This is a genomic window from Pedobacter roseus (assembly GCF_014395225.1).
In the GTDB taxonomy this organism is placed as follows: Bacteria; Bacteroidota; Bacteroidia; order Sphingobacteriales; family Sphingobacteriaceae; genus Pedobacter; species Pedobacter roseus.
Genome location: NZ_CP060723.1, coordinates 3,863,992 through 3,921,662, shown reverse-complemented (window position 1 = coordinate 3,921,662; position 57,671 = coordinate 3,863,992). Strand labels below are relative to the sequence as shown.

Sequence of the window (57,671 nt, the reverse complement as noted above, 5' to 3'; positions counted from 1 at the left end):
CTGAAGTTTTTGAGGCTTTTCCGTAATAGATATGAACCGTACAGATATCGAATTTTAGCCATCCTGACTGAAAACGTATCATGTAAGGTGCCCTTGCAAATGCATTTTTATAGCTTTCGCCCGGAAGAATAATCTGTCCGGCTACGTTCTTAAACGAAACGGTGCGTTTATCATAAAGGAAGGCCATTCTTTCGCGGTTACCCGAAACGCCATCGGTTACCAGACTGATAAAGCTTCCCCAGTCGTTACCCAGTATTTTACAGATATTGTTAAAATCTGTCAAATCATCACGTACTTCCTGAATGGCGATCAAATCGAACCGGGAAATAACCTCTGCAATATAGTATAGCGACTCACGCATTCTGCCATTATACTTGGTATTGCCAAACTCTCTGATATTCCAGGTTCCTAATATGAGGTTTCCAGTCAATTTTTTTTCAGGGATTCCATCTTTGGAGGAGAGCGACTTTCTTAGGTCGACAATATTTTTAATTACCGAATCGCGGTCTGCTTTGTCCTCAATAAAAAGCGTTTGCTCTTTTCTGGGGTTTAGATAAAAATAATTCATAACGATGTTTGGTTTTTTTAGATTGGTTACACTAAAGTTAACCATCTTAACATTCGTTATATAGCGTGAAACCACCCTAATTTTTGTAGCTCTAATTAGTCTTCTTTGGTTTTTATTGCTGTTTTTTGCATTCTATTCAATAATTCTGTATATGATGGTGATACATAAATCAATCAATATGATCGATTTATGCATTTTTCACTTACACCTTAGTGATAGTATTTAAGGAATCAATTTCACTGCACTTAGTTTTTTAAATAAGTCAAAAAATGATTCCTCCGTATCTTGAAAAACAGTGAAGCCTAGTTTTCTACTTTTCGACATATCGGTCATCACTTCAATTGGTCTCCCCAAATCGAGGTCGGTATGCCAGGCTGATGCCAAACGGCTCAAGTCTGTTTCTTTTAAGTGATATTTCTCCGCAATCTGTTTCCAGATATCAGAATCGTTAGCCATTTCTAGCTCCAAAGGTTGTATTTTATTATTGTATCCTTCAGCTTCTATATCGAAATAGGCTGCTATACGTTTCCACAACCTGCTCCAGCGGAATACATCTCCGTTAACCACATTGAAAGCCTCGTTACGGGCAACATCGGTAGTAGATGCCCATATCAGGTGTTCGGCCAATATCCTTGCATCGGTAACATCAGATAGGCCGTTCCATTGTGCAGCTGAACCCGGCCATTTAAACGGACGGCCTGTTTCCTTACAGATAGAGGCATACACGGCCAATGTAGTTCCTAAATTCATGGCATTGCCAACTGCCTTACCAATAACCGTATGTGGCCTGTGGATGCTCCAGGTAAAACCATCGCGTGCTGCTGCGGCATATACTTCGTCTTCCTGTGCATAATAAAAGTTCTCAATATCTAGCCTGGGATGTTCTTCTCTTAAGGGAGTTTCGGGCAAAAAACCTTCTTTAGCGTAAGCTTCAAATGGACCGAGGTAATGTTTTAATCCGGTTACCAATGCCACATGCAGAACTGAACCCTTTTCTGACAGCACATTAAGGAGGTTACGCACCATCAAACTGTTTACCCTGATGTTTTCGGCTTCGGTGTCGTTGCGCATCCAGGTGGTGATGTAAACATGGGTTGGGGAGATATCTGCTAAGGCAGATTTAAGACTGGTGATATCTAAAAGATCTGCTGCAACAGGTTTAAGTTTCTCAATTTCTATGTTTGGTGTGCGGGCCAGGCCGTAGGTTTCCCAGCCTTTTGCAATCAGGCTTTCGGCCAGATTACTTCCAGTAATACCGCTTGCGCCAACAACTAATGCTATTTTATTCATGATATACTATTTTTTTACAAAATTACCACTGCCAAGGCAGCACCTGCTTGACTTCGATCAAATAATACACTTGATCTGGATCAAGCGCCAAACGATAGACATTCTTTCATTGAAAAAATTATCTTTGCTTTCTCTAATGATTAGTTTGCCCATGATTGATGTACTCTTCAGCCATATTGAGGAAAAAGTTATTCTTAAAGATGAGGATCGGGAGACCATATCAACCTTTTTTTCGTCTAAAAAGTTGAGGAAGCGACAATATTTATTGCAGGCAGGAGATGTTTGCCAACACCTTACGTTTGTGTGCAAAGGGCTGCTCCGCACTTATAATGTAGATGAAAAAGGCGATGAACACATGAGTATTTTTGGATGGGAAGGCTGGTGGTTATCTGATTTCAACAGCTTTTTATCAGGCGAAGCGGCACTATTTAATATTGATGCAATAGAAGATTCGGAACTGTTGATAATTTCGCGGGCAGATTATGATGCGTTAACCCTTGCTGTGCCCATTATGGACCGCTATTTCCGCATACTTTACCAAAATAGTTTAGTTACCAAAGAGCGGAGATTGATGAGTTCTATTACGCATACCGCCGAAGAAAAGTACCTTTTACTTGTTGAATCCAATCCGCAGATTATCGAACGCATCCCACAGAACCTCATTGCATCTTATCTCGGTATTGCACCCGAAACACTGAGCCGTATTAAAAGGAATCTGGCTTTCAGAAAATAAAAGTATTCCTAACATTTTTTTTCTAAGCATTAAACTGGCGGAGATGATGGTCGGTATGTTTATAAACCAGTTGACCAACCTGCTCTTGGTTTAGTTTACCAAAAAAAGAATGTACAATTTCATGCTCCTGAGGATTTGCATATTCATTCAGCAAGGCAATCCATTTTTTTCTTTCGCTTTCTATATCACCGCTTTTTTCTTTGATCTTAAGCTGGCTAAGGGTGGGCGTTTTCTGTTTGATCGGACTATCATCCTGTGTAAATTCTTTGAGTGCCATTTTTCCGAACAGCCTGCCTAAAAATACACGTTGATATTTATTTTTGCCCAACATCATTTCTTCGTATACCCTACAGTGTTTCAACATCTGGTAAACGTTCATCTTTCCCCATAGAGCAACACTATTTTTATTAAGGGTCTCAATCCGGTCAATCAATTGTATCCGAACAGTTTCATCAAATATTGTTTTCATGGCTTTGTGTTATTTTCTTATCAAAGCTATAGAACCAAATCTGTATTTATGAGGTATAAAAGAGCCAATTATAGGGCGTTCTGAGCCAGATTAATAAACGGATAATAATAAATTAATGTGGATTTTTCGAAATTATTCATGCAGAACCGAATGATTCCGCATGAATTTACGATTAGATAGAAAGCCGTTAAGTTTAGCCTGCTCTATCATTAGTTTTTAGAAAAGTACTCCCAGCCTGAAGCAGTAGCACGGGTACAAGTCATGGCTTGTGTACCATTTTCGCTTGAAAGATATTTTCCATTGTTGCCCCTGAAAGCAATTTTGCCATCTGCTGCAACCACCCAGTCGAATTTTTCCCAATCGCTGATGGTGGCACGGTTACACGTAACGGCCTGTGTGCCATTTTCTGATGATACGTATTTACCCATACTTCTTAAAGCCACTTTACCGCCGCCGGCATCTACTACGGTAAATTGTTCCCAGGCCTGTGCTGTTGTGCTTGTACAGGTGATGGCTTGCGTGCCGTTCTGACTGTTGACGTATTTATTATTGAATCCTTTAAGGGTAATTACCGTTCCATACGGGATACTCGATCCACCATTGTTTACACGGGCAATTATGGCATCGTTAATGGCACTAAGTAACGAATTGCCCCCTGTAGCATCCGCGTTCAGGTCCCAGATCATGATTCCACCAGTACGGTCATAAGCCAGGTTTGTTTTATTTTTGATAGTAGGAATGCCGTTGTAACCAATGTTGCCAAAGGTATCTGAATTTGGATTTCCACCCTGGGCAAGAATGTCTTTATAATCAAGGTATGAAGAAGATGAGCGGCCATAAAAAGGTACTCCTAAAGTGGTTTTAGCTGCAGAAAGCCCTCTACCTTGCCAATAATTGATCGAGTTTACCGCATAATTATAGGTAGAGTGATTAGCGCCATCGCCATCATAAGCCATCAGGTTAAGGAAATCAACTGCGGTAAAAACAGCATTCTGGATACTTCCGCCATTCTCAGAAACTACCGCTGCGGTCAGCAGCTTTCCGTTGTTATGCATCGCTGTGCTTAACTGTTGCATCAGGAGTGTGTAGTTATTGGCCGAGCTTCCATTATCCGGATACTCCCAGTCAATATCCACCCCATCGAGGTTATACTGGTTTACAAAACTGATCATATTATTGGTGAAATTGGTTCGGTAGGTTGAATTTGCAGCCAGGCTTTCGAAGGCACTATCATTCCCGTTATTCCATCCGCCAACAGCTATAAGCACTTTTACACCTGCGGCATGCCCGGAGCTAACCAGGCTTTGCAATTTGGAAGGGTTTTCTACAGGTTGCAATCCACCGGTTGAATTTGGCAGTACAAAAGCATAGTTTATGTGAGTAAGTTTGCTAAACTGAATTTGGTTAACTGCTCCGGCCCATGAAGGCATATAACCTACCACCCTGAAGGAGGTTCCCGCAATAAGCGGGCTAACGGCCATTTCCTTTTTCTTGCCTTCAAATAAATCGGTTTGCTGTTCAGGATTTATTTCCGGTTTTTTACAGGAATAAAGAACAGTAAGCGCCAGCAATGTGCCAAGCCATGTTTTTGTTGCATTTCTCATAAGTTTTTTAATTAATTGGTTAGTGATTTATTCAGGTTATTTATCTGATCATTCTTTTGATAAGCCTTGTTTAGAATATGGCCAAAGCGCATAGTTTTACGTTTCAGTATATAAAGTATTGGTGCTCAATAGCTTAATTCTGAAGCCTTATCTATACTAATGTAAAATTATTATACGGCTTGTGTGGTTTTAATATTACGTTATAGTCGTTTATCTTGATTGTAGAGCAGTTCTAACGATTGAAATTTTACATGGGAAATGAAATAATTAAGAGATTGATCAATTCTTTTTTAATAAAGCTGAAGAAGCATTAAATAACTTTGTTTAATAAGCGGTTTGATACTTTATGCCGGGCTATAGTGCTAACTAATTATGAACTAAGTAGAATGGTATGATTTTATGTGGAATTAATACTAAAGAAGATAAGATAAGTTCGAAACCGAGCTTATTAAGTATCAACGAGGGTGAAATAAGTTCGAAACCGAGCTTATTAAGTACCAACGAGGGTGAAATAAGTTCAAAATCGAGCTTATTAAGTACCAACGAGGGTGAAATAAGTTCGAAACCGAGCTTATTAAGTACCAGCGAGGGTGAAATAAGTTCGAAACCGAGCTTATTTAGTACCAACGAGGGTGAAATAAGTTCGAAACCGGACTTATTAAGTACCAACGAGGGTGAAATAAGTATAAAAAACAGGACAATTAAAGAGCTGTCTGGTAAGCGGTGTCATTGATTTCCTCAAATCAGAAGATAAATACATCAATTTTGATCGTCAGTTAACCGGTTTGGATAAATAATTAAACCATTCTAATCCTGTTTTAATGTAATTATCATCATTTGCTCATAAAGTGAATCAGAACATAGCGCTATTTACTAAAGTTTTACTTTTACCAAAGCGGATTAATTCTTAGTAGAAACCGTAAACATTAGTTAAAGCAAAAGCCTTTCAGGATTGAAAGGCTTTTGCTTTTTATAAATGAATGGGAGCTGGGTAGCTTAAAAACCTAAGCCCAGTGTAAAACCACGTACGGCTGTACTAATGGTAGCGCCTGCGGTGGCTGCGCCTGTAGTTAAATTTACACTATATAATTTTTGCACACCACCTACTGTAAATATACCATAAGCCAGGCCACTGGTACCGCCAATATCAAAACCACTGTTCGCTTCAATATTAACCCCTAACGCACCTACGTCAACCAATGTTCCTGCATTTGGTGGATCTTGTTTATATAAACGGTCTGTTGTAGAATCTACGTCGAACAATACGGTTGAAGTTGCACCAGTAAAATTGTTTGTATACGCAGCACCGGAAATTGTTGCTGTACCCAGCGAAATAGGGGTGTCTACAACCAGGGTAGCATCAGTTGGTACTATCCTGAAATTTTGCCCGTTGTTACCTACTATTCTAATCCTGTCTGCCACTGGATTAAAATCAAATCCGATTTGTGTGGCTGTTAATAAAGTAGCTAAAGGTCCGGTTCCAACCATTACGGCAGCACCTGAAGAAGCGTTAATGGTATAAACTCTACTGGTGCTTCCAACGGCATAAAGTTGTCCGTTTACCGGGCGGAAATCGATACCTAAAATGCTTTCTCCTGCCTGTATACCTGTAATGGCTTTAAGAACCAATGCAGGTGATGCAGCCACTGGATTGAAGATCACCAATTCATTATTATTCGATACGGCATAAGCAACAGGTTCGGTAGGGATAGCAAGCCCGGTAATCTGTTGGTCTACATTACTTATTTTAGCTGCTTTTCCCGAATTTAAATCAATGGCATATAAACCAGATTTACCCCCAACAGTTAATGCCGCTAATGCTGCGGTGCCATCAGGGTTAATATCGAAGCCGCCAATCTCTTCCGCATCAAAACCAAGACTTCCAACCTCAACCAGTTTTCCGTCATTTGGCGGATCTTGTTTATGCAGTTTATCATTTGCAATATCGATATCAAAAAGGACGGTGGTACTTGCCCCGGCTTTATTTTGAGTATAGGCAACCGATGCTACTTTAGCGTTGGTTACGCCATTTATGGTGCCATCGGTAGCAGCTACAGTTCCTGTTTCAGGGTTTAAACGCAGGTTTTGGCCTGATGAAGTAACCAGGCGGATGCGATCTACTGTAGGATTAAAATCAAAACCTACCGAAGTTCCGCTAAGGGCAGGCGTAAATGGAGCCGCCGAGATAGACCTCGCAGTTCCGGTTTTTGGATCAATTACATATAAACGGCTGGTGCTGCCTATGCCATAAAGTTGACCAGTAGCAGGACGAAAATCGATTCCTAAAATGGTTTCTCCGGCCTGCAGACCCGAAATTGTTACCTGTGAGGTGATTGAATTCGGATTTTTTGCATTGATCAATAATAATTTGCTATCCGCTGTAAGCGCATAAAAATTAACATCAGGGCCAGGAGTAAGGGTTTCTTGTTCCGGATCGTTATTTCTGTCTTTCTTACATGCAGAAAATAGAATAGGGGTCATAATAGCCAATAGGGCCACTATGATTAAATGTTTAGTTTTAATCATGTAGTTTAATGTTTAATTAAGAAAATTGTGAATTTTAGGCTTCGATAGCCTTATTTAGGAGGGTACTCTAAGGTTTTTAGGGTGCAATTAAGGAGTTGATAATTACCAGCAAACAATTTAGTTTTAGTGCTGGCTATGCTCATAAAATCAATGTTTGTTAAACCATGCACAATGAGGTCTTCCAATTTCATTTTTTCTTCCATCTGCTCATCATTCTCACCACTATCCGGTTTTTCTGATTTGCCCATGTTTTCTTTAACTATCACCTGAGAAGATTTCTGGCTGGCAATGGCTGATACCGCAATTCTTCCCGCAAAAGCGATGATGAGAATGAATATGATTAAAAGTCTTTGAGTAAGAGACGCCATCTGCCTGATCCGGTTTTATGGATTTGATTACATATACGGCAAGAAAGCACATTCAGATTTTTATACCGAATAATTTACGGTGTTTTTATTTGGTTATGATCATTGACAGTTTAAAATATGTTTAGTATGATTATTAAATTTTGCTGCGGTGTATCAATATTTTGCGTAATCAGATGTTAATTTTAATTGGCTGTTAATGTGTTGCTTCCAATAAAATAATAGCATATTAGTCAGCTTTTTTATCAAAAACATTAATTGATAATTATTATATTAATAGCCTTATGGAACCAGACAATAAAAATATAACACCAATATTCTATTTAATTTACAGCAGTGTAGAAAGTAAGGCCTTTGATGCAGAAATGATCAAGGTTTTACTTAATCAAAGCAGGGATTTTAACCAACAAAATGGTATTAGCGGGATCTTATTACATGTGAAAGGTCAGCCCATTACCAAAAGTAAAGGCAGATTTATGCAGTTGTTAGAAGGTGACGAAAGGACTGTGCGTAAGCTTTATAAAAAAATAATGACTGATAGCCGGCATGAGTCGGTTGTTTTGCTACAGATCGGAAAGTATGATCAATGCATTTTTAGCGGTTGGAGCATGGGTTTTGAAGATTCGGACGATGAAACTTTTCAATCCGTATCGGGCCACTTTAATTTAAACGAAATCATGGAGTATTGTAATCAAACAGCCCCGTCTGATATACCATTACAGTTTTTGAGCAGTTTTTATAATGGCGCTTAGGGTGTGGCGCAAAACGTTAAGCGCAATCGATCTCATTTCAAAATTAAGAAGTTAATAATGTTAAGGTTTTCATCGCGAATCCGATTCCATCATCCATTTTCCATCTTCCATTTTTTTCCATCTTTCTCTTAATGTCCTTAACTTCTTAATGGTGATAAATCTTTAGCCAATTATTCATTTTTATTCTAACATTAAAGCAGTTAAGAAAATTAAGGCTCATCACGAATCCGATTCCCTCATCCATTTTCCATCTTTTTCTTAATGTCCTTAACTTCTTAATGGTGATAAATCTTTAGCCAATTATTTATTTTTATTATAACATTAAGCAGTTAAGAAAATTAAGGCTCATCGCGAATCCGAGTCCATCATCCATTTTACATTTTCCATCTTTTTCTTAATGCCCTTAACTTCTTAATGGTGATAAATCTTTAGCCAATTATTTATTTTTATTATAACATTAAGCAGTTAAAAAAATTAAGTCTCATCGCGAATCCGAGTCCATCATCCATATTACATCTTCCATCTTTTTCTTCCTCCATCTTATTGAAGCAATTACCATCGTTTTTATAAAACAAAAACAACCTATCAACAGTTATTTTCGTACTGATAATATGGTATTCAGTAATAGATATTCATTATTATTGATAATTGTCTGGTTAAATTGTTAAATGATGTCACGTTCTTTTTGTTTTTCTGTCAAAACTTGTAAATTGCCTTTACAAAAAGCAACAAATTGTCAGTTGATCGAATCGAAAAAATCCTTACAATAAACCGACAAAATGATATTTAGAAGGGAGATCACATAAAAAATCCCCTTTTAAAACCTATAAAACAGTTATTACGTAGATAGATATATATTTATCAAAACGATATTCATACCGTATTTTTTAGGTTGGGGGATATGTTTACTGCCTTTTATCCACCCGTATGGCGCAATTGTTGATAAAATAAACAAAATGGTACAGTCGCTTTTTATAAATTATTTTATAGTTTAGGGACGTAGCTGTTAAGAAAGGTATTATGGAAGCAAAATTTTCACCACAGGTTAAAGATGTAATCTCTTTTAGTAGGGAGGAAGCGCTCCGCTTAGGGCATGATTACATCGGAACCGAGCATTTATTATTGGGCCTCATCCGCGAAGGGGATGGCATGGCTATAAAAATTTTACGATCGTTAGGGGTTGATACCGGTAAATTGCGCCGCTCAATTGAAGATGCCGTTCGCGGTACTTCGAGTGTTACAGTAAACTTAGGCAATATTCCATTAACAAAACAGGCAGAAAAAGTTTTAAAAATCACTTATTTAGAAGCTAAAATATTTAAAAGCGATTTAATCGGCACCGAACATTTGTTGTTATCGGTTTTGAGAGATGATGATAACATCGCCTCACAGATCTTATTACAATATGGTGTTACTTATGATGTTTTTAAACAGGAGGTTGAAGTGAATAAAAATGGTTTCAGAGATGATATCTCAAACAGCGCTTCTACAGGAGGCGATGACGATTATCGTGAAGAAGAAAGCTTTAGTACACCTAAAAAGGTTTCAGATATAAAATCTAAAACTCCGGTTTTAGATAATTTCGGTCGTGATTTAACCAAGGCTGCAGAAGAAGGTCGTTTAGACCCTATTGTAGGCCGCGAGAAAGAAATTGAGCGTGTATCGCAGATTTTATCCCGCAGAAAAAAGAATAACCCGATTTTAATCGGAGAGCCAGGTGTTGGTAAATCGGCAATTGCTGAAGGTTTGGCCTTACGCATTGTACAACGTAAAGTTTCGCGTGTGCTGTTTGGCAAACGTGTAGTTACGTTAGATTTAGCATCGCTTGTGGCTGGTACAAAATACCGTGGCCAGTTCGAAGAGCGTATGAAAGCCGTGATGAACGAGCTTGAAAAATCTACAGACGTAATTTTGTTCATTGATGAGATCCATACCATTGTTGGTGCGGGTGGCGCATCAGGTTCGTTAGACGCCTCAAACATGTTCAAACCTGCTTTGGCAAGGGGCGAAATTCAATGTATCGGTGCAACAACTTTAGATGAATACCGTCAGTACATTGAGAAAGATGGCGCTTTAGACCGTCGTTTCCAGAAAGTGATGGTTGAGCCTGCTACACCGGATGAAACTGTAGAGATTTTAACCCGTATTAAAGATAAGTATGAAGAACACCACGGTGTAACTTATACCGACGAAGCTATTTTAGCATGCGTTACTTTAACATCGCGTTACATTTCTGACCGTTTCTTACCAGATAAAGCGATTGATGCTTTAGACGAGGCAGGATCTCGTGTTCACCTGACCAATATCCATGTTCCACAGAACATTATCGATATAGAGGCGAAAATCGAAGATATCAAATTAGAGAAAAACAAAGTTGTACGTAGCCAGAAATATGAAGAAGCTGCAAAACTTCGCGATACAGAGAAAAATTTAATTGAAGAATTAGATAAAGCTAAAGCAGAGTGGGAAGCTGAAACCAAAACCAAACGTTACGAAGTATCAGAAGATAACGTAGCAGAGGTAGTTTCGATGATGACTGGTATCCCGGTACAACGTGTTGGACAAACAGACAGTGCAAAACTGTTGAATATGTACGATAAAGTAGCCGAGAAAATTATCGGTCAGGATGATGCGATCAAAAAATTAACGAAAGCCATCCAACGTACAAGAGCTGGATTAAAAGATCCTAAAAAACCAATCGGTTCATTTATTTTCTTAGGTCCAACCGGAGTAGGTAAAACAGAATTGGCAAAAGAACTGGCCCGTTTCATGTTCGATAGCGACGATTCATTGATCCAGATCGACATGAGTGAATACATGGAGAAATTCGCGGTATCACGTTTAGTGGGAGCGCCTCCGGGATACGTAGGTTACGAAGAAGGTGGGCAGTTAACTGAAAAAGTAAGAAGAAAACCTTATGCGGTAATCTTACTGGATGAGATTGAAAAAGCTCACCCTGATGTATTTAATATTTTATTACAGGTATTGGATGAAGGACAGTTAACCGATAGTTTAGGACGTAAAGTTGATTTTAGAAATACGATCATCATCATGACTTCAAACATTGGTGCCCGTCAGCTAAAAGATTTTGGTCAGGGTGTTGGTTTTTCTACTTCAGCAAAAACAAACCAGGCCGATTCTCACAGCCGTGGTGTAATCGAAAGTGCTTTAAAACGTGCTTTTGCACCTGAGTTCTTAAACCGTGTTGATGATGTAGTGGTATTTAACAGCCTAGGTAAAGAAGAAATCTTTAGGATTATCGATATCGAGTTAAAAGCATTATTCGGTCGGGTTCATACTCTTGGTTATGAAATCGCATTAACTGAAAATGCTAAAGAATACATTGCAGATAAAGGTTTCGATAGTAATTTTGGTGCACGCCCTTTAAAAAGAGCGATCCAGAAATATTTAGAAGATCCAATTGCTGAAGAGATCCTTAAAGGTGAATTAACCGAAGGAGATGTTTTAGAAATTGATTACGATAAAACTACCGAGCTGATTTCGATCAACCACAAAAAAGGTGAGAAGAAAAAAGAAGAGCCGAAACAAGAAGAAGATTCTTCAAGTAAATAAATAAGAAACTCCCGATGAAAATCGGGAGTTTTTTGTTTTAGCGATTAATTAATTAGCATTAAAATTTGTAGTTGTTTTTGGAGTACGAAAAAGATGGATGGAAATTATTTTTTTTAAAGAAAATCATTGTACCTTTCCTTAAACTATCCCCTATTAATGAAATTTATTACCATCCCATTGGCATGCATAGCACTATGCTGTGCTTTATCCTGTAAAAAAGGAGCTGACGCTACACCAGCAACAACTGATCCCCTGGTACTTTCTACCGCAACCAATATCAATAACGACGCCTTACTAAAATTGGTGAACGATACCCGTTTGGCAGGTTGCAATTGTGGTACAACTGTTATGCCCCCGGTTGGAGCCTTAACCTGGAATATCAATTTGGGTGCTGCTGCCATTAGCCATGGTAAGTATGTTGCATCTATAGCAACACTTACTCATATTTCTGCCAATGGTGAAAGCGCAGGTGCCCGTGTAAAAGCTACCGGTTACAACTGGACATCAGTGGGAGAGAATGTAGCCTTTGGACAAACCACGGAAGCACAGGTTTTTAACGATTGGATTAAGAGTGAAGAGCATTGCAAAAATATCATGACTGCCTCTTTTAAAGAAATGGGCGCGGCGAAAACCGATAAATATTGGGTGCAGGTTTTTGCAGCGAAATAAAATAAATCCTGGCAATCGTCATCCCGACTTTGTTTACCATTAACAGATCCTAAAAAGATGCGTCATTCCTACGCAGGTGGGAATCTTAATGCGCTTTAAGATTCCCGCATTCGCGAGAATGACGAAGATGCTAAACCTTAAATCAACCCCGTTAAAGCTTTATAATACTTCTCATAATTTTGAGGATCTGTATTTAAGAACAAAAATGGCTCTATCAATTCCAGCTCCATTAATAAAAATTCTCCTTTTACAAAAGTACCGTCAACCCTCGCATAGAGACAGTTTTTAGCGAATGAGTTAACATATTGTTGGGCCATTGCAATTAATTCGGCATCGGGATATTGTGGGTGAACAGTACCACCGTGCGCCGGCTGAACCCTGAAATCGCCAGGTTTGGCCTGTTTAATCAACGAATGACTGTAAATGCCGTTAAAGAAAATGAAAGACCATTCTCCACTTTCCAGGATTTCTGGTAAAAATGGTTGAATAATAAAGTCTTCGTTTTGGATGAGCTGATCTAGTTTTTGGTTTACTTCTTCAACATTTTCTGCTGTTACTTTGAAAGTATTTTTGGCGCCACCACTAATACAGGGCTTCACAATTAATTTATTAGTGTTAAATTTTTCAAAGAAGTGTTTAAGCGTTACATTTTCCTGCTTATTGATAAAGGCGCTGGGTATAATTTTTAAGCCGGCAGCTTCAATCTCCTGTAGATATTTTTTATTTGAGTTCCACCTTACTACCTCAATAGGGTTAAGCAATTTCACTTTTTTAGCTTCTAAAAGGTCGAGCCAGGCATAAAAATCTTCAATGAGGTCAAAATAATCCCATGGCGATTTTAAAATGGCATGTGAATAATTTTCCCAATTTACATTTTGATCATTCCAGATGATTTTTTCAATATTTAATCCTTTATCTTTTAAAAAATGTAAAAGTTTATCATCTTCACTTTCTACGGTAGTGGTATCGTAAGCACCTTTGTCAAGGTAGGTTATTAATGCAATATTCATAAGGCTAAAACTAAGTTTAATCGAGGTGGATTACAAATTTGGATAAGAATCTAATATTATGATTGTTCTGGTGTGGATTACAAATCAATAGCTCTGATCTCCCGATAACAAGTCGCCGCCAACTAATTGGATAAGGGTCCTGAGCGCTGGGGATTTTTCTCCCCGAATTTTAAAACAGACTCACCTGGTTACTGGGAATTTTGAACAAAGTGTGATCTAAAATAATGTCTTTTACATTTAAGCCGTTTAAGCGGCAGTGTAGTCTGAAGTTATCCCTGATCATCTGAGAAATATTGCCATCACCGCGCATTCGGTCGCCAAAACGGCTGTCATTTACATTACCTCCATGGCAACTCTGAATCGAATGCCAGACTTTATCAAAGCGATCGGGGAAATTTTTTCTAAGCCAATCTTCAAATATTTGGCCAATGGCTCCGTTTAACCGTACTACGGTATAACCCGCTTTAATAGCACCGGCATTGGCTACGGCTTTTAAAATTTTTGGAATTTCATGGTCGCTTAGGCCAGGTACGAGTGGTGCAACCATTACGCCCATGGGTATGCCGGCTTTACTCAATTCCTCTACCACCTTTAAGCGCTGTTTGGCAGTGGTGGTACGCGGCTCCATTACCTGGCGCATGTCTTCATTTAAACTATTGATGGAAACATAAACCATACAGAGGTTTAATTTAGCCATTTCCTGTAAAATGTCCTGATCGCGGAGGATTAAAGAGTTTTTGGTAATCATACCGATGGGCTGTTTATAAGCCAGCGCGATTTCGAGTAGTTGACGGGTGAGTTTAAATTTCCTTTCGGCTGGTTGATAGCAGTCAGTATTGCCCGAGAGTGAAATGGTCGTAGCATCCCAACCTTTTTTCTCCAAAAATTTTTTAAAAAGTTCAGGTGCGTCTTTTTTTACAATGATTTTTCTTTCAAATTCGATACCTGCACTGTAGCCCCAATATTGGTGAGAGTTGCGGGCATAACAATAAGTACAGCCATGTTCGCAGCCCTGATAGGGATTAAGCGAATAGGCCATTCCCACATCCGGACTATCAACCTTATTTACGATGGTTTTTGAATTTTCGAAAATAAAGGAAGTTTTGCGGTCGCTTTCTTCCCAATCGTCTATCCCTTCGTTATGTTCTTTGATGTAAACATCTTTTAAAAACTTATTGTGTGGATTAACCTGAGCGCCCCGTCCTTTAAAATACTGTTTTTCTTCTTCGCCAATCATAAATTAAAATTACTAATATTTTTAGTAATTTTAAGTGTCAGGAAAAGTTACTTTTCAACAATTTTAGTTTAAATCACATCTTCCTGCATCCATTATTCCTTCTTTGGTAGCGGTATATAATCCATTGGCACCATATCGGCCACTTTTTCGTAAGCCCAATAACCTTCGAATAGTAGCGAACGTGAGTCATAAATACCACCATTCTCGTAAAAACGGACACCTTCGCCGGTTAAATTGGCAACAGAGATTTCATTTTCGGGGACATCTAAAGGCCTGAAAATCCAGAAGCCGGTTTTAGAGTAAGCCAGCGATTCTTTCTCTTTGGTATATTGGATCAGCAAGGCATCGGTATAACTGATGTATTTTAAATTCTGGTTAAAGTAGTGTACTAAAGTATCCGTAAGCACATCCGCTCTCGAAAATTTATCGATGGTTTTTGGCATTTCCTGTTGCTTGGTCCAAAAGGAAAATAAAGCTGTATCTATTTTTCCTTTAGTTTGCCTGATGCCGGTTTTTTCGGGTACGGCTTTAATCTTTTCTAAATTGGTATTGATGATGTATTGTGGATAACGGTTTGGGTTGGGGATTTTGATCATTTTATTAATGATAAAACCTTCTTCCTTTGTTTTATTGGCATAAAGTGAACGGAAAAAATGTTGCGAAGAACCATAATAGGCCACTTCACGGGCGGCAATGTATTTTTTCTTTTTAGCTGCCGAAGCTTTTAACTCTTCAAAAAACGGGTGACCAGAGTAATAGATAATATGGGTTCTCGAATTGTATTCAAAATGATCGAGCATGTATTTAAGGCGGTAGCCCAGAGCTTTGTTTTCGACCACCAAAAATTCGGTCGTAGAAACCGTTAATGTACTTTTGGTTATATCATAATCTACATTTAAAACCTGCGGATTTAAGATTTTGCATTGTGTTGCATTTGGCGTTTTGCCGATAAAAAATTCTTTAAACTGGTTAATGTATTTTTGCCGGTTAGGATCGGCCCTGATCACCACCTCATCAAGCTGTGCAACGTTTTCTTTTAAAACCAATTCTACCTGTACCGATTTATCAGAAATGATTACACTTTTAGAGTAGGGGAGGTAGCCAACCAGTTGCACAAGGATATCGTAACTGCCGGGTTTTAGGTTGGAAAGTTTAAACCGTCCGTCGTTATCGGCAACGGTTGCAATTTTATAACCACTTAAATAAATGCTTGCGCCAGGTAAACCATCTTTTTGATCCCGAACCAGACCACTAATTGAGAAAGTATTTTGAGCATTGACATTAGTACCCAGAATGATTAGCATAAGGGCTACTAAAAGGCTTTTAATCATAGAGACGAATGTAATTAAAAGGCTCAATATTTATTAAAAACGCAAAAGATTTTTAACAAATTTAACATTTGATGGTAAACGTTATTTTGTCCTTCAAGTTATCGTCATTGCTGCCGACCTCTCTAGAGGACTCTTTCAATGGTAACACAGCGAACGATATTTGAAGAAAATTAATTAAAAAGTAAGCTCCCTTTCGATTTGGAAACGGACAGTCAGTTTTCCATGGCTATAGCAGCCCCGCCATCGCTTGTAGTCCTCGTTACGCTGCGCTTCACTGTGGGCTGCCCGCTCTGTCAGGTTTATTTACAAAGGTAGGTGCTGCATAGTTTTAAAACCCTCAATAGTATGACCAGCCTTGCCAGCTAAACCCGACCGCAGTGTAAAACCCACAGCCCGAAGCATAAGGGCGAGGATTTGTAATGAAGGGCGGGACTGTTTGAACCGAAGAGAACTGCATTTGCTTTTCAAAAAAATATTAAAAAAACTGTGCGCTATAACATGCTATACTTCTTTGGACCGTATTGAATTTTTTTAATTTTTCCCTTCTACATTGGCTGGCGGCAAATAATCCATCGGTACACTATCGGCAATTTTTTCCCAGCCCCAGTAACCTGCATAAAGCATAGAACGCGGGTTGTAAATAGAGCCGTTTTCGTAAAAATATACCGGAACAACCTGTAATGAGATGGTCGAAATCTGGTAATCGGGCATATCTAAGGGTCTGGCAATAGACAGGCCGATCCGGTTGGCATAAGTAGGATCTTCCCTTTCTTTGGTGTAAATCACATAAAGTTGATCAGTAAAGTTGAAACTTTTAATACTTTGATTCTCTACATGCACCAGCGTATCCTGCGTTACCGGAGCGCGGCTTAAAATAGAAATTCCCCCTGGCAGGTTTTTCTTTTGTATCCAATAGCTTAATGAATCTCCCATGGTAATGGTTAACGGCCTGGTTAAACCTGTTTGTACTTTTGTTAAACGTTTAATGTTGGCGTTAATCATACTGTCAGAGGGTTTATCCGGATTTGATTTTGTCATCAGTTTATTAATGATAAAGCCCTCTTCGGTGGCGCGATGGTGATAAATGGATCTAAAAAAATGCTGTGGTGATCCCTGATAAGCGGTAATTCTTTTTTGGTCCCAGATTTTCTTCCGCCGTGCTGATCCTTTTAAATCTTCATAATACGGAAAACCTTCATAATAGATGATTCTTGTTTTGCTATCGTATTCAAAATTATTCAGCAGGTATTTAATGCGGTATCCAAGCGCCTTGTTTTCTACAATTAGAAATTCGGTGGTTTTTACCGTGAGTTTATGTTCCTCTTTATCATAATCGATAATTAATACGTTAGGATTGATGAGCTTACATTGTTCTGCATTGGGGGTGGTGCCAATAAAATAGCCCTTAAACATGGCAATATAATGTTCCCTGTTCGGATCGGGTTTAATGGTTACTTCGGCCAATTGGGTGATGCTTTCTTCGAGGGTAAAATCTAGTTTTACAGCTTTATCAGCAAGCACTACGTTTTTATTTAAAGCTTTGTAGCCAATTAATTGTACTAAAATGTCGTAGTTTCCTGGTTTTAAGGGAAGGGCATATTTGCCATTATTATCTGTTACTGTAGCAATTTTATAACCGCTTACATATACGCCAGCTCCGGGTAAAGCCTCGCCATGTTTATCTTTAACCATGCCCGAAAGGACATAACTTTGCTGGGCCAAACAAAATTTACCAATAAATAATAGCAATATAAGTAATAAGGATTTCATTATATAAATATAAACTAATTTATTAGTTTATTAAAAGTGCAAAAGAAATATTACTTAACAGTAATTTCAATAAAACCCGAAATAGTCTGTGAGGATACAGACCATGTGGGGCATTAGGATGATAAATTAACCCAATAATTCTTTCGCATTTTCAATCGCCGACGCGCCCGGGTTTTTGCCACTTAACATTTCGGCAATTACACCAATGCGTTCTTCCTGTTTAAGTTTGCGGATTCCGGTAGTGGTTTTCCCTTTATCCTCATTTTTATGTACAAAGTAGTGTGATGTTCCTTTGGCGGCAATCTGTGGCAGGTGTGTAATCGAAATTACCTGCATATTCTTGCCCAGGTCTGCAATTACCTCCCCAACTTTTAAAGCCGTTTCGCCCGAAATTCCGGTATCAATCTCATCAAAAATAATGGTTGGTAAGGATGTATGTTTAGCCAGCAGGGCTTTTATAGCAAGCATTAAACGCGATAATTCTCCACCTGATGCTACTTTATTTACAGGGGCAGGGGCCTGACCGGCATTTGCTGTAAAAAGCAGGTTAATTTCGTCCAACCCATCTTTATTCAGTTCAAGTAATGCTTTTTGATCAAGTACCAGTTTGGCATTAAGCATACCCACCTTTTTCAGTGTAGAACTGGTTTGCTCTTCTACCACCTTGATTGCTTTTTTACGGTTAGCGCTTAATTGACCGGCTTGTTTAAATAATTCTTTTTTAAGCTGATCGATTTCCAGCTGTAATTTTTCGATGTGCTCATCAGAGGTCAATAGCTTATTCAGGTTTTCTTCCAGTTGTTTTTGAAACGCTAACAGTTCTGTATTATTGGCAAGCCTGTGTTTTTGTTGAAGTGAATAAAACAGATCTAACCTTTGGTTTACAATTTCCAAACGATCGGCACTGTGCAAAGTATTTTCTTCTATTGCAGAAACCTCATCGGTGATGTCTTTTATTTCAATGATCGATGAGCGTAAACGTTCGTAAAGTACATTAATTGCCGGATCGAATTTTTCTATACCCTGTAACTGTAACGAAGCCTCTTTTAAAATCTGAAGGGCCGAAGGTTCGCTTTCGTTAATTAATCCTGAAGCGGTAAGTAACGCCCGTTTAATGGTTTCGGCGTATGTTAAGCGCTCCAGTTCTTGTTCCAGTTCTTCCTGTTCGCCTTCCTGTAATTTTGCCTGCTCGAGTTCATTAAACAAAAATTGTTCGTAATCCTGTTTATTACGGGCTTCGTCGGCTTCGGCGGTTAATTTTTTTAACAAGGAAGTATCCTGTTTAAGTTTTTTAAATCCGCTACGGTAATTAAGTAGGAGAGGCTGATGATTGGCTAATGAATCAACAATCAATAATTGAAAATCGGCATCATTAATTTCCTGTGTGGCATGCTGCGAATGGATATCGATCAGTTTTTCGCCGATCTGTTTCAGGATAGATAGATTAACAGGCGTATCGTTAATAAACGATCTGGTTTTGCCATCGATGGATATTTCCCGGCGTAAAAGGCTTTCGTTCGAAAAATCCAGGTCATTTTCTTCAAAAAGTTCTTTCAGGTTTTCATCTCCCAATACAAAACTGCCCTCAATAACACATTTTTTATCCTGGTTAAAAAAGTATTTGCTTTCTGCCCGCTGACCTAAGATTAGCGATAATGCACCCAATATGATGGATTTACCGGCACCGGTTTCACCTGTAATGATATTTAAGCCTTTATCAAATTCGATATCAAGACTATCAATTAATGCGTAATTACGAATAGAAAGTTTTTGTAGCATGCTTAGCAAAAATATTAAAATTTATTCAACAGGCCAGTACAAAACAAAAACAGCGGAGAATAAATCCTTTTGCTGACAAAGATTTAGTATCAATTTTTTGTTTCGGGTTCTTTTAAAAAATCGATTACAGTTTTATTAAAAAGAGATGCATTTTCTTCGGGTACCATGTGGGTTTCTTTTTTAAAAATAATCAGCTTTGAATTTTTGATATTATCTGCAATAAGCTTGGTATGTTCAGCTCTAATCACATCCCGTTCTCCTGCCAACACCAGCGTTTTCGAAGCAATTTTGTGTAACTCTTCAACCTTAATGTTGGGTTCTGTAGATAACATCGAAAGCAATCTTATCATTTGCTTTGATTCTGCATCATTTTTTTGCTGAAGCATTTTTAAATCTTTTTTTAATCGATTTAGCATGCTTTTTTCAACTGCATTTTCTGTTGGATTTAGATTTGCACCCATTACAATCAACTTTCCAACATATTCAGGATATTTAATTGCCATAATCAATCCTGTATTTCCTCCATCACTCCACCCTAAAATATTTACTTTTTTAAGGTTTAGTGAATCTAAAAGAATCTTCATGTCAGAAGCAAAAATATCGTAACTTAATTTAGAGGAATCATTATCGATGCTCTTACCATGTGCTCGGGTATCAACGGCAATAACATGATAATGCTTGGCTAATTCGGGTATTTGTTTGTTAAAATCTACAATAGACTGGCCATTACCGTGCAGCAACAATAAAGGTTCGCCAGTACCGTAAGTTTCGTAGTAGATTTTTATGCCATTGATATTGCTATATCTTCCTACACGTTTGTTGTTTCCGTAGTTGGTTTTCAGAATGACAGAAGCTTTTGTTGTTTTAATCAGTAACGCTTTTCCTCCAATTGAATCTGTTCTATTCCGCAAGCCTATAGTAGTGCCGGCCGGTATATTTGCATTGGTTCGGAAACCTTTTAATGGATCATTTCCATTATTTTCAAAGTCTGCGTTTTTTATAGGAAACTCTTCCCAGTCTCCACTTTCGGTTTTGATTTCGAATTTTAAATTATCTACGAAAAAATTTCCATTACCTTCAAAATTGGCATAGAGCCAAATTTCCTTAGCTTTTGGATTTATTTTACTGCTGATTTTTAAAGAATGCCACAAGGTATCTTTAGTCACATCTTTCGCTAAGTTGTTATCAAGCCATTCATCATCGTTAATAACCTGCCTTGTTTGGATGAAAATTTTTTTAAGCGAGTCTGTTTCGGTCGACTTTAATTCCAAAGAATATCGAAAATCCCTGCCAGCAAATTTTTCGATTTTTAAAATAATACCAAAATTATAAGCGTTGGAAACCACTTTTGTTTGGGCAAAAGTAGTTAAACTGAGTATGGTTAAAAGGGTAATGATGTTAAACTTAATGGAGCGCATAATAAAGTAATTTTTAAACCCTGGCGAAGGTACAAATTAATTTAAGTCGAAATTTATCAAACAAAAACAGCGGAGAATAATCTCCGCTGCTTCTTAATCTGTTTGGCTGTGTGTTGTTTTATTTTATTGAAATGTTGATGGTATTGTTATTGGCAATAGTTAGGTTGCCATTTTGTACAAAGCTTTTTACCGCGAGTTGATCTGCATTTTTAAAATCAGCTTTTTTGTATGTTACTACTGCATTCTCAATTTTTAATGTTTTAGCAGGGTCTGAAAAATTTTTATTGTTGTAAAGCATTACAGCAGGACTGATCTGTGAGCTTTTGTTACCGCTTTCAACTTTTTCTTTTTTCTCTTTCTTCTCCATTTTCTCTTTCAGTTCCTTCACCTCGATATCGAATTTTTCTTTCAGCTTTTTGTATTCCTCAGTTTGCTTTACTTTGTTGTTGTTGTCGAAATAAAATACAGCACCATCCGGGCCAGTAACGGTATGTCTGTTTCCTTTAAATATTGAATCAGACTGTAATTGTGTTAAACCAGATAAATGAGCCATATCTCCGGATTTCAAAGCTTGTATCCTGATGTTATCCAATTGAGCCCTAAACTCTGGCGTGTTGATTTTCGCAGCCATATCTTCGCCCATTTTCCTCCATTTTGCCTGCGCCTCTGGTGAACCGAATTCTTTGGCCATGTCTTCACCCATTTTTTTCCACTTTGCCTGTGCCTCTGGTGAGTTCATTTTTTTATTCATCTCTTCACCGAACTTTTTCCATTTGGCTTGTGCCTCTGGGGAGTTGTATTGTTTGGCTACATCCTCACCAAACTTTTTCCATTTTGCTTGCGCCTCTGGCGAATTGTATTGTTTGGCCATGTCTTCACCGAATTTTTTCCATTTAGCCTGGGCTTCTGGTGAATTATACTCTTTAAAAATTTTATTGCGAACCAACGAATCGTTAAATCTAAATTTAAATGAGCTATCGGCATGGATGCGATAAATGCCCTTATCAGCAAAAAGCTCGTCTCTGTAAAAATCTTTTCTTAAGCTATCAGGCATTTCTTTTACTGAGTTGTATTCTGTTTTCTTGCCGTTTGCATCAATGGTAACAATTTTGATTTTACGTTTTTTGGTGGTATCGGTACAGATCAGGTGGCTTATGGTTCCGTTGGCAGACCGTACGCTAAAAATCTCTTGTTTAGGTTGTTTTTTACTTTCTTTTTTCTTTTCGGTTGGATTAATCCAGGCAATAGAAAACAAGCAGGCTACACCCAAAGTTAGGGCTGCCATTTGCTGTTTGGCGTTTAAATAATTTGTTTTCATGTTGGTTATTCTCTTAATGCGTTGATACAAATTTTGGGTCTTGCCTGTGGCAGCTAATGCATAAGCCGGACTGGTTTTATCTTTCAGGAGTTCGAGTTTAAGCAGGGCATGAGCATAGTTCAATGGTTTTCCGGTAATTTTCAAAACCAGGTCATCACAGGCATGCTCACGTTCAATGTGTATAAACCTACCGGCCATCCAAACAAATGGATTATAGAATAATAAGGTTTCGATTGCGGTTTTGATCAGGTTCAGTAGGAAATCGTTTCTTCTGATGTGTGATAGTTCGTGGATTAAAATCGCTTCTACCTGATCGTTATCCAATTGGTTCACCAGGGCCAGCGGAAACAGTACCACTGGTTTTAAGTAACCGATAACCAAAGGCACATTAACAATAGAAGATAAATGGAATTTAATGGCTTTTTTGATTTTAAGCTGAGCAGTAACCTGTTCGAAAATAGCTTTCCAGCTATCGGGAATGGCGCTTAAACTTTCTTTTTTCAGTTTAGATAGCTGACCATAACCCTTAACAATAACAAATAACTGTAGCAGAATACCAATAATATAAAATAGAATAACGATAGGGAAGTACTGCTCTGCTTTGCTGCTAAAACTTTGAGGAAGGTTATTGAAATATTGATAAACCTGTATGTTTTGTGGGTTAATGGGAGCTACCTGACTGCTCATACTCTGCAGCAACTGATTGATGAAATTGTAGGCAAAGCCGGCAAACATTAAAATAATGGCACCAAAAGCCAGGTTGTGCTTATGTTTTGCTGGTAATTTAGGTATGCTTAGCATGATGATGAACAGGACGCCATAAATTAGGGCACTTTGCCAAAGCGAATTTAAAATGCTCCATCCAAATGCTTTGATAAACTGTTGTAATAAAGTTTCCATAACGGTGGTTTTAATTTTTTATGCCGGGATAAACCGAAAATGTTAATGTTTATTAGGGACCCAAACCCTACACTTTTCAACCCTCACCTTAACCTTACTTAAGGCTATCTAAATATTTTTTGATTTCATCAATCTCATCCGCACTGGCACTGTGGTTACCTAAAGCCTGCATCACCAATCTGGCAGCCGATCCGTTAAATACATTATCGATCATTTTGGTTACCAATTGCTTTTCAGTTTTATCCTGGCTCACCAATGCTTTATAGATATGTGTTTTTTGGTTGGTATCTCTTTCTACCATTCCTTTCTCATGCAAAATCTGCATCAGCTTTAACGTAGTGGTATAACCCGAGTCTTTTTTATTCAATGCTTCATGCACTTCTCTTACCGTTGCATTCCCCTTTTGCCAAAGCACCTGGAGGATTTCCATTTCACCTTCTGTTGGTTTGATGTTGTGATTGCTCATGTTTTACAGTTGTACGAATTATTTCGTAATCAAATGTACGAAGATATTCGTAATAACAAAATATTTTAACAAATTTTTAACTTTTAGTGGTTAATTGTTGAAATTGGTTAACTGTTTAATTGTAGTATAAGACGCAGGGAATGGAAAAATGTTGCATCTAAGAAAAGGAATAATATTGGGTTAACTGTATAAACTGGTTAATCGGTTAACTGTGATATAGAATGTTGTTATAGGGAAGTGCTGCATAAGAAAAAGGTTAATTGTGATAAGGTATGCGGGGGAGGGGAAGTGCTGCACGTTTATTAGGCTTTAGAAAGGAACCCCCCCTAAGAAAAACTGACTTGAATTGTTAAACCTGATTGACGTGGATACCGGCCTGTGTGTAAGGCCTGCAGGCGTATGAACAAAAGCAGGACTTGCTTTTAATTGAAACACTGTTGCTGCTTTTCTAAAAAATGTCTGCAAGCAAAAATTGGCTAGCTTAGCGTATGGCGTTAGGCGTATTGCGGGTCGATTAACCGATTTAAACAATTAACCGCTTAACCAACAAACTAATTCTTCTTCAGCCCCTCATACCTGCCAATATTCGCCGGATCAATTTCTGCCAGCATATTATAGGCTTTCATGCGTTCCTGTCCGTTTAGTTTAGAAAGGACATTGGTTACCTCTTCCGCTTTCGACGCGAAATAAACATTCGGAAAAATAGAACCTAGTTTTTGTTTGTCCATTTGCTGAAGAGCAGGTAGTGCAGCTACAATCTGGGTTAAACCTTTATCGTTATCCGTAAGCTGATCCAATCCGTTTAGGTGGTAGCTATAGATGAAATTGCGCAGTTCGCTAAATATTGGGTTCAGTACATTTTCGTTAAACCAAAAACGGTTGCGTAAACCATCAGCAGCTTTCCAGCCTGTATTGCCCGATGCCTGTGCTAAATTGATAATGTTCTGTGCTTTTTTATAAAAAGGTGTTCCGCCCATTTTGCTAAAGCTATCCTTATCCATTCCGATAATGGTATAAGCATAGTAGGTGAGGAGGGCACTGATATTCGAAATGTAGTTCTGATCAGAAAAATCGATTGTAGAACCATCAAGATAACTAAAATCAAAATTTTTATCACTCATGTTTAACAGTGTACTGTTGTAAGAACTGTTAAAAACCGGGCGACTGCTTTGAATCTGTGCTTCGGCAGTGTAACCAGAGCCGCCATCCCACGAATTGATGGTGATGACAAAACTGCATTCAATGCGTTCCTGTGGTTTGTAACTTTCGTTGCTGAATTTATTATTGTTTAAAAAATCGCGGATGGTTTTTTGAAGAGCATCTAAAGTTGGCTTACTGATGTTCGAAACCTGTGGGGCCAGCAAAGTTACCCTTGCATTTAGTTCCTGTGCCTGTACTTTTCCGTAACCAACCAATAACAATATCCAAAAAATCTTTTTTATCATTTCGCAATTTTTAAAATGGCAGCACAAATATCTTTAGCCACGTCGCTTTTCGATTTCATCTCGAATACGGTACGTTCCAAAGCTTTGTTAAAAATAGTAATTTTATTGGTATCTGATTTAAAACCTGCACCCTTATCATTTAAAGAATTTAAAACAACCAGGTCAAGGTTTTTCTTCTCCAGTTTGCCTTTTGCGTAATTCTCTTCATCATTGGTTTCTAAGGCAAAGCCCACCAGAATTTGATTCGTTTTTTTAGCTCTCCCCAAAGAGGCGAGGATATCGGTTGTTTTTTCCAGTTCCAGAACCAGGTCGCTGTCTTGTTTTTTAATCTTTTGGGTGGCAACCTGTTTAGGCCGATAATCGGCCACAGCGGCACACATTACGGTAATATCAGTTTCAGCAAATATAGAATTACAGGCCTCGAACATTTCCTGCGCACTTACTACATCAATCCTTTTTAAATTTTGTGCAGCTTTTTGTGCAGTGGGTCCGGCAATTAAAGTAACATCAGCACCCAGTTTGGCCAATTCATCTGCCAGGGCAAAACCCATTTTACCTGAAGAGTGGTTGCCAATAAAACGTACAGGATCTATAGCCTCGTAAGTAGGACCGGCAGTTACCATTACCTTCTTTCCAAATAAAGGTGAAGCTTTTTTAATGGCATTATCCATGAAAGCTACAATTTCTTCAGGTTCAGCCATTCGGCCTTCGCCCCAAAGTCCGCTGGCCAGTTCGCCATTGGCAGGAGCAATAACCGTATTCCCGAAACTGATAATACGTTCAATATTACTTTGGGTAGTTTCATGTTTCCACATATCCAAATCCATGGCGGGCGCAACATACACCGGACATTTGGCCGAAAGGTAAACCGCAGTTAGTAAATTATCGCAGATTCCGGTTGCCAGTTTAGCCAAAGTATTGGCACTTATCGGAGCAATAATAATGAGATCGGCCCATAAGCCCAGCTCTACATGGTTACTCCATACGCCTGTTTCTTCTTCGAAATATTGCGTATAAACCGGGTTTTTAGAAAGCGTAGCAAGGGTAAGTGGTGTAATGAAATTAGCACCATCAGTGGTAAGAATAACCTTTACGTTTGCGCCAGCTTTAACGAGCAGCCGAACCAAAAATGCCGACTTATATGCTGCGATGCTACCGCAAACGCCAAGGATTATATTTTTATTTTTGAGCATAGCGTGTAGGGCATGGGGCATAGAGCATCGATATGCTTAAGAATTGCGCCATGCTCTTTGCCCTCTGCTAATTACTTTTGTTCTTTAGCAGGATTTCTGTGATAAATTTTCTCATTCAAAAATTCATCAATAGCAACCAAAACAGGCTTAGGCATGCGCTCGTAGTGCTTGCTGATTTCAATCTGCTCACGGTTTTCGAAAATCTCTTCCAAATTATCGTTGCTAGAAGCAAATTCTGCCAATTTACCGTGTAACTCTTCTTTAACGTTGTTCGAGATCTGATTTGCTCTTTTAGCAATTACCACTAATGATTCGTAAAGGTTATCAGTAGTTTTATCTAAATCGTGTACGTTTCTGGTTACTGTAGTATTTGGTACAGCAGGTTTGTTAGTATTCATCTATTACTTGTTTTTAATATTCGTATTATCTGCGTTAGTTGGTTTTGCAGAAACAGTATCTTTTAATTTACCGGTTCTGATCAACATCTGCTTGTATTTTTCCTGATCGGCAGCATATAAAGCCAGTTCTTGTTTGGTAGCCACAATACCCGCTTCAGCATCTTCTTTAAGCCCTTTAGCATCTTTTGTAAATTTGCTGTCCGGGTGATTTTCAGTAAACTCGGTATACAAAGCAAGTGCCTCATTATAACGGTCTTCCTGGCGAATCACATAACTGTTTTTGGCGTATAGATATTGTGCCCTGATCATCAGAAAATCCATTTCCTCAGCATATTTAATATCTGGGTAATCTCTTTGTGCGTTTTTTAAGGCAATAACTGCTGCTCTGTAATTATCTACATTACTCGGGCCGGTAGTTAAATACATCTTCGCATTTTCAAAAGCCTTGTCTTCCAGTTTACCCCTTAAAGTGGCAATATACTTAGCTGCAGCTGCAGCACGGTCGCTGGTAGGGTATAAGTTAATGAACAATTGTAATGCATCAATCGCTTTATAGGTGTTTTCCTGATCTAAAGAGAAAGCCGGAGATTCCAGATAGAAACAATAAGCACCCATATACCTGGCTTCTTCTGCATTTTTACTGGCCGGGTAAGTATCAGCAAAGCTTTTAAACTGGTACCTGGCTGTAGTGTAATCACTTAATCTATATAAAGTATAAGCATAATAATAATTCAGGTCCTCAGCTTCTGCACGGCCACGGTATTTTTGAGATAGGTCCTCAAAAAGCACCAATGCTTTACTGTAATCGCGTTTATTATACAAACGAAGCGCCTCCTGGTATTTTTTTGCAACGTCATTACTCGCTCTCAATTTCTCGAAACGACTTTTACAACCCGCAATACCCAGAGCGGCAACAAATACTAAAATAATTAAGTGTTTAACTTTAAACATTCTGCAAAGATAATTAATAATACGATAACATCAATAAAAACAATTCGCCGCTAAGCTATGCAAAGCAATTCAGTAGAATATAACAGTTAACAAATTTTAACATATATATAAGGTATGCTTATATACTATAACGTATACACTCGTTTTTTATAGCACAGCATTTATTATGCTACTATATAAATATGTTCCCGCTTTTCATTACAAGTCCTCGCTTCGCTGTGGGCATTTTTTCAGCAAAGCAGGTTTCGTGCTACTGTATAGTTATGTTCGCGCTTTTCATTACAAGTCTTCACTTCGCTGTGGGCATTTTTTCAGCAAAGCAGGTTTCGTGCTACTATATAATTATGTTCCCGCTATCCGCTTCAAAGCCTTGGTTCGTTCCTCACCTTCGGGTTTTCCGCTGCTATCGGGTTTAGGTGGGCAGGTAATCCGGAAGTTTTAAAGGCCTTTACCTCTAAACCGATCAGTTTTTTAAACCTGATCGGTTTGATAAACCCGCGCTAAACACCTATTCTTCCAAAAAGTTTTAAGCGCAGCGAAACTTTTTCCTGCTGTAAACCATCAACTTACGTTAAACCGCGCAATATTCCCTAAATATCCTTTGGTGTTGTAGAGAATTTTCCTACTTTTGCATCCCGCTTCGGAGGAAGGGTTTTGTTGAAAAGATGGCTTAGTGATAAAGAGGGCAGGATTTATTTTAAAATAAATATTGCGGAAGAGAAAAAGATTGCTACCTTTGCAGCCCGGTTCGGAAGAACGGAAAGCTGGTTAACACCAGCATATTGAAATAGAGGAAAGAAGAAAAAGAAGGCTAAAAAAATAAAATTTATTTTATTTGGAAGTTCGGAAAAGATCCTTACCTTTGCACTCCCAACCGAAAGGAAGGGCAAAAAAGTTGGAGCAGCGGATGTTGCACAAACAACAAAAACAAGATTGAAAATACCGGCACGAAGCTAAAGACTAACAAGACTTTAACGGAGTAAGGGTTTAACAATATAAAGATCTGCCGTGAGGTTTACCAGATCAATAAGTTCTTAAAAGAGATGTCAATGTAGCGTAGCGGGGTAATGGAGTACTAATCAAAGTACATGATTATTTTGCTTTATTTTAAAGGTGGTGTCTAACAGACAACATAAAAAAAAGAAGACTATTTTTAACAATAGTTAAAACTGGTCAGCATCTTACAACACATTTTACAATGGAGAGTTTGATCCTGGCTCAGGATGAACGCTAGCGGCAGGCCTAATACATGCAAGTCGAACGATAGATAGAAGCTTGCTTTTATCGAAAGTGGCGCACGGGTGCGTAACGCGTATGCAACCTACCTTAATCTGGGGGATAGCCCGGAGAAATCCGGATTAACACCGCATAAAAACACAGGATAGCATTATCCAATGTTCAAATATTTATAGGATTGAGATGGGCATGCGTGTCATTAGCTAGTTGGCGGGGTAACGGCCCACCAAGGCGACGATGACTAGGGGATCTGAGAGGATGGCCCCCCACACTGGTACTGAGACACGGACCAGACTCCTACGGGAGGCAGCAGTAAGGAATATTGGTCAATGGAGGCAACTCTGAACCAGCCATGCCGCGTGCAGGAAGACTGCCCTATGGGTTGTAAACTGCTTTTATCCGGGAATAAACCTACTTACGTGTAAGTAGCTGAATGTACCGGAAGAATAAGGATCGGCTAACTCCGTGCCAGCAGCCGCGGTAATACGGAGGATCCAAGCGTTATCCGGATTTATTGGGTTTAAAGGGTGCGTAGGCGGCCTGTTAAGTCAGGGGTGAAAGACGGTAGCTCAACTATCGCAGTGCCCTTGATACTGATGGGCTTGAATGGACTAGAGGTAGGCGGAATGAGACAAGTAGCGGTGAAATGCATAGATATGTCTCAGAACACCGATTGCGAAGGCAGCTTACTATGGTCTTATTGACGCTGAGGCACGAAAGCGTGGGGATCAAACAGGATTAGATACCCTGGTAGTCCACGCCCTAAACGATGAACACTCGCTGTTGGCGATACACAGTCAGCGGCTAAGCGAAAGCGTTAAGTGTTCCACCTGGGGAGTACGCCCGCAAGGGTGAAACTCAAAGGAATTGACGGGGGCCCGCACAAGCGGAGGAGCATGTGGTTTAATTCGATGATACGCGAGGAACCTTACCCGGGCTTGAAAGTTAGTGAATGATCTAGAGATAGATCAGTCCGCAAGGACACGAAACTAGGTGCTGCATGGCTGTCGTCAGCTCGTGCCGTGAGGTGTTGGGTTAAGTCCCGCAACGAGCGCAACCCCTATGTTTAGTTGCCAGCACGTTATGGTGGGGACTCTAAACAGACTGCCTGTGCAAACAGAGAGGAAGGAGGGGACGACGTCAAGTCATCATGGCCCTTACGTCCGGGGCTACACACGTGCTACAATGGATGGTACAGAGGGCAGCTACATAGCAATATGATGCGAATCTCACAAAGCCATTCACAGTTCGGATTGGGGTCTGCAACTCGACCCCATGAAGTTGGATTCGCTAGTAATCGCGTATCAGCAATGACGCGGTGAATACGTTCCCGGGCCTTGTACACACCGCCCGTCAAGCCATGGAAGCTGGGGGTACCTAAAGTATGTAACCGCAAGGAGCGTCCTAGGGTAAAACCGGTAACTGGGGCTAAGTCGTAACAAGGTAGCCGTACCGGAAGGTGCGGCTGGAATACCTCCTTTCTGGAGTAGCACCGCCTACCCGCAACGCAACATGATATTTCAAATAAGGTAGAAGGTAGAGGGTAATAAGGCTGAAGGTCTTAATACTTGATACTGAATACTTTTAAAAAACAAAAGAAACACCCAGAAGAAAACGGTGGGCATACTATAAAGGTATAGCGCAACGGAGACAAGAAGGGTAAGCCAAAAAGGGAAGCAGTAGCGGTAAGATACTATATACTGCGACTAAGTAAAGCCTACCTTAAACAAGAAGTCCCGTAGCTCAGCCTGGTTAGAGCACTACACTGATAATGTAGGGGTCTCCAGTTCAAATCTGGACGGGACTACATTCAAATCCTTTTGGGGGATTAGCTCAGCTGGCTAGAGCGCCTGCCTTGCACGCAGGAGGTCAACGGTTCGACTCCGTTATTCTCCACATAATACAAAGCTTACCAGGATTGGTAACATACATTGACATAAAGATTAAGAAAGAAGAAAACGCCATGGGGCACATACAAATAAAAGTATGAAACGGTTCGAGACCGCAGTTTTTTACTAACGAAGCTGGAACGAAGCTTAGGTTGGGGACAATGAAACCCTCCGCCTTTATACCTTCGGCCTTCAGGTTCAGTAAAGTTCTTTGACATATTGGAAGAAGTTAAAAAAGAAGAGCAAACAACAATAGGCGACTGTTGTGTTTGTGCTCACTTAAAGGGATCGCAAGAAACCAATAAGTATGAGACATCATAACAAGAGCAAAAAAAGCATACCATACGGCGCAAAAGGCGTATGAGTAGAAGAAAGTAATAAAGAGTACACGGGGGATGCCTTGGCTCTCAGAGGCGATGAAGGACGTGATAAGCTGCGATAAGCTTCGGGTATTTGCAAATAGGAATTAATCCGAAGATTTCCGAATGGGGCAACCCGGCATGTTGAAGACATGTCACATATAATGAGCAAACCTGCCGAACTGAAACATCTAAGTAAGCAGAGGAAGAGAAAATAACAATGATTTCCTAAGTAGTGGCGAGCGAAAGGGAAAGAGCCCAAACCATTAATGTTACGGCATTAGTGGGGTTGTAGGACTACGATGTGTCATTAGCAAACAGAAGTGGAATGGGATGGGAAGCCCAGCGATACACGGTGATAGCCCGGTACACGTATAGAATGCTAGGCTAGTAGTATCCTGAGTACCGCGAGGTCGGAGACGCCTTGTGGGAATCTGCCGGCACCATCCGGTAAGGCTAAATACTCCTGAGAGACCGATAGTGAACCAGTACCGTGAGGGAAAGGTGAAAAGAACCCCGAACAGGGGAGTGAAATAGAACCTGAAACCGTGTACTTACAAGCGGTCGGAGCATCCAAGTGGTGTGACGGCGTGCCTTTTGCATAATGAGCCTACGAGTTACTCCTCTCTGGCAAGGTTAAGTGCTTCAGGCACGGATCCGAAGCGAAAGCGAGTCTGAATAGGGCGTATAGTCAGAGGGGGTAGACGCGAAACCTTGTGATCTACCCATGGACAGGTTGAAGGTGCGGTAACACGTACTGGAGGACCGAACCGATAAACGTTGAAAAGTTTCCGGATGATCTGTGGGTAGGGGTGAAAGGCTAATCAAACTGGGAAATAGCTCGTACTCCCCGAAATGTTTTTAGGAACAGCGTGGATATTAAGTTTCATAGAGGTAGAGCTACTGATTGGGTGCGGGGGAGTCAAATCCTACCAAATCCAGACAAACTCCGAATGCTATGAAATATGATCTGCAGTGAGGCGCGGGGTGCTAAGGTCACGCGCCGAGAGGGAAAGAACCCAGACCATCAGCTAAGGTCCCCAAGTTACAGTTAAGTTGAACTAACGAGGTCCGATTGCACAGACAGCTAGGATGTTGGCTTGGAAGCAGCCATTCATTTAAAGAGTGCGTAACAGCTCACTAGTCGAGCGATCGGGCATGGATAATAAACGGGCATTAAACTGTACACCGAAGCTATGGGATTGAAATATATCGGTAGGGGAGCATTCTAGCGACAGCGAAGGTACCTGGTAATGGGTGCTGGAGTTTCTAGAAAAGCAAATGTAGGCATAAGTAACGATAAGGTGGGCGAGAAACCCACCCACCGAAAGGATAAGGTTTCCTGATCAACGCTAATCGGATCAGGGTTAGTCGGGACCTAAGGAGAACCCGAAGGGGAAATTCGATGGACAACTGGTTAATATTCCAGTACTTTTTATAACTGCGATGTGGGGACGGAGTAGTGACACTGCCGCGATCTGACGGAATAGATCGTTAAAGACAGTAGGTATTAGATTGGTAGGCAAATCCGCCAGTCTAGCTGAAAGTCGATAGTACCGCAAGCCTTCGGGTGAGTGGATAGCGCAGGTAATCAGACTTCCAAGAAAAACCGCTAAGCTTCAGGTTATAAAAACCCGTACCGCAAACCGACACAGGTATCCGGGAAGAGGATTCTAAGGTGCTCGAGTGAATCATGGCTAAGGAACTCGGCAAAATGGCCCTGTAACTTCGGGAGAAGGGGAGCTGGCAGCAATGTCAGCCGCAGTGAAAAGGCCCAGGCGACTGTTTAACAAAAACACATGGCTTTGCAAAATCGAAAGATGAGGTATAAGGCCTGACACCTGCCCGGTGCTGGAAGGTTAAGAGGGGATGTCATCCGCAAGGAGAAGCATTGAATCGAAGCCCCAGTAAACGGCGGCCGTAACTATAACGGTCCTAAGGTAGCGAAATTCCTTGTCGGGTAAGTTCCGACCTGCACGAATGGTGTAACGATCTGGGCGCTGTCTCAGCCATGAGCTCGGTGAAATTGTGGTCCCGGTGAAGACGCCGGGTACCCGCAACGGGACGGAAAGACCCCATGCACCTTCACTACAATTTAACATTGACATTGGATACAGGATGTGTAGGATAGGTGGGAGGCTTTGAAGCGGCGTCGCTAGGCGTCGTGGAGCCAACGTTGAAATACCACCCTTTCTGTATTCGGTGTCTAATCCCGATCATTCGGGAGACATTGTTTGATGGGTAGTTTGACTGGGGTGGTCGCCTCCAAAAAGGTAACGGAGGCTTTCAAAGGTAAGCTCAGTACGCTTGGTAACCGTACGCGGAGTGCAATAGCATAAGCTTGCTTGACTGTGAGACATACAGGTCGATCAGGGTCGAAAGACGGATATAGTGATCCGGTGGTTCTGCATGGAAGGGCCATCGCTCAAAGGATAAAAGGTACGCTGGGGATAACAGGCTGATCTCCCCCAAGAGCTCATATCGACGGGGAGGTTTGGCACCTCGATGTCGGCTCGTCACATCCTGGGGCTGGAGAAGGTCCCAAGGGTTCGGCTGTTCGCCGATTAAAGTGGCACGCGAGCTGGGTTCAGAACGTCGCGAGACAGTTCGGTCCCTATCTGTTGTGGGCGTAGGAATTTTGAGTGGGGCTGACCTTAGTACGAGAGGACCGGGTTGGACCAGCCTCTAGTGAATCTGTTGTTCCGCCAGGGGCATTGCAGAGTAGCTACGCTGGGAATAGATAAGCGCTGAAAGCATCTAAGTGCGAAACTAGCCACGAGATGAGAATTCCATATAGGACCGTAGCAGACTACTACGTTGATAGGCTACAGATGTAAAGCTGGCGACAGCACAGTCGAGTAGTACTAATCATCCGAAGCTTTCAAAGCAAACAGACTGTTGTTTGTTCTTCAAACTAACTTCTTTCAATAATATGTCATTTAAGCTCGAGATAGCTTATCTAAAGAAATTTAGGTGCCTATATCGGTGGTGTCCACCTCTTCCCATTCCGAACAGAGAAGTTAAGCCCACCAGAGCCGATGGTACTGCGGTAACACGTGGGAGAGTAGGTCGGTGCCAAATCTTAAAAGAAACCCTTTAACAACATCGTTAAAGGGTTTTCTTCGTTTATAGCATTTTTACAGAACGTTTTATTTCCCACCATTAAGGAGTTAAGAAAAGTTAAGGGTATGCTCCCGCAGATAAAGCTGATTTACGCAGATCAATTCCATCATCCATTTTACATCTTCTATGTTCTGTTTCGGCTAAAATAGCCCTGATGGAAGCGGTCCCTATTATTAAGGTATGAAAAGGTTTAAGGTAATTATCAGGCTATATTTCTTAATGGCCTTAATTTCTTAATGGTAAAAAGATCTATGCGTTATTTCCCACCATTAAGGAGTTAAGAAAAGTTAAGGGTTTGCTCCCACAGATAACGCTGATCTACGCAGATCAGTTCCATCATCCATTTTACATCATCCATCTTTTACATCTTCAATGTTCTGTCCCAGCTAAAATAGCCCTGATGGCAGCGGTATCACTTTTGGGCAAAGATTGTATTGATTCTGTGAGAATGGTTCCCCAAAAGGATTTAGCGGACAGCAGGACCGAACCCAACCCATGCGCACAGAAACCTGCGCTCCAAAAAATGAAAGCCTACTTAGATCTCGAGATACGAGATTAAGTCTATTCAAATATAATGAGAAGCCTTTGGTGAAAATATTGAAGGGCTAACGGTTAATAAAAAATCTGGCCCTGTTTGGCAAAGTTGAATCCATTTTTTAAAACCTGTTTTTGGGTACTTGGATCCCAAAGTAGGGGATTGGTATGGTTGAAGTGAATTAAGAAGATTTTATTTTTGATGTTACGATCCTCTTTGCTAAACAATTCTTCTGTTTCGGTGACTAATGGATGCGGAACTTCTGCAATTGGCCTGTTACCTAATTCAGTATTGCTATAAAAAGTGGCGTCTATCATGGCAACATCTACTTTTTTTACTTCATCGATGATATTTTTATTCCATTTGCTCCATTTGTCGACATCGGGGATAAAAAGGTATTTTTTAGCTGGTGTTTCGATCTTAAAACCGGCGGTTTCCGAAAATTCGTCTCTGTGTGGAACAGTAAAGGCCGTTATTTTATTGTTGGAAATATCAATTGGCTGATCGGTACTTAATGTGATGAGGTTAATATTGTTGAGTTTTACCAACTGACTCCAGGGACCGTTTTGTTCGAGAAAGGATTTTAATTTAGGAAGTACATAAACCTTTAAGCTACTTGTAGACATTACTTCTCTACCAAACTCCATTAAGCCCGTGTAGTGGCCAATGTGGGCATGGGTAATAAATATACCTTCTGGTAAGTATGGATATGCTTCATTTGTTCTTTTTCTGAAATCCTGAAGTTGTACCTTAATATCTGGGGTAGCCTCAAACAACCACCATTTTTTGGTTTTAGGATCGACTAAAGCAAGTGAAACGACATTTCTTCTTAATTTTTCATCTTTCCAAGCCATTTTACAGCAGTTTCTCTGACAGCCAATATGTGGGTAACCACCATCCTGGGCGACACCCAATACCAAAATAAAAGAAGACTGTGGCATTTCCTGTGCCCAGGTTTTAAAAGAAAAACCGAGTATAAAAAATAATACTATTGTTCTCATTTACATGTTTCTTCTATATTGTCCGCCTACTTCATAAAGTGCCTTGCTAATCTGACCTAATGAGCAAATTTTGCAGACTTCCATTAACTGTTCAAAAATGTTATCGCCTGCAATGGCCGATTTTTGCAGTTGTTTTAATAAATCTGCAGAACGATCTGCGTTGCGATCCTGAAACTTTTGTAAAGCCGAAATCTGATATTGTTTTTCATCTTCGGTGGCGCGGATTACTTCGCCGGGAACAATAGTAGGGGAACCATTTTTATTTAAAAATGTATTTACACCCACAATAGGATATTCACCGGTATGTTTAAGCGTTTCATAGTATAAACTTTCTTCCTGGATTTTTCCGCGCTGATACATCGTTTCCATCGCGCCTAAAACACCACCACGATCGTTGATCCGTTTAAATTCGGCAAGAACTGCATCTTCAACCAGATCAGTCAGCTCTTCGATGATGAAAGCGCCTTGTAAAGGATTTTCGTTCTTCGCGAGGCCTAATTCCCTGTTAATGATCAACTGGATGGCCATAGCTCTTCTTACCGATTCTTCAGTAGGTGTGGTAATGGCTTCATCGTAAGCGTTGGTGTGTAGCGAATTACAGTTATCGTATATGGCATACAAGGCCTGCAAAGTGGTACGGATATCGTTAAAATCGATTTCCTGCGCGTGTAAAGAGCGACCAGAAGTTTGAATATGGTATTTAAGCTTCTGTGATCGATCGTTTCCTTTGTATTTATTCTTGATGGCTTTGGCCCAGATTCTTCTCGCTACGCGTCCAATAACCGCATATTCAGGATCAATGCCATTGGAGAAGAAGAAAGATAAGTTAGGTGCAAAATCATCAATATGCATGCCCCTGCTTAAGTAATACTCTACAAAGGTAAAACCGTTGCTTAAGGTAAAAGCCAGTTGCGAAATCGGATTGGCACCTGCTTCGGCAATGTGATAACCTGAAATGGATACTGAATAGAAATTCCTTACTTTTTCATCAATGAAATATTTCTGGATATCGCCCATCATCCGCAAGGCAAATTCTGTAGAAAATATGCAGGTATTCTGTGCCTGATCTTCTTTTAAAATATCGGCCTGAACAGTTCCCCTAACCGAGCTGATGGCTTTAGCCCTGATCTGCGCATAAATATCGGCAGGCAGAACCTGATCGCCGGTAAGGCCCAAAAGCATTAAACCTAAACCGCTGTTTCCTTCAGGCAAAGTACCATTGTATGTTGGTCTCGGTATCTTTTTAGCTTTGTAGATGGAATCAATTTTGGCCTGAGCTTCTTCGGTTAAATCATTTTCAATGATGTATTTTTCACATTGCTGATCAATTGCTGCATTCATGAAAAAGCCCAATAACATTGGGGCTGGACCGTTAATGGTCATCGATACAGAGGTTGAAGGTGCACAAAGATCGAAACCGGAATACAGTTTTTTAGCATCATCCAAGGTGGCAATACTCACGCCTGAATTACCGATTTTTCCATAAATATCAGGACGGATGTGAGGATCTTCGCCATAAAGGGTAACGGAATCAAATGCTGTAGATAAACGGTGCGCCGGCTGACCTAAAGAAACATAGTGAAAACGTTTATTTGTTCTTTCAGGCCCCCCTTCTCCTGCAAACATCCTTGTAGGGTCTTCGCCTTCTCTTTTTAGTGGAAAAACACCTGCCGCATACGGGAATTCGCCTGGAAGGTTTTCGGTTAGTAACCACCTTAAAATATCGCCCCAGTCTTCATACCTTGGTAAGGATACTTTAGGGATATTCAGTTTGGAAAGTGATTCGTAAAATAATGGCTGTTTAATTTCTTTATCGCGGACTTTATAAATGAAAAATTCCTCTTTATAAGCTCTTTTGGTTTCTGGCCATTGGCGGAGTAAGCGTTTGCATTCACCATCGAGTTGTTCTTCGAAAAAATCGTAGGTTGTATTTAAACTCTTTGACACCCCGTCCTGCGGGCACCCCTCTGGAAGAGGTGTATTATTTTCGCTTAATAAATCAATTACACCTTTCAGCTGGTACATTTTCCGGGCAATGGTTGCCTGTTTATTTACCCATTCGTTATACATCTGGCTCGATTCGGCAATTTCTGCGAGATAACGGATGCGATCGGGTGGGATGATGTAGATTTTTTCGGATTGATCGGAAGTTAATTCCATTTTGGCCTTAAAATCAGTTCCTGTTTTTAATTTGATCTGCTCCATTAAAGCCACAAACAAGTTATTCATGCCCGGATCGTTAAACTGCGAAGCCATGGTGCCATAAACTGGAATTTCATCGTCTTTGGCATCGAAAATATTATGGTTGCGCTTGTATTGCTTGCGTACATCACGCAGGGCATCTAAAGCACCGCGTTTATCGAATTTATTGATGGCTACCAGATCAGCAAAATCCAACATATCGATTTTCTCTAATTGTGTAGCTGCCCCAAACTCGGGAGTCATTACGTAAAGTGATACATCACAGTGCTCGGTAATTTCGGTATCAGACTGGCCGATACCTGAGGTTTCTACGATGATTAAATCATAACCTGCGGCTTTGCAGATATCGATACTTTCCTGTACATTTTTTGATAAAGCAAGGTTTGCCTGACGGGTGGCTAAAGAACGCATGTAAACCCTGGGATTGTTAATGGCATTCATGCGAATACGGTCGCCCAATAAAGCTCCGCCTGTTTTTCTTTTCGAAGGATCAACAGAGATAATGGCAAGGGTTTTATCTTTTACTTCTACCAGGAAACGTCGTACCAGTTCATCCACCAGAGATGATTTTCCGGCACCACCCGTTCCGGTGATCCCTAAAATAGGGGCGGTGTTATTTTTTGAGAGTTTTTTTAATTCATCAACAAATTTCTGAGCGCCTTCGGGATCATTTTCTGCGACGGTAATGGCTCCGGCGATGGCTTTAATATCTTTGGTTGAATAGTTTCGAGCTCGTTGGTAATGTTGGCTTTGGTTATGAAATCGGTTTGTATGAGCATGTCGTTAATCATACCTTGTAAACCCATTTTACGACCATCATCTGGTGAATATATTTTAGAAATCCCATAAGCCTGTAATTCTTCAATTTCTGAAGGCAGGATTACACCGCCGCCACCTGCAAATATTTTAATATGGCCTGAGCCTCTTTCCTGCAGGAGATCGTACATGTACTTAAAATATTCGATATGTCCGCCCTGGTAGGAAGTCATGGCAATACCCTGAACATCTTCCTGAATGGCACAGTTTACCACTTCATCAACCGACCTGTTATGGCCAAGGTGAATCACTTCGGCACCTGAAGACTGGAGGATACGGCGCATAATGTTGATGGTGGCATCGTGTCCGTCGAAAAGGGAAGCAGCTGTTACAAAACGGATTTTATTTTTAGGCTTATAAATTTCTACTTGTTGCATACTATGGGATTTAAAGGATGGGTATGCTCTGGTAACCAATCCTTGTTTCCAAATATATTTGGTATGCAAATGTACTAAATTATGCTGCTTAAAGCACGAATACCCTATACCGTTATGGCTTTTGGTTCAGTTATAAATCCTGCCCGAATTGCAGTAAATAACCGTTATTATCGTAAATGGCAAACTCCCTCATGCCATAGTCGAAATCTTCAAGCGGGTAGCAAATTTCGCATTGATCTTTTAAACTTTCCCAGAGCGATGAGACTTCATTTGTTTTGATATAAAGAGAACCGCTCATGATCGGTTTTGGGATGTTACGGTGTTCATTAGGGATACAGAACATGATTTCTACAGCATCTTTGCTAAGACTTAACCAGCTAAGATCATCTAATTTTGCATCGCACGTGAAGTTTAATATTTCGGTATAAAAGGTTAGGGTTGCCTGCATATTATGCGATTCGAGCATGGGGGTAAGTTTGATGGCGGTATATGTTGACATGATCTAAAATAAAAAATATAGTTTAAATTTTTTACCATATCAGACATTTGAGACCATGTAAGCCGCAATACGAAATTACTGTATAGAATCTTAGGTGCGCTAAGGTGACTGAGGTGGTTAAATATTTATAAAACGGTTTACCGTATTTTGTTACCACCTTAGTCACCTGAGATCATCTTAGCGGTAAGTCATTATTATAAAATCTATAAAACAAAAAAACTATGCTGTTAGGCATAGTTTTTAAAGATTATTTATTGGTGATTTCGGTGATCGGTTCTCCGACGTTACCATTTGGCATTTGAATATGGAGCAGCGCAGCCAGCGTAGGCGCAATGTCGGTCATATAATGTGTTTTATTGGATGCTCCAGCTTTAATTCCCCAGCCCATAAAAACCAATGGGATGTGTGAATCGTAAGGATTCCAGTTTCCGTGCGTGGTACCAGTACTGCTACCATTGAACCAGTTGGGTTGTAAAACATAATAGATATCGCCGCTTCTACGGGCATTGTAGCCATTGGTAATCATTTTTTTCTGGATTTCCTGAAGAGTTGACTGCGATATTTTAGCAATATCAACTGCATTTTGGAAACCATCTAATCTTTTTAAGAATTCAACTGATGCAGATTTAATAACATCGAAACTTACGTCACCTTTATCTGTTTTATCATGATCAAAAATGATCTGGTTGTTCTGCGATTTTAAAACCACGTTATTTACCTTAAATTTATCATTTAAATAAGTGTTTAATTTGTTTGCAATATCACGGTCGCTTACCACACCTGAAGGTAATTTATTCTCTTGCATAAAGCCTGGTACATGGGCGGCACCATGATCGGCGGTTAAAAATACAGTATAGTTTCCTTTACCTACTTTTTTATCCAGGTAGTTAAAAAACTCTTCGAAATCTTTATCCAAACGTAAATAAGTGTCTTCTGCTTCTACTGAATTCGGACCATAAGCGTGACCCACATAATCGGTAGATGAACAGCTTACCGCTAAGAAATCTGTTATGTTATCCTGACCTAAATCTTCTGAAAGGATGGCCAATTTAGCAAGGTCTAAAGTGATGGTATTGCCATAAGGCGTACTTCTGATGGCATCGAAATTTTTATCAACGTTTTGGGTCAATTGGTGTGGAAATGTACTCAATTTGCCTTCATAAGCTTTCTCATCAGCGGTACTGTTTACATAGGTATTGATTGGATATAAGGTTTCCCAGTTTTTTGCATAAAACTTGTTCGCTAATTTTAGTTTGTTGTAATCAGCAATCCAGGTGGGTACTTCTTTCATGTAATAAGTACTGGTAATCCAGTTTCCGGTGCTACCCTGATACCAATATGCCGCATTTGCCGCGTGGCCGGCAGGCAGGATGGATCCTCTATCTTTTAAAGAAATACCGATTACTTTGCCTCTAAAATTTGTCGCTAACCTTAACTCATCAGTGATGGTAGTGGTTAGCATATTTTTTGGCGACATATTGCCTTCTGATGAAGGTGTACTGCCAACTGTTGATACCGAAGAATCTTCTGTACAATAAACATTCTTTTTAGTTTCAGGATCATACCAATCGTTACCGATGATGCCATGAACCGCTGGAACCGAACCTGTATAAATGCAGGTATGGCCGCAAGCAGTATAAGTAGGTGTATATGGAATAAATGTATTTTCTACTGAAAAACCTTCATTAATCAATCTTTTAAAACCACCATTGGTGTAGCGGTTATAATAACGGTATAAATAATCCCAACGCATCTGATCAACTACCAGGCCAACCACTAGTTTAGGGCGTGCAACTTCTGCAGGAAATGCTTTAGGCTGTGCTGGTATTGTTTTTTTTGTCTGAGCTGAGGAGATGGAAAGCGAAAAAATAGAAATGGAAAAGATTAGAAAGGAGATTTTCTTCATTGTGTTTTAGTTAAAGGGCTAAATTAATAACTTTTAAGTGAAGATATTTTGAAGTTTATGTAAAGATTTTATATCGCTTCGGCCACAACAAATGTGCTTCCACCGATAAAAATCAGGTCTTTTATATCGGCCGATTGTATAGCATTTGCTTTTGCTTCGGCAACAGATGCATAACTTTTTCCTTGTAAATTAAATTTTGTAGCCTGTTGTCTCAGTTCATCGGCTGCTAAACCCCGTTCTAAATCAGGTTTACAGAAATAATAAGTAGCATTTTTTGGCATTAGGGATAAAACTTTCGAAATATCCTTATCGTTCACCATACCGAAAACAATATGTAAATGCTGATAAGGGGTTTGTGCAATGTTTTTGATTACTTCGGTAATCCCAGCTTCATTATGGCCGGTATCACATATCACCAAAGGATTTCTGCTCAAAGTTTGCCAACGTCCTTGTAAACCCGTTTGCTTTTTAACCTGACTGATGCCTTTATAGATACTTTCCTGATCAGTTTTAATTTCAGTTTTCTCGTTCAGTACCGCCAGGGTTTGGAGAACGGTTAATATGTTTTTATGTTGATAAACTCCGGTAAGGTCACTTTGAAGATCTTTGTATTTGATTTTATTCTCCTGATAAACGGAAAGGGAAAGTTTACTGTTTTTGATTTTAAAATCCTGCGCAGTTAATACTTGGTCAGCAAAAACAAGAGGAGCGTCTTCAGCTTTGGCTTTTTTAATAAAAACCGGAGCCGATTCTTCCTGCGTTTCACCAATAACTACCGGTATATTCTTTTTGATGATGCCTGCTTTTTCGCCAGCAATTTCGGCAAGTGTGTTGCCTAGCATATTGGTATGATCGAGGCTGATGTTGGTGATGACGGAAATTTGTGGTGTAATGATATTGGTCGAATCTAATCTTCCACCCAAGCCCACCTCAATTACGGCTACATCTACCTGGTGTTTTGCAAAATGATCGAATGCAAGGGCAACGGTTACTTCGAAAAATGAAGGCTCAGTTTTTTCGATGAGTTTTTGCTGTTCTTTTACAAATGATACTACTTCCGTTTTGCTGATCATTTTTCCGTTGATACGGATGCGCTCACGAAAATCTTTTAAGTGTGGAGAGGTGTATAAGCCTGTTTTATAACCCTGCGACTGTAATACAGAAGCCAACATGTGCGAGGTAGACCCTTTCCCATTTGTACCAGCTACATGAATGCTTTTAAATTTATTTTGTGGATTATCCAAAGCTTTGCAAAGAATAATGGTATTGGTTAAATCTTTTTTAAAAGCAGACGCACCAACGCGGGTAAACATCGGGAGTTTACTGTATAAAAAATCAAGCGTTTGTTGGTAGTTCATAATAGGTGTCAAATATAAGGGATTGGCTTATGAAGTTCAAATGGGATTGACTTCCGAAGTTTTGAAATTTTGTATGTGGGGAGGGGGTATTTCAAAAGTTAGGTGGTTTTCTGTGAGGATACAGACCACGGCAAGGGAAATATTTATATTTACAAAAAAAGGTCTGTGATGATACAGACCCTGGGTTTTTATATAATATCTTAAAATTTTATTTCACTTTAAAGTTGAACATCACGATCCCGGTTTGTACATCAGGAGCTGATTCGAGTTTGTTTAAACTAGATCCTAACACGGCCTGTTCGCATTTTCTCCAGAGGGCTAAATCAGATAAAGTGGTACCTTTTGCACCTGCACGGGCCTGAACAACTTTTCCATTTTTATCTACACGGATCTGAACGGCAATTTTACCTGCGCTCTGTCCATCATCCTGAATTCTTGGAATATCTATAAATTTTCTGCTGGCCAATGATAATTGTACATTACCATTTCCCGATCCACCTTCTCCATAATTGGAAGCTAATGGATCGCCATCTTTATCACCCTGGTTTCCCGGTTTATTTCCTGTTCCATCACCCTGACCCTGGCCGGTATTTTTTTTGCCTTTGTAAAGTGCATTTTGGTTGATCACCGGTTTAGCAGGCTTATCTTCCGTTACAGGAGTTGGTGCTGCCTTAGTCGGTTTTGTAGGTTTGGTATTTACCGCAATGGCATCCTCCGTATTTTGTGTCTGCACTTCCTTGTCGCTACTTTCGGTAGAGGTGGTTGGGGTAACCTTTTCTTCAGGTGTTACTTTTTCAGGTGGTTTGCCGTTAGCATTCGGATCTGCTGAAGGTTCTTCAATACTGGTATAATCATCGCCCATACCTTCAGCCGAAGTTCCATAATTTACCACCATACCGCCCATACCTACTTCTTCAGGCGGCTGGAATGAACCAATCACAATAAAAAAACTGATCAACAACAAAAAGCCCATAATACCGCTTGCTATTGCAATGGCTTTAGGATAATTGTTTTCCTCGTTAGGTACGTTTTGTGCTTTGTAGTTCATTATTTTTTAGGCTCAACGGCTACAACAAGTTTTAATTTTAATTTATTGGCAATATCATTTACCACAAATCCATCCTGATAAGTTACGTTACGCGATACATATAAAAGAATCGTCATATCGGGTGCCAGTTTTTGGTACGATGCCAATGTAGGCTCTAATTCTTCTATGCTAACCGGTTTCTTTTCAACGAAATATTTTAAGTTTTCGTCTATGGTAACGGTAACGGCTTTTTTGGCGGTCGATTGTTGTCCGCTTGATGATTGTGGCAACAGTAATTTAACTACCGTAGGATTTACCACAGCTGAGGCCAATAAAAAGAACAGCATCAGGAAGAACATAATATCGTTCAACGCTGAAGTATGTACTTCTACCGATCCTTTTGTTCTCTTGCGTAAATTCATTATTTGCCTGGTTCTTCTAGTAAATCAATAAAATCAATTGCATCAGTTTCCATTTTAAGGATGATTTTTTCAACCATGATGTTTAAAATGTGATATAGTACGTAAGCGATAATACCGATAATCAATCCGGTTGCTGAAGTAATCATTTTGGTATATAAACCGCCAGAAATGGTGCCAATCTCAATAGCACCCTTAATTGATACCTGGTGGAAGATAGTAATTACCCCCACAATTGTTCCTACGAAACCAAGCATTGGTGCAATACCGGCTACAATACCCAATATGCTAATGTTCTTTTCTAATTTAGAAACTTCAAGTTTACCTACATTTTCGATCGCACCTTCAATATCTTTAATCGGGCGGCCAATGCGTTTTAAGCCTTTTTGCAACATGCGCGAAAGTGGAGAGTTGTTGTTTCGTAATAACGACATGGCACCGTCTAAATTTCCAGATTGGATATAAGACCTGATCTGCCCCATAAGGTTCGATTCATCTTTAGTGGCTTTTTTGATGGTTAAATAGCGTTCAACAAAAATAAACAAGGCTAAAAAAGCAAGAAAAGCCAATGGAATCATTACCCAACCGCCTTTAAAAAGAAGGTCGATAAAGCGTAGTTGTGGCTGTGGTTGTGTTAGTGCTTGGTTAACCGCATTTGCGGTGTCTTGTAATGCTTGTGTGGTGTCCTGAATTAATAAAGTTATCATTATGGTTGTGTGTTGTGTTTTTGTTGTACGAAATACCCTTTTCCTTTAAGTTTTTTCTCTAAAATATCTTTTTGTTCTTTAGCTTCTTTTTCAGTGCTGAAGCTAGCTATACTCACTTTTTTTAATCGGCCGGGTACTGATGCAATTTCGGCCTTTAAACCAATTTTTTCCATTTGCTTGATAAAAACAAGCGCCTTTTTTTCTGATTGGAAAGATGCTGCAATAACATAAAACGTAGAAGGACCTGTGTTTGGTACAATTTTATTTTCTTTTGCTTTTTCAACTGGTGTTTCAACTACCGCTTTCTCGGCTGTTTTAACAACGGCTTTTTTAACTGTGTCTGCTTTTTTCTGAACCTGATTGGCTTTTAAAATACTATCGGTTTTGGCGATTGAATCCTGTTTTATTTTGGCCGAATCAATGGTAACTTTTGGAGAATCGATAAGGGCAGGAGTTGTCTTTTCGGGTGCACTTTGTCCGGTAAATAACTCAGGTTTAACTAAATAAGTAATGGCTGCAATAATCACCAAAACCAAAACAATGATGGTAACCTTTAACCAGGTAGACATGCCCTGTGGCGGTTCCTGATCATGAATAATCGGATCATGACCAAAACGGTTAGGATGCTCGGCATGCTGCTCTTTAATAAATTCAGGCGCTTCAATTACCGGTTCTTCTGCTTTAGCTTCGTCTTCTAAATGAATATAAGTTTTTGGCTCTTCCGTTTCTGGTCTTAATGAAAAACGGCTCGAATATTCCTGTTGTGGTAAAACCGGTTCAGGAATTGTTGTTTCAACAGGTTCTTCAGCAATTTTTTCTGCTTCGGCTTCTGGAGTGTGGCCAAAACGGTTTGGATTTTCTTCATGCTGTTCCACTATCGATTGAGGAACCTCAACTTCATTAGTTTCTTCAACCGGACTGGCAACTGGTATTTCTGCTATATCTTCTACATGCTCATTTTCATCAGGTTGACTAGCTTCAACAGCCTGATGCTCGGCAGCAATATTTTCTACTTCCGATTCTGGTTTATGGCCAAAACGGTTTGGGTGTTCCTCATGCTGCTCCTTTATAAATTCAGGAGCTTCGGTAATTTCTTCTACAGGATTTTCTGAATGTTGTAAAGTATTTTTAAGATCATCCCTAACTTCATCCAGTTCTACATTTTCAATTACAGGATGATGGTAAGATTTATTTTCGAAAGGAGATGGTGCAACAGGTGCCTCGGCAATTTCATCGTACACATCTTCCTCTTCTTTTGGTAAATCTGCTTTTATTTCTTCAGTTACAGTTTCTGGTAAGGAAGGCAAACCATAAAATTCAGAACCGTAATTGATGTTCTTTATCGGTTCAAAATCCAGTCCCTGCTCGGTAAAAAATAAGCGGCCGGTATTTTCTAATTCGATCTCGTGATTCAGTTCCAGTTTTTGATTTACCTCTTCAACAAACTGCGAGATGTAATAATTGGCGCTCTCGTTAGAGATATTCCTTTTAGCGGCAATAAAATCTACAAGAGCCTTCTCTTCGGTCAAATCGCCGGAAAACTGAAGGGTATATCCCGGAGGTAAAAACGTTTGTTTTTCCTTATCGTATCTTCCCGGGTATTTCTTTTTATAAAAGGTGCCCAAGCCGGTAATACCAACTTCTTTGCGTTGCTGCAAGAGTTCTAAAAGGTATGATAAGATATCCATTCGGGTAAAATTAAGCGTTTAAAATTAAAAATTATATTCTACCTTCAAATAGTGTCTGTGGGTGTATTAATACATCCTACTCCAAAAAGGGGACAAAAACGAACAGGGTGCTGTTATTTTAACCAATCAAAATCATGGTTGATTAACCTATACCCGTATCCGTTCAAAGATAACAGTTACAAAGATAGAAATGGTATGTTAGTAAGCAAATGGCTAAATCGATATAATGTCCATGTGACAAGGTTTAGCAGCGAAACTGTGTAAAAAAAAAGCAGGACAACTCTCGTCGTCCTACTTAAAAATGTTTGCAGCGATTAGGGATTATTCGGTATAAAATATAGCACTAAGGCGTGTATACGGTGGTTTTACCGCCATATAAATTGCTTGATATACTTGATAAATAAGTATGTACATCCGAATTTGGTAAATTATAGTACAGGTAAATTCCATAACTATTGTTAACCGTTTGCGTAGCGAGAGATGCAGCTGTTGACGAACTTGTAGCCTGGATATCAACTGCAGCAGGGCCAAGATTTGCTTTAGCCAGGCCTGGCACATTTGGTACCGAATAACTACCGTAGATGGCATTCCAGCTATAATTTACTTTTGAGCCAACGGTAACACCATTGTAAGATAATCTTGAAGCTGCCGGGCCATAAAAATAAAACGAAATAATTTTATTTGGCAATAGTTGCCTCAATGCCGTTACAAGGTAAACAAATGAACTTGCGTTTGGCTGTCCGGTACCGTTATTGCCATATTCTGCATATTCATCATCGAAATCTATACCATCAAGGCCATAAGTGTTAACGGCATTTGCCAATTGCTGGGCGAATGCCTGGGCCGAGGCTTGTGAGGTGAAATTACAAAAACCAGCGCCCTGATGATTACCCAAAATAGAAAGTAAAACCTTTATTCCTTTATCTTGCAAAGGTTTGATATAGGTTGTTTTATTGGTTAAAACATTAGAAACATTTGTATTGAAGAATAATTCGGCTTTTTGGGTTGAAGTATTGTAATTGATGTTGGCAGCGAAAATAATGGCGATGTCGAACAGCTGTTGCCCGGTAGAAAGCTTGTATTTTCCAACATTACGGATATCTGCGTTGTTTACTTCTACATAACATACACCCTTTGGACCAGTTACCCCAATAGCTGAAGTAGAATTTGTAGCTTCTTTTTTAGCCGGGCCAGTTAAGGTTTCGTCCTGGGCAATGTCTTTTTTCTTACAGCCGCTTATAGCAACGGTTAAAAATAAGGCCACAGATAAGGCGGCATTTTTGCATGTTAACAATTTGGTAGTTGTCATAATTTTTTGATTTAAATTGGTTAGAAATTGGTATTAGGCTTGCAATCGCTACAAACAGATTTTATTTATTAATTAGCTATTTACATTTTATGCCATTAGCTAAAAAGATCAATCAAAGTTTTAGAAATATGGTTATTAGTCTCTTTTCGAGACTGGATTTTTGCGAGTATAAGATAAGGGAAAGGCTGTTAACGGCGGTTTGCCGGAAACGAGTGGTTTTCTCATAGGTTTAAAATTTTGGTTAGAAATTTTTTAAAAAAAAAGGTAGGACAACTTTCGTCATCCTACCTGGTATTTGTGTGTTAGAAATTTGCTTTGTTAACGTCCCACCATAATCTGGTGCCGCCGTTATCTGGTCCGCCAAGCAAGGTTACTGCTTTACGTACCTCATCTTTGTTTCCGTTGCCGTATTCTGCTGTTGGATATGGCAATCTGCGAATCTGTAATTGGGTGTTGATTGTACCACCGCTATTGTTGTTGGCTACTGTAAATAGTTTTGGATAACCTGTTCTGCGGAAATCGGCCCAGGCCTCAGCTCCGTCAGGGAAAATAGCTAACCATTTCTGTGTAATAATGCGCTCTAATTTCACTTCGTTAGAAGCCGCTCCATCCCATTTAATGGTAATGGTACTTACTGCATCTGCATTGTTAGCCGGGTTTTTCGGATCTACATAAGCAGTTGGTTTGTTTACAGCATCCGCCAGATAGCTGCCAATAGTTGCATTCCATTGTTGCATTGATGTAGTTATACCGGTTTCATAATTGGTCTGTGCATCGCCTGCACCTGTCCAGCCACGTAATGCGGCTTCAGCTTTTAAAAACCAAACTTCAGCAGCCGTCATCAATATCTGTGGTGCTTTCTGTCCGATAGGTGACCTTGAATTGTCAGGTATAGATGAATTTAAACTCGAGTAGGTTTTGTAACCCGCTTTGCCCAAACCATTAAAAGAAGTATTGGCTCCTGATCTGATCCCTACATATTGTCCTGAAAACAAAGGATCGGTAGCTGGCGTACAATATATTGATAAACGCGGATCTTTGTAACCAACCATGTACGATTGTAGCGCTGCGCCCATAGCGTTATCACCGTCGTAATTTACAGTTACATTCCAAAGGTCGTTGTTTCTGTTACCCGACTGTGCAACAGCCGCATTATCACTTGGTGTAGTCATTAATCCACCTGCTGCTGCCATTGCTTTTTCTGCCTGTAACTTTGCCGTAGCCGGATCAACTTTAACAATACGCATGGCCAAACGTAACCTTAGCGAATTGGCAAGTTTAAGCCATTTTGCAACATCTCCACCATAAACCAGATCGCCGGTTTCGAAATAAGCTTTTTTACCAGGATTTGCCGCGATAAAAGCCTGCAAGTTGTTGGCTGCTGTATCAATCTGTTTAAAAAATTCGGTATAAACCGTTTTTTGGTCATCGTAAGCTTGCGAAATCAATGATTTACCTGCCTGAGTATAAGGAATCGGACCAAATTTATCAGTTACCCTATCCATTGCAATTACCTGTACTAAAAGTGAGATACCCCACGATTCTGGTGCAGTTGTTTTTAATGGTGATATGGCAATCTTAGAAATTGGTGCCATTACATTGGTGTACTGATCATTAAAACCAGTTTCGTTCCAGCCATTATTAAGCGAGTAGTTCATGTTGTTTATACCACCGCCGAATGGTGTTGGAGCCATCATGTAACCGCTAAAAGCATCAGAACTCAAATTCTGTGCAATTTGGTAGTTAGAAAATATATTCTGTTGGATAGGGCCGATGGCTGATTTCAATAAAGCTAAACTCTGCTCGGTAGTCGGTAAATTATCGTTGGTATTAAAACTTTCAAAGTTCTTTTTACAGCCCTGGTTCAGGCCTGCAACGGCTAAAAGTAAAACTAAAGACAAACCTTTAATTTTATGTTGAGATGAATGATATATCGATTTCATGTTTGTTCGTATTAAAATAAAACATTAAGGTTAAAACCAAAACTTCTGGTAACCGGTTGGTTAAAAACATCTATACCAGATAAACCATTACCGGTAGACATGGTAACCTCTGGATCGTAAGGTGCTTTTTTGTAGAAGTAGAACAGGTTTCTACCAATTAACGAAAGGCGCATACTTTTAAATGTTCCTTTTAATGGTAAATTATAACCTATTGAAGCTTCGCGCAAGCGAACTACGGTAGCGCTATACACATATTCGCCAGTTACACCGTTTCTATCACCTAAGAAAGAATAATAGCTTTGTGGGTTAATGGTAGCTGAAACTGCTTTTCCGCTGGCATCTACACCATCAATTTTAACACCGCCTTGTGCCCTTGCATCACCCGATGCTTTTGAAGCACCAGCCTGATCCATCAATGCTTCAGTAAGTGAAAGTACCTTACCTCCAAATTTACCATCTACCAGGAAGCTTAAGCTGAAATCTTTATAATTGAAACTGTTGTTCCAGCCCAACTGAAATTTAGGGTTTGCATTTGCAATCAGACTATAATCTGCACTTTTAACAGGAAAGTAAGGGTTTGCAGTCGATCCGTCACCAGTTAAAATGATGCGGCCGTTTGCATCTCTTTGTAAAGTATAACCGTAAATATCACCATAAGATCCACCTGCGGCTATACGTGAGATATAAGCATTGTTACCTCCACCTGTTAAATCGATCGAATTTAAACCTTGTGAAGCAGCAACATCAATAATTTTGTTTCTGTTCATCGATCCGTTGATTGCCGTGTTCCAGTTAAGGCCATCGCCTTTTAACACATCAGCGCCTAAAGTAAACTGTATACCCTGATTTTGAACATCACCTGCATTTAAGTAACCTGTTGCAACAAGTCCTGATGGTGCTGGTTTAACCGGAATGTACTGGTTTTTGGTGTTTGTTTTGTAATAGGTAAAGCTAAAATTTAAACGGTTGGCCAGAAAACGCATATCTGTACCAATCTCGAAAGATTTTGTTCTTTCTGGTTTTAACTCTGCAAATGCCCTGTTGGTATTAATGGTAAGTGCGCCACCGTTACCCAAAGTATTCTGGATAAAAGTTAAATAAGCTGGCACCGTGTTACCCACTTCAGCATAAGTACCTCTTATTTTGGCATAAGTAATCGCCTCTGGCAATTTCACCATTTGCGATACAATAAATGATAAGCCTACTGATGGATAGAAATAAGAAACATTTGGTGTAAATGACAGGTTTGAAGACCAGTCGTTTCTGCCTGTTAATGTTAAAAATGCCCAATCCTTATATGATAAATTCGCGTTTGCAAATACCGCCTGTAACTGGCTGTGGAAAGCATCACTCGCTTTAGTGGTATTCAAAACATCTGAGGTATAGGTGCCTGCATTGGCCACAATGGTATTATTCGGTGTGAATAAATCAACCGCACTCAGATCACCTGCTAAAGATAATCCTGAGGTTTTCTGATCGTTAATGCTACTACCAATTAATCCGTTAATCTTAAAGTCAGATCCTTTCAATGGTACGGTAACATTTAAGATCGCATCAGCATATTTCTGAATAAAAGTTTGGGTGTTCTGAGACAGATATCCTCTTCCATTTGAGTTAAAGTTTCCGTTTATACCCGAATAACGTCTGTTTTCAAAATCATCAGTAGTACGGTCTATATTTCCCCTGATCTGTAAGTTTAACCATGGAGTAAACTCATATTTCACATTTCCACTTAATAAATAACGGTTTCTGATGGCTGTATTTGGATTAAGGTTGGTTAAAAACCATGGGTTCTGGTTAACATCTGCAGAACCACCAAGCCAGTTCTGGCGGGCAGTACCCACATTGCCTGCAAGCAGATAATTGTCCTTATAAGGTGTGATATCAACTCCCCTTGGAAAAAGATATAGGCCTACCAAAGGGTTATTGTATAATCCAATTGATGGACTGTTATTTATACGTTGATTGATGTAACTTACATTTCCATCAACCGTTAGTTTGTTATTTAAAAACTTGGCTGTTTCGCGCAGGTTAATGTTATGTCTGTTTAGCTTGTTGCCTTCCTGTATACCACTTGCATAAGTATTGGCATAAGAAAAATAGGTTTGGGCAATTTCCGAACCGCCAGAAAAATTGATCGAATTGGTAGCGTTTGTCCCGGTTTGAAAAAACTGGTCAAGGTTATCAGTAGTGTTGCTGATAGGACCTCCCCAGCTGTCTCTGGTTGTAGCAGATGCAGGGCCATAACTGTTTTGGAATTCGGGTTTGTAAGCAATTTTATCAAAAGTTAAACTCGATGAAAAACCGATTTGTGTTTTACCGGCTTTGCCTTGTTTAGTCGTGATTAAGATTACCCCATTCTGTGCCTGGCTACCGTATAGCGCGGCAGCAGATGCGCCTTCCAACACAGTTAAGCTTTCAATATCGTCAGGGTTTAGGTTAGATATTCCATCACCACCGTCCTGGCCACCACCAAAAACACTGTTCTGTTGTGCGTTGGCATTACCGTTATTGCTGATAGGAACCCCGTCAATAACATATAAAGGCTGGTTATTACCGCTTACTGAACGGCTACCTCTTAAAATTACCTTGGCCGAGCCACCAACTCCCGAAGAACTTGGACTAATGGTCATACCTGCAACTTTACCATTTAAAGAATTTACAAGGTTTGGACTTTTAACTTTATTAAGCTCCTCGCCCGATACCTGTTGGGTAGTGTAAGTTAACGACTTTTCTGAACGTTTTATACCTAATGCCGTAACCACTACGGTTTCCAGGTTTTTAGAGTCAGGGGTTAATGTAACATCAAGCGTGCTTTGCGTGCCTACTGTAACTTCTTTGCTCTGGTAACCGATAAAAGAGAATACCAAAACATCGTCGGCTTTGGCCGCAATGCTATATTGTCCTGAAGTGTTTGTCTGTGTTCCACCTTGCGCGCCTTTTATCGTAATGGTAACACCAGGTACCGGATTACCGGTTTCGTCTTTTACCGTTCCTTTAATCGCATCCTGATAAACTGAATGGAAAGAAGTCCGGTTAAAATGATCTGCTGGAGTAGCCGCATACAGGCCTGCTGATGCATAAAGCAATAAGCATGTGAGCTGTAGAGATTTTTTCATATTCATTATGAATAATTTTGAATAAGTATTTGGTTAATTGTTTGCCGCCTTCAGGAGTTCCGTCCGTCAGGTTTTATAGTTAAGAGCGTTTTACTTATACAAATTGCCTACAAGGAAAATGAATTATTTTAAAATATTTTTTAGTAACGGTTTATCGACTGAAGCAGAAATGGATAACGACAATAATTTTAGCCATGGAGGCACTGAAAACACGGAAGATTTTGCCTATTTCAAATGCACGGGTTAGGTTTAATGAATCGTCATCTCTACTGAAGCGAAGTGAAATGGAGAGATTTTTTAAAAGGGGAGGGGCTTAAACCAGGTTCAAAGATTTCTCCACTGCGGTCGAAATGATGATACATCTATTGACTGTATTCACGATAACAACAAAAATAACCATCCAAAATTACAAAGTTCGCTCAGCTGTGCGAAGGTGACTTAGGTGGTCAACCAAAATGGTGGTAGCTATGGCGTGATAACTCTCAGTTCCGATAAAAAACTTACCTGTTAAGAAATAGTGTCAGATGGGTAACATCTGACACCACGAAAAATCTGCTGAAAAAACTTACTAATTAATGCCCCAGCTATAATTTGGTTTATTGCCCATAATCAACATCAGGTTACCACCTTTTAATAATTCGGAACTGGAAAAAGAAAAACTATTTAGCACTTTACCGTTAAGCGTTGCACTTTGGATATATTTATTCACCCTTGAGGTGTTTTTGGCCTCGATGGTAAACGATTTCTCCCTGCCATATTGATTACCAAGATCAATTACCACTTTGCTGAATAAAGGACTTCCGATTTCGTATTGCGGATCGGTGCTGCAACCGCCATCGGTTTGAAACAGACCCAAAGATGCCATCATAAACCAGGCGCTCATCTGTCCCTGATCTTCATCGCCTAAATAGGCATTGGCAATGTCAAAACCATAATACCTGTCGATAATCGCCCTGCTCCATTTTTGGGTGAGCCATGGCTTTTGTACAAAATTGAAAAGAAACGCAAAATGCATCGATTGCTGGTTGCCCTGCATAATCGGATAATCCCAGTAGGCATCATTTGGAGCATTAAAACGCCATTTATAACTCTCATTAAAACCCCATTCCAGTCTGTCGGTAAATTTTTTCTTTCCGATGATATTGGCAAGTCCGCGAATATCCTGCGGGACAAAAAAAGTAAGCTGCCAGGCGTTTCCTTCTACATAATGTTCGTTTGCACCTGATTTAAAAGGATCAAAATTTGGAAACCAGGTTCCGTCTGATTTTTTCATGCGGGCAAAACCAGAGGCAGTATCAATTACATTTTTCCACCAATTGCCCCTATCTGCAAATTCTTTATATTCCTTATTTTTTCCTAACGCTTTTGCAAACTGACTTACGGTCCAGTCATCATAACTATATTCTAAACTATTGCTAAACCGCCCCTTATCATAAGGCACATATTTATGCTCCAGGTAAGGCAATAAATCTTCATTTCCTGCCCGTCCTTTACCAACTGCTGCGGCCGGTTGGGTCTGCATTTTGTACACAGCCGAAAAAGCTTTTTGGGCATCATAATCGCGGATTCCCATTTGGTAAGCACCAACTATAAGCGGGATTTCGTGCTCGGCGACCATCACCGGGATATATTCCATTCCGGCAGGCCCTTTTGCCAGGTATCCATTTGCATCGTACATGGCCAGTTGCGATTTAACCCATTTGGATGACCATTCGGGCGTAACCAGGTTCCAGAACTGGTTTAAATTCCAGAAGGTATTCCAAAAGGCATCGCAGCCCAAAGCCACATCTTCAACATTGGCAAATTTTCTTTTTTGCTCGGTTGCATCAATCCAGGAGCCATCCGTATCGCTCCAGGTATTTCGGCTACACAATGCACGGTACATGTTATTGTAAAACCTTGTTTTCTCACGGCTATCGTCTGAAGAAATAGCCACTCTATCCATCAACTTATTCCAGGTACTGATATTCGCAGCGCGTACCGCATCAAATTTCCAGCCGAAAGGCTGTTCTACTTCTTCCTTAAGGTTACGGGCGGCACCTTCGATACTCACTAACGATATGCCCGAGCGGGCCTGTAGCACATTATTTTCTTTCGTGTCAAATTCTGCATACATGCCGGCATTATCAACAGCTGCACCTCTTATGCTGCTTCCTGATTGAGCTTTACCATTAATCCACCCACCAATTTTTTTGATGTCCTTGTCAAATTCGATGACAAAATTAATCGTATAATCCTGATCTACTCCGCCAGACCATGCATTTGCAGTCTGTTGTACGCTGTAACCTTCAATCCGGCGCTTATCCACCTTGGTGATCTGAAAGCCTTTAATCTTATAATCGTATTCTGCAGGCACCTTTAGGTCGATCATTACCCTTCCATCTTTTGATCTGGGGAAAGTATAACGTTGAAAGCCGCACCTGGTTGTCGAGGTCAGTTCTGCTTTGATACCATATTTTTTGAGCATCACCTTATAATAGCCGATAGGAGCTTCCTCACTGTTTTTATCAATGTTTGACCGGTAACCATCATTTTGCTTCTCCTGTGATCCGATCTGGTATTTAATTTCACCATTTACCGGCATCATTCCTAAACCAGCCATGGTCCATTCGTGAATATGGCTAAAAGTACCTATACTTTCTATCGTTGGATCATAGCCGGCCATCCAGCCTGGATTCTGGTTGTCGGGACTTAGCTTAACCATACTAAAAGGCATCCATGGACCAGGGGCAATCATCCACCTGGAGTGTGCAGTACCAATTTTGGTATCGGCATAACCAGCGCTGGTTTTTAAGGGTTGATCAGAAACCAATACCGCTCCCGCTGCAATCGTTTTTCCATCCGATATGACCTGCCAGGTGGCCTTCTCCCGTTTTTTAGCTATAGGCATTGGCGCTTCCAATATATATCGGCCGGTATCGATCTGGCTGCTTAATACATTTTTTCCATTAATTTTTATGGAAACTGTGGGGTGATTGGCTAAATGTTCAATATCTACCAGCAATGGCTGTACCTTCTTTCCATTTTTGGAGAGGGTGTAATCTGCCGCTTTTACATTCCTGATATATAAATCCTTCGATGCTAAAGCATGGATTTCTGCCGGTCCTTCCAGCCTAACATCATCAAACACCAGCCACGAACCTTCCAGTATGGTAAATGTTACCGTATTACCTCCTGCATGAAGCAAACCTGGCGGAATGTCGATTTTGTAAGGTTCTGCCTTTATATCATTCGTATTTCCGTTAATTCCGCTGGTTTTTTCATTTTCAGAAAAACGGAATTTAAAATCTTTTCCATTAACGGTTACTTTAAATAGGGGCGGTTTTCTGCCGTTATACGCCAAAACATCGGTAATCAACTGAAATTTTTCTGTAGTCTTAAATGGTTTTAAATCAAAAAGGATGTTTAACTGGTGCGAACGGATGCCCGAGGTAGGGCCTGTGCCTCCCCAGCCATCAGCAGTACCCGGCAACACATAAGGCCAATCAATAGCAGGGGTCGATTTTCCGATCAGGTAATAACGGTCTTCCCAGCCAAAATCGTTCGCTAAAAATTGTTGATAATTGCCTGGAGCCAGTGCAAAACCATCTGATTTATTGTCTTTTTCTCCTATTTTCCAAACGGTATGACTTTGGGCAATACTTAAAGCGGGAAAAATTATGGTGAGGAGGGTTAGTGATAATAAAAATTTGAGTAACACTTTAAAATTTTTCATCTTGATTGATCTGATAGGACTTATAATTGATCTACGCTCTTTAAAATAAATTGATTATGTATGTACAAACATAGCTTGCTATAAGTTAAGATCAAAATTTAAAATGGTTAAAATAAAAATGGCTTTAAAATGCTTTTAGCCAGTTATATATTACGGATAAAAGGTAATTTATCCTCCCTGATTAGGTATCTCCATGGATGAATAAATATTTATTGAGAAATATTTGTAAATTAGATTAATGTGTATATGTTTGTACATATAAATTTGTTAAAGCCACATGAATAAAAATATAGCATTAGCAGCACTGATCGTACTTGGTTCCCGAGGGATATCTTCGGCGCAAGAAACCGGGTTGACCGCAAAAGAGCAGAAAAATGTTCAGCCAGAGGTGATGAACAAGGTTAAAACCATGGCTGAAGAACTGATCAAAAAAGGTTTTACCGCTGGTGATGGTTATGGAGAAGTTTGGATAAGGGATTTAAATACCTTTATCGAGCTCAGCTGTAAGGTGAACGATAAATCGCAGATCAGAAAACACCTGATCACATTTTTTCAGTTTCAGCAGCCTGATGGATCCATTTTGGATGGTTACATTCCTTCAGAAAAAGCAGGTACTGAAGGCAAATTTTACAAATCTGATCTGGTTCCCGGATTTCTTGGTCATAAAAATACGGTAGA

The 57,671-nt window shown here is 39.9% G+C and carries 38 protein-coding genes, 2 tRNA genes and 3 rRNA genes (2 of these 43 only partly in view); 11 read left to right on the top strand and 32 right to left on the bottom strand.

The window, feature by feature from the left end:
• Positions 1–568, bottom strand: the 5' portion of a protein-coding gene (locus tag H9L23_RS16030; protein ID WP_187591353.1) for an endonuclease/exonuclease/phosphatase family protein. 326 nt of this gene lie to the left of the window's left edge; only the first 568 of its 894 coding nucleotides appear in the window; it begins with the start codon at positions 566–568; the stop codon falls past the left edge of the window.
• 222 nt (positions 569–790) lie between these two features.
• Positions 791–1,858, bottom strand: coding sequence for an SDR family oxidoreductase (locus H9L23_RS16025; protein ID WP_187591352.1), 1,068 nt, complete (start codon positions 1,856–1,858; stop codon positions 791–793).
• 109 nt (positions 1,859–1,967) lie between these two features.
• On the opposite strand from H9L23_RS16025, the gene H9L23_RS16020 reads away from it, so the two are divergent.
• Positions 1,968–2,591, top strand: coding sequence for a Crp/Fnr family transcriptional regulator (locus H9L23_RS16020; RefSeq protein ID WP_246474714.1), 624 nt, complete (start codon positions 1,968–1,970; stop codon positions 2,589–2,591).
• Between the two features lie 22 nt (positions 2,592–2,613).
• Here H9L23_RS16020 and H9L23_RS16015 read toward each other — a convergent pair whose 3' ends face one another.
• From H9L23_RS16015 to H9L23_RS16000, 4 genes are all read right to left on the bottom strand, one after another.
• Positions 2,614–3,060 (bottom strand): DUF1569 domain-containing protein, encoded by a 447-nt coding sequence (locus H9L23_RS16015; protein WP_187591351.1) that lies wholly within the window; start codon positions 3,058–3,060, stop codon positions 2,614–2,616.
• A gap of 209 nt (positions 3,061–3,269) precedes the next feature.
• Positions 3,270–4,664, bottom strand: a complete 1,395-nt coding sequence (locus H9L23_RS16010; protein ID WP_187591350.1) for a glycosyl hydrolase family 18 protein — start codon at positions 4,662–4,664, stop codon at positions 3,270–3,272.
• A 996-nt stretch (positions 4,665–5,660) separates the two neighbouring features.
• Entirely contained in the window at positions 5,661–7,190 is a 1,530-nt protein-coding gene (locus tag H9L23_RS16005) for a DUF4394 domain-containing protein (protein ID WP_187591349.1), read from the bottom strand.
• A 50-nt stretch (positions 7,191–7,240) separates the two neighbouring features.
• Positions 7,241–7,558 carry a hypothetical protein gene (locus H9L23_RS16000; RefSeq protein ID WP_187591348.1) on the bottom strand — a complete coding sequence of 106 codons (318 nt, stop codon included), beginning with the start codon at positions 7,556–7,558 and terminating at the stop codon, positions 7,241–7,243.
• Between the two features lie 281 nt (positions 7,559–7,839).
• Here H9L23_RS16000 and H9L23_RS15995 point away from each other — a divergent pair, with 281 nt between their 5' ends.
• The 3 genes from H9L23_RS15995 (at position 7,840) to H9L23_RS15985 (ending at position 12,549) form a co-directional block, all read left to right on the top strand.
• Positions 7,840–8,307, top strand: a complete 468-nt coding sequence (locus tag H9L23_RS15995; protein ID WP_187591347.1) for a BLUF domain-containing protein — start codon at positions 7,840–7,842, stop codon at positions 8,305–8,307.
• Between the two features lie 1,020 nt (positions 8,308–9,327).
• A complete protein-coding gene (locus H9L23_RS15990) occupies positions 9,328–11,880 on the top strand; it encodes an ATP-dependent Clp protease ATP-binding subunit (RefSeq protein WP_187591346.1) in 2,553 nt (850 codons plus the stop codon).
• A 156-nt stretch (positions 11,881–12,036) separates the two neighbouring features.
• Positions 12,037–12,549 carry a CAP domain-containing protein gene (locus H9L23_RS15985; RefSeq protein WP_187591345.1) on the top strand — a complete coding sequence of 171 codons (513 nt, stop codon included), beginning with the start codon at positions 12,037–12,039 and terminating at the stop codon, positions 12,547–12,549.
• A gap of 137 nt (positions 12,550–12,686) precedes the next feature.
• Here H9L23_RS15985 and H9L23_RS15980 read toward each other — a convergent pair whose 3' ends face one another.
• The 12 genes from H9L23_RS15980 to H9L23_RS15925 form a co-directional block, all read right to left on the bottom strand.
• Entirely contained in the window at positions 12,687–13,559 is an 873-nt protein-coding gene (locus H9L23_RS15980) for an ATP-grasp domain-containing protein (protein ID WP_187591344.1), read from the bottom strand.
• A 169-nt stretch (positions 13,560–13,728) separates the two neighbouring features.
• Positions 13,729–14,796 (bottom strand): PA0069 family radical SAM protein, encoded by a 1,068-nt coding sequence (locus tag H9L23_RS15975; RefSeq protein ID WP_187591343.1) that lies wholly within the window; start codon positions 14,794–14,796, stop codon positions 13,729–13,731.
• A gap of 92 nt (positions 14,797–14,888) precedes the next feature.
• On the bottom strand, positions 14,889–16,127 hold the full coding sequence (locus H9L23_RS15970; protein WP_187591342.1) for a carboxypeptidase-like regulatory domain-containing protein: 1,239 nt from the start codon (positions 16,125–16,127) through the stop codon (positions 14,889–14,891).
• Positions 16,128–16,658: 531 nt separating this feature from the next.
• Positions 16,659–17,897, bottom strand: a complete 1,239-nt coding sequence (locus H9L23_RS15965) for a carboxypeptidase-like regulatory domain-containing protein (protein WP_187591341.1) — start codon at positions 17,895–17,897, stop codon at positions 16,659–16,661.
• A 126-nt stretch (positions 17,898–18,023) separates the two neighbouring features.
• Positions 18,024–19,676, bottom strand: a complete 1,653-nt coding sequence (gene recN / locus H9L23_RS15960; protein ID WP_187591340.1) for a DNA repair protein RecN — start codon at positions 19,674–19,676, stop codon at positions 18,024–18,026.
• Between the two features lie 89 nt (positions 19,677–19,765).
• Positions 19,766–21,094: an alpha/beta fold hydrolase gene (locus H9L23_RS15955; protein ID WP_187591339.1), complete on the bottom strand. Its 1,329-nt coding sequence runs from the start codon at positions 21,092–21,094 to the stop codon at positions 19,766–19,768.
• Positions 21,095–21,212: 118 nt separating this feature from the next.
• Positions 21,213–23,312, bottom strand: a complete 2,100-nt coding sequence (locus H9L23_RS15950) for a M56 family metallopeptidase (RefSeq protein ID WP_187591338.1) — start codon at positions 23,310–23,312, stop codon at positions 21,213–21,215.
• Between the two features lie 94 nt (positions 23,313–23,406).
• A complete protein-coding gene (locus H9L23_RS15945) occupies positions 23,407–23,778 on the bottom strand; it encodes a BlaI/MecI/CopY family transcriptional regulator (RefSeq protein ID WP_025145620.1) in 372 nt (123 codons plus the stop codon).
• 551 nt (positions 23,779–24,329) lie between these two features.
• Positions 24,330–25,223: a type IX secretion system protein PorD gene (gene porD / locus H9L23_RS15940; RefSeq protein WP_187591337.1), complete on the bottom strand. Its 894-nt coding sequence runs from the start codon at positions 25,221–25,223 to the stop codon at positions 24,330–24,332.
• Positions 25,220–26,416 carry a bifunctional phosphopantothenoylcysteine decarboxylase/phosphopantothenate--cysteine ligase CoaBC gene (coaBC, locus tag H9L23_RS15935; RefSeq protein ID WP_187595505.1) on the bottom strand — a complete coding sequence of 399 codons (1,197 nt, stop codon included), beginning with the start codon at positions 26,414–26,416 and terminating at the stop codon, positions 25,220–25,222. The genes porD and coaBC overlap by 4 nt, the downstream gene beginning before the upstream one ends.
• 71 nt (positions 26,417–26,487) lie before the next feature.
• Positions 26,488–26,814 carry a DNA-directed RNA polymerase subunit omega gene (locus H9L23_RS15930; RefSeq protein ID WP_025145617.1) on the bottom strand — a complete coding sequence of 109 codons (327 nt, stop codon included), beginning with the start codon at positions 26,812–26,814 and terminating at the stop codon, positions 26,488–26,490.
• Between the two features lie 3 nt (positions 26,815–26,817).
• Entirely contained in the window at positions 26,818–27,765 is a 948-nt protein-coding gene (locus H9L23_RS15925) for an outer membrane protein assembly factor BamD (protein ID WP_187591336.1), read from the bottom strand.
• Between the two features lie 1,195 nt (positions 27,766–28,960).
• On the opposite strand from H9L23_RS15925, the gene H9L23_RS15920 reads away from it, so the two are divergent.
• The 5 genes from H9L23_RS15920 (at position 28,961) to rrf (ending at position 34,330) form a co-directional block, all read left to right on the top strand.
• Positions 28,961–30,482 (top strand): 16S ribosomal RNA (locus H9L23_RS15920).
• A gap of 251 nt (positions 30,483–30,733) precedes the next feature.
• Positions 30,734–30,808 (top strand) — tRNA-Ile (locus tag H9L23_RS15915).
• A 15-nt stretch (positions 30,809–30,823) separates the two neighbouring features.
• Positions 30,824–30,897: transfer RNA gene (locus H9L23_RS15910), tRNA-Ala, on the top strand.
• A 361-nt stretch (positions 30,898–31,258) separates the two neighbouring features.
• Positions 31,259–34,136: ribosomal RNA gene (locus tag H9L23_RS15905) — 23S ribosomal RNA — on the top strand.
• Between the two features lie 82 nt (positions 34,137–34,218).
• A 5S ribosomal RNA gene (gene rrf, locus H9L23_RS15900) occupies positions 34,219–34,330 on the top strand.
• The 16S, 23S and 5S rRNA genes sit together here with 2 tRNA genes alongside, the layout of an rRNA operon.
• Positions 34,331–34,984: 654 nt before the next feature.
• Here rrf and H9L23_RS15895 read toward each other — a convergent pair.
• The 13 genes from H9L23_RS15895 to H9L23_RS15840 form a co-directional block, all read right to left on the bottom strand.
• Entirely contained in the window at positions 34,985–35,908 is a 924-nt protein-coding gene (locus H9L23_RS15895; RefSeq protein WP_187591335.1) for an MBL fold metallo-hydrolase, read from the bottom strand.
• Positions 35,909–38,797, bottom strand: coding sequence for a methylmalonyl-CoA mutase family protein (locus H9L23_RS15890; protein WP_246474960.1), 2,889 nt, complete (start codon positions 38,795–38,797; stop codon positions 35,909–35,911).
• Positions 38,743–39,303: a cobalamin B12-binding domain-containing protein gene (locus tag H9L23_RS26660; protein WP_246474713.1), complete on the bottom strand. Its 561-nt coding sequence runs from the start codon at positions 39,301–39,303 to the stop codon at positions 38,743–38,745. The genes H9L23_RS15890 and H9L23_RS26660 overlap by 55 nt, the downstream gene beginning before the upstream one ends.
• 130 nt (positions 39,304–39,433) lie before the next feature.
• Positions 39,434–39,802, bottom strand: a complete 369-nt coding sequence (locus tag H9L23_RS15885) for a VOC family protein (protein WP_223190987.1) — start codon at positions 39,800–39,802, stop codon at positions 39,434–39,436.
• Between the two features lie 247 nt (positions 39,803–40,049).
• A complete protein-coding gene (pafA, locus tag H9L23_RS15880) occupies positions 40,050–41,708 on the bottom strand; it encodes an alkaline phosphatase PafA (RefSeq protein WP_187591334.1) in 1,659 nt (552 codons plus the stop codon).
• 68 nt (positions 41,709–41,776) lie between these two features.
• Positions 41,777–43,066 (bottom strand): bifunctional folylpolyglutamate synthase/dihydrofolate synthase, encoded by a 1,290-nt coding sequence (locus H9L23_RS15875; RefSeq protein ID WP_187591333.1) that lies wholly within the window; start codon positions 43,064–43,066, stop codon positions 41,777–41,779.
• A gap of 208 nt (positions 43,067–43,274) precedes the next feature.
• Complete coding sequence (locus tag H9L23_RS15870; protein ID WP_187591332.1) at positions 43,275–44,114, bottom strand: energy transducer TonB; 840 nt, start codon at positions 44,112–44,114, stop codon at positions 43,275–43,277.
• Entirely contained in the window at positions 44,114–44,515 is a 402-nt protein-coding gene (locus tag H9L23_RS15865; RefSeq protein ID WP_025144642.1) for an ExbD/TolR family protein, read from the bottom strand. Before H9L23_RS15865 ends, H9L23_RS15870 begins: the two co-directional genes overlap by 1 nt.
• Complete coding sequence (locus H9L23_RS15860) at positions 44,515–45,219, bottom strand: MotA/TolQ/ExbB proton channel family protein (RefSeq protein ID WP_187591331.1); 705 nt, start codon at positions 45,217–45,219, stop codon at positions 44,515–44,517. Before H9L23_RS15860 ends, H9L23_RS15865 begins: the two co-directional genes overlap by 1 nt.
• Entirely contained in the window at positions 45,219–46,907 is a 1,689-nt protein-coding gene (locus tag H9L23_RS15855) for an HU domain-containing protein (RefSeq protein WP_187591330.1), read from the bottom strand. The genes H9L23_RS15860 and H9L23_RS15855 overlap by 1 nt, the downstream gene beginning before the upstream one ends.
• 343 nt (positions 46,908–47,250) lie before the next feature.
• On the bottom strand, positions 47,251–48,216 hold the full coding sequence (locus tag H9L23_RS15850) for an endo-beta-N-acetylglucosaminidase H (protein WP_187591329.1): 966 nt from the start codon (positions 48,214–48,216) through the stop codon (positions 47,251–47,253).
• Between the two features lie 302 nt (positions 48,217–48,518).
• The gene (locus H9L23_RS15845) at positions 48,519–50,159 is read right to left on the bottom strand and encodes a SusD/RagB family nutrient-binding outer membrane lipoprotein (RefSeq protein ID WP_187591328.1); all 1,641 of its coding nucleotides are present in this window, start codon (positions 50,157–50,159) and stop codon (positions 48,519–48,521) included.
• Positions 50,160–50,170: 11 nt separating this feature from the next.
• A complete protein-coding gene (locus tag H9L23_RS15840) occupies positions 50,171–53,278 on the bottom strand; it encodes a SusC/RagA family TonB-linked outer membrane protein (RefSeq protein ID WP_187591327.1) in 3,108 nt (1,035 codons plus the stop codon).
• Positions 53,279–53,396: 118 nt separating this feature from the next.
• Between H9L23_RS15840 and H9L23_RS26900 the strand changes: the two genes are divergently transcribed.
• Positions 53,397–53,525 (top strand): hypothetical protein, encoded by a 129-nt coding sequence (locus H9L23_RS26900; RefSeq protein WP_262892370.1) that lies wholly within the window; start codon positions 53,397–53,399, stop codon positions 53,523–53,525.
• A 321-nt stretch (positions 53,526–53,846) separates the two neighbouring features.
• Here H9L23_RS26900 and H9L23_RS15835 read toward each other — a convergent pair whose 3' ends face one another.
• Positions 53,847–56,993 carry a GH92 family glycosyl hydrolase gene (locus H9L23_RS15835; RefSeq protein ID WP_187591326.1) on the bottom strand — a complete coding sequence of 1,049 codons (3,147 nt, stop codon included), beginning with the start codon at positions 56,991–56,993 and terminating at the stop codon, positions 53,847–53,849.
• 277 nt (positions 56,994–57,270) lie between these two features.
• Here H9L23_RS15835 and H9L23_RS15830 point away from each other — a divergent pair, with 277 nt between their 5' ends.
• Positions 57,271–57,671 carry the start of a glucosidase family protein gene (locus H9L23_RS15830; protein ID WP_187591325.1) on the top strand. It continues 892 nt past the right edge of the window, so only the first 401 of its 1,293 coding nucleotides appear in the window; it begins with the start codon at positions 57,271–57,273; its stop codon lies beyond the right edge, outside the window.

What these genes read in the sequence shown, in the direction of transcription:
- H9L23_RS16025 (WP_187591352.1), bottom strand. Translation starts at nt 1,858, where the DNA reads ATGAATAAAATAGCATTAGTTGTTGGCGCAAGCGGTATTACTGGAAGT.
- H9L23_RS16015 (WP_187591351.1), bottom strand. Translation starts at nt 3,060, where the DNA reads ATGAAAACAATATTTGATGAAACTGTTCGGATACAATTGATTGACCGG.
- H9L23_RS16010 (WP_187591350.1), bottom strand. Translation starts at nt 4,664, where the DNA reads ATGAGAAATGCAACAAAAACATGGCTTGGCACATTGCTGGCGCTTACT.
- H9L23_RS16005 (WP_187591349.1), bottom strand. Translation starts at nt 7,190, where the DNA reads ATGATTAAAACTAAACATTTAATCATAGTGGCCCTATTGGCTATTATG.
- H9L23_RS16000 (WP_187591348.1), bottom strand. Translation starts at nt 7,558, where the DNA reads ATGGCGTCTCTTACTCAAAGACTTTTAATCATATTCATTCTCATCATC.
- H9L23_RS15995 (WP_187591347.1), top strand. Translation starts at nt 7,840, where the DNA reads ATGGAACCAGACAATAAAAATATAACACCAATATTCTATTTAATTTAC.
- H9L23_RS15990 (WP_187591346.1), top strand. Translation starts at nt 9,328, where the DNA reads ATGGAAGCAAAATTTTCACCACAGGTTAAAGATGTAATCTCTTTTAGT.
- H9L23_RS15985 (WP_187591345.1), top strand. Translation starts at nt 12,037, where the DNA reads ATGAAATTTATTACCATCCCATTGGCATGCATAGCACTATGCTGTGCT.
- H9L23_RS15980 (WP_187591344.1), bottom strand. Translation starts at nt 13,559, where the DNA reads ATGAATATTGCATTAATAACCTACCTTGACAAAGGTGCTTACGATACC.
- H9L23_RS15975 (WP_187591343.1), bottom strand. Translation starts at nt 14,796, where the DNA reads ATGATTGGCGAAGAAGAAAAACAGTATTTTAAAGGACGGGGCGCTCAG.
- H9L23_RS15970 (WP_187591342.1), bottom strand. Translation starts at nt 16,127, where the DNA reads ATGATTAAAAGCCTTTTAGTAGCCCTTATGCTAATCATTCTGGGTACT.
- H9L23_RS15965 (WP_187591341.1), bottom strand. Translation starts at nt 17,897, where the DNA reads ATGAAATCCTTATTACTTATATTGCTATTATTTATTGGTAAATTTTGT.
- recN (WP_187591340.1), bottom strand. Translation starts at nt 19,676, where the DNA reads ATGCTACAAAAACTTTCTATTCGTAATTACGCATTAATTGATAGTCTT.
- H9L23_RS15955 (WP_187591339.1), bottom strand. Translation starts at nt 21,094, where the DNA reads ATGCGCTCCATTAAGTTTAACATCATTACCCTTTTAACCATACTCAGT.
- H9L23_RS15950 (WP_187591338.1), bottom strand. Translation starts at nt 23,312, where the DNA reads ATGGAAACTTTATTACAACAGTTTATCAAAGCATTTGGATGGAGCATT.
- H9L23_RS15945 (WP_025145620.1), bottom strand. Translation starts at nt 23,778, where the DNA reads ATGAGCAATCACAACATCAAACCAACAGAAGGTGAAATGGAAATCCTC.
- porD (WP_187591337.1), bottom strand. Translation starts at nt 25,223, where the DNA reads ATGATAAAAAAGATTTTTTGGATATTGTTATTGGTTGGTTACGGAAAA.
- coaBC (WP_187595505.1), bottom strand. Translation starts at nt 26,416, where the DNA reads ATGCTCAAAAATAAAAATATAATCCTTGGCGTTTGCGGTAGCATCGCA.
- H9L23_RS15930 (WP_025145617.1), bottom strand. Translation starts at nt 26,814, where the DNA reads ATGAATACTAACAAACCTGCTGTACCAAATACTACAGTAACCAGAAAC.
- H9L23_RS15925 (WP_187591336.1), bottom strand. Translation starts at nt 27,765, where the DNA reads ATGTTTAAAGTTAAACACTTAATTATTTTAGTATTTGTTGCCGCTCTG.
- H9L23_RS15895 (WP_187591335.1), bottom strand. Translation starts at nt 35,908, where the DNA reads ATGAGAACAATAGTATTATTTTTTATACTCGGTTTTTCTTTTAAAACC.
- H9L23_RS26660 (WP_246474713.1), bottom strand. Translation starts at nt 39,303, where the DNA reads ATGCAACAAGTAGAAATTTATAAGCCTAAAAATAAAATCCGTTTTGTA.
- H9L23_RS15885 (WP_223190987.1), bottom strand. Translation starts at nt 39,802, where the DNA reads ATGTCAACATATACCGCCATCAAACTTACCCCCATGCTCGAATCGCAT.
- pafA (WP_187591334.1), bottom strand. Translation starts at nt 41,708, where the DNA reads ATGAAGAAAATCTCCTTTCTAATCTTTTCCATTTCTATTTTTTCGCTT.
- H9L23_RS15875 (WP_187591333.1), bottom strand. Translation starts at nt 43,066, where the DNA reads ATGAACTACCAACAAACGCTTGATTTTTTATACAGTAAACTCCCGATG.
- H9L23_RS15870 (WP_187591332.1), bottom strand. Translation starts at nt 44,114, where the DNA reads ATGAACTACAAAGCACAAAACGTACCTAACGAGGAAAACAATTATCCT.
- H9L23_RS15865 (WP_025144642.1), bottom strand. Translation starts at nt 44,515, where the DNA reads ATGAATTTACGCAAGAGAACAAAAGGATCGGTAGAAGTACATACTTCA.
- H9L23_RS15860 (WP_187591331.1), bottom strand. Translation starts at nt 45,219, where the DNA reads ATGATAACTTTATTAATTCAGGACACCACACAAGCATTACAAGACACC.
- H9L23_RS15855 (WP_187591330.1), bottom strand. Translation starts at nt 46,907, where the DNA reads ATGGATATCTTATCATACCTTTTAGAACTCTTGCAGCAACGCAAAGAA.
- H9L23_RS15850 (WP_187591329.1), bottom strand. Translation starts at nt 48,216, where the DNA reads ATGACAACTACCAAATTGTTAACATGCAAAAATGCCGCCTTATCTGTG.
- H9L23_RS15845 (WP_187591328.1), bottom strand. Translation starts at nt 50,159, where the DNA reads ATGAAATCGATATATCATTCATCTCAACATAAAATTAAAGGTTTGTCT.
- H9L23_RS15840 (WP_187591327.1), bottom strand. Translation starts at nt 53,278, where the DNA reads ATGAAAAAATCTCTACAGCTCACATGCTTATTGCTTTATGCATCAGCA.
- H9L23_RS26900 (WP_262892370.1), top strand. Translation starts at nt 53,397, where the DNA reads ATGAATTATTTTAAAATATTTTTTAGTAACGGTTTATCGACTGAAGCA.
- H9L23_RS15835 (WP_187591326.1), bottom strand. Translation starts at nt 56,993, where the DNA reads ATGAAAAATTTTAAAGTGTTACTCAAATTTTTATTATCACTAACCCTC.